The organism is Pseudomonas sp. IT-P2, assembly GCF_949767575.1.
Lineage (GTDB): Bacteria > Pseudomonadota > Gammaproteobacteria > Pseudomonadales > Pseudomonadaceae > Aquipseudomonas > Aquipseudomonas pharyngis.
The window spans coordinates 286,369-344,039 of record NZ_CATKQA010000022.1; the positions used below are offsets into that span (position 1 = coordinate 286,369).

Annotated in this window: 53 protein-coding genes, 1 tRNA gene and 1 pseudogene (2 of these 55 only partly in view); 33 read left to right on the forward strand and 22 right to left on the reverse strand. The window is 60.3% G+C overall.

The genetic code is table 11. The features are described 5' to 3' along the window. Positions 1–117 carry the 3' portion of a SlyX family protein gene (locus ACM6JM_RS13885; protein ID WP_039766003.1) on the forward strand. 90 nt of this gene lie to the left of the window's left edge, so the window shows 117 of its 207 coding nt (coding positions 91–207); the start codon falls outside the window, past its left edge; it ends in the stop codon at positions 115–117. Positions 118–200: 83 nt separating this feature from the next. Here the strand turns inward: ACM6JM_RS13885 and ACM6JM_RS13890 are convergent, their stop codons facing one another. Continuing rightward, complete coding sequence (locus tag ACM6JM_RS13890) at positions 201–803, reverse strand: cold-shock protein (protein ID WP_039766005.1); 603 nt, start codon at positions 801–803, stop codon at positions 201–203. Between the two features lie 308 nt (positions 804–1,111). Between ACM6JM_RS13890 and ACM6JM_RS13895 the strand changes: the two genes are divergently transcribed. From ACM6JM_RS13895 to nadA, 19 genes are all read left to right on the forward strand, one after another. Further along, the gene (locus tag ACM6JM_RS13895; RefSeq protein ID WP_039766007.1) at positions 1,112–1,582 is read left to right on the forward strand and encodes a Dps family protein; all 471 of its coding nucleotides are present in this window, start codon (positions 1,112–1,114) and stop codon (positions 1,580–1,582) included. Positions 1,583–1,823: 241 nt separating this feature from the next. Further along, a complete protein-coding gene (locus ACM6JM_RS13900; RefSeq protein ID WP_414882080.1) occupies positions 1,824–2,165 on the forward strand; it encodes a ribbon-helix-helix domain-containing protein in 342 nt (113 codons plus the stop codon). A gap of 119 nt (positions 2,166–2,284) precedes the next feature. Then, positions 2,285–2,506: an FmdB family zinc ribbon protein gene (locus tag ACM6JM_RS13905; RefSeq protein WP_414882081.1), complete on the forward strand. Its 222-nt coding sequence runs from the start codon at positions 2,285–2,287 to the stop codon at positions 2,504–2,506. A 108-nt stretch (positions 2,507–2,614) separates the two neighbouring features. Then, positions 2,615–4,390, forward strand: coding sequence for an aspartate--tRNA ligase (aspS, locus tag ACM6JM_RS13910; protein WP_039766011.1), 1,776 nt, complete (start codon positions 2,615–2,617; stop codon positions 4,388–4,390). A 124-nt stretch (positions 4,391–4,514) separates the two neighbouring features. Next, on the forward strand, positions 4,515–5,261 hold the full coding sequence (locus ACM6JM_RS13915; RefSeq protein ID WP_414882082.1) for a YebC/PmpR family DNA-binding transcriptional regulator: 747 nt from the start codon (positions 4,515–4,517) through the stop codon (positions 5,259–5,261). 140 nt (positions 5,262–5,401) lie between these two features. After that, positions 5,402–5,929 carry a crossover junction endodeoxyribonuclease RuvC gene (gene ruvC, locus ACM6JM_RS13920; protein WP_007962095.1) on the forward strand — a complete coding sequence of 176 codons (528 nt, stop codon included), beginning with the start codon at positions 5,402–5,404 and terminating at the stop codon, positions 5,927–5,929. 114 nt (positions 5,930–6,043) lie between these two features. Beyond that, positions 6,044–6,652, forward strand: a complete 609-nt coding sequence (gene ruvA, locus ACM6JM_RS13925; RefSeq protein ID WP_007951205.1) for a Holliday junction branch migration protein RuvA — start codon at positions 6,044–6,046, stop codon at positions 6,650–6,652. Beyond that, complete coding sequence (gene ruvB, locus ACM6JM_RS13930; protein ID WP_011335643.1) at positions 6,653–7,714, forward strand: Holliday junction branch migration DNA helicase RuvB; 1,062 nt, start codon at positions 6,653–6,655, stop codon at positions 7,712–7,714. 127 nt (positions 7,715–7,841) lie between these two features. Beyond that, complete coding sequence (ybgC, locus tag ACM6JM_RS13935) at positions 7,842–8,309, forward strand: tol-pal system-associated acyl-CoA thioesterase (protein ID WP_007951203.1); 468 nt, start codon at positions 7,842–7,844, stop codon at positions 8,307–8,309. Next, positions 8,299–8,994 carry a protein TolQ gene (gene tolQ, locus ACM6JM_RS13940; protein ID WP_039766018.1) on the forward strand — a complete coding sequence of 232 codons (696 nt, stop codon included), beginning with the start codon at positions 8,299–8,301 and terminating at the stop codon, positions 8,992–8,994. The genes ybgC and tolQ overlap by 11 nt, the downstream gene beginning before the upstream one ends. A 23-nt stretch (positions 8,995–9,017) precedes the next feature. Then, positions 9,018–9,470, forward strand: coding sequence for a protein TolR (tolR, locus tag ACM6JM_RS13945; protein WP_162130475.1), 453 nt, complete (start codon positions 9,018–9,020; stop codon positions 9,468–9,470). Beyond that, positions 9,470–10,549 carry a cell envelope integrity protein TolA gene (gene tolA, locus ACM6JM_RS13950; RefSeq protein ID WP_414882083.1) on the forward strand — a complete coding sequence of 360 codons (1,080 nt, stop codon included), beginning with the start codon at positions 9,470–9,472 and terminating at the stop codon, positions 10,547–10,549. Before tolR ends, tolA begins: the two co-directional genes overlap by 1 nt. 17 nt (positions 10,550–10,566) lie before the next feature. Further along, positions 10,567–11,847 carry a Tol-Pal system beta propeller repeat protein TolB gene (gene tolB, locus ACM6JM_RS13955; RefSeq protein ID WP_166742344.1) on the forward strand — a complete coding sequence of 427 codons (1,281 nt, stop codon included), beginning with the start codon at positions 10,567–10,569 and terminating at the stop codon, positions 11,845–11,847. Positions 11,848–11,899: 52 nt separating this feature from the next. Further along, positions 11,900–12,397, forward strand: a complete 498-nt coding sequence (gene pal, locus ACM6JM_RS13960) for a peptidoglycan-associated lipoprotein Pal (RefSeq protein ID WP_003178634.1) — start codon at positions 11,900–11,902, stop codon at positions 12,395–12,397. A 6-nt stretch (positions 12,398–12,403) separates the two neighbouring features. Next, positions 12,404–13,243, forward strand: coding sequence for a tol-pal system protein YbgF (ybgF, locus tag ACM6JM_RS13965; RefSeq protein ID WP_414882084.1), 840 nt, complete (start codon positions 12,404–12,406; stop codon positions 13,241–13,243). A 165-nt stretch (positions 13,244–13,408) separates the two neighbouring features. Further along, positions 13,409–14,056: a 7-carboxy-7-deazaguanine synthase QueE gene (gene queE, locus ACM6JM_RS13970; protein WP_007951198.1), complete on the forward strand. Its 648-nt coding sequence runs from the start codon at positions 13,409–13,411 to the stop codon at positions 14,054–14,056. 1 nt (position 14,057) lies between these two features. Further along, positions 14,058–14,750 (forward strand): 7-cyano-7-deazaguanine synthase QueC, encoded by a 693-nt coding sequence (gene queC / locus ACM6JM_RS13975; protein ID WP_007951197.1) that lies wholly within the window; start codon positions 14,058–14,060, stop codon positions 14,748–14,750. 63 nt (positions 14,751–14,813) lie between these two features. Then, a tRNA-Lys gene (locus tag ACM6JM_RS13980) sits at positions 14,814–14,889 on the forward strand. 270 nt (positions 14,890–15,159) lie between these two features. Then, the gene (gene nadA / locus ACM6JM_RS13985; protein WP_039766022.1) at positions 15,160–16,218 is read left to right on the forward strand and encodes a quinolinate synthase NadA; all 1,059 of its coding nucleotides are present in this window, start codon (positions 15,160–15,162) and stop codon (positions 16,216–16,218) included. Positions 16,219–16,276: 58 nt separating this feature from the next. Here the strand turns inward: nadA and ACM6JM_RS13990 are convergent, their stop codons facing one another. The 12 genes from ACM6JM_RS13990 to arcD (ACM6JM_RS14045) form a co-directional block, all read right to left on the reverse strand. Next, the gene (locus tag ACM6JM_RS13990) at positions 16,277–16,765 is read right to left on the reverse strand and encodes an RDD family protein (protein WP_103387394.1); all 489 of its coding nucleotides are present in this window, start codon (positions 16,763–16,765) and stop codon (positions 16,277–16,279) included. 96 nt (positions 16,766–16,861) lie between these two features. Further along, positions 16,862–17,074 carry a cold-shock protein gene (locus ACM6JM_RS13995; RefSeq protein WP_007951194.1) on the reverse strand — a complete coding sequence of 71 codons (213 nt, stop codon included), beginning with the start codon at positions 17,072–17,074 and terminating at the stop codon, positions 16,862–16,864. A 404-nt stretch (positions 17,075–17,478) separates the two neighbouring features. Then, the gene (gene gcvT / locus ACM6JM_RS14000; protein WP_074688341.1) at positions 17,479–18,603 is read right to left on the reverse strand and encodes a glycine cleavage system aminomethyltransferase GcvT; all 1,125 of its coding nucleotides are present in this window, start codon (positions 18,601–18,603) and stop codon (positions 17,479–17,481) included. Positions 18,604–18,696: 93 nt separating this feature from the next. Continuing rightward, positions 18,697–20,073 carry an L-serine ammonia-lyase gene (locus tag ACM6JM_RS14005; protein ID WP_134334323.1) on the reverse strand — a complete coding sequence of 459 codons (1,377 nt, stop codon included), beginning with the start codon at positions 20,071–20,073 and terminating at the stop codon, positions 18,697–18,699. A 120-nt stretch (positions 20,074–20,193) separates the two neighbouring features. After that, entirely contained in the window at positions 20,194–23,046 is a 2,853-nt protein-coding gene (gene gcvP, locus ACM6JM_RS14010) for an aminomethyl-transferring glycine dehydrogenase (protein WP_414882085.1), read from the reverse strand. A gap of 10 nt (positions 23,047–23,056) precedes the next feature. Further along, positions 23,057–23,440 carry a glycine cleavage system protein GcvH gene (gcvH, locus tag ACM6JM_RS14015; protein WP_074688335.1) on the reverse strand — a complete coding sequence of 128 codons (384 nt, stop codon included), beginning with the start codon at positions 23,438–23,440 and terminating at the stop codon, positions 23,057–23,059. Positions 23,441–23,746: 306 nt separating this feature from the next. Further along, the gene (locus ACM6JM_RS14020) at positions 23,747–25,255 is read right to left on the reverse strand and encodes a sigma-54-dependent transcriptional regulator (protein ID WP_011335629.1); all 1,509 of its coding nucleotides are present in this window, start codon (positions 25,253–25,255) and stop codon (positions 23,747–23,749) included. Between the two features lie 314 nt (positions 25,256–25,569). Continuing rightward, a complete protein-coding gene (locus tag ACM6JM_RS14025) occupies positions 25,570–25,932 on the reverse strand; it encodes a DUF5064 family protein (RefSeq protein ID WP_039766036.1) in 363 nt (120 codons plus the stop codon). Between the two features lie 62 nt (positions 25,933–25,994). Continuing rightward, positions 25,995–26,924: a carbamate kinase gene (gene arcC, locus ACM6JM_RS14030; protein WP_039766038.1), complete on the reverse strand. Its 930-nt coding sequence runs from the start codon at positions 26,922–26,924 to the stop codon at positions 25,995–25,997. A gap of 149 nt (positions 26,925–27,073) precedes the next feature. Then, positions 27,074–28,084 (reverse strand): ornithine carbamoyltransferase, encoded by a 1,011-nt coding sequence (locus ACM6JM_RS14035; protein WP_011335626.1) that lies wholly within the window; start codon positions 28,082–28,084, stop codon positions 27,074–27,076. Positions 28,085–28,153: 69 nt separating this feature from the next. Continuing rightward, positions 28,154–29,410, reverse strand: a complete 1,257-nt coding sequence (arcA, locus tag ACM6JM_RS14040; RefSeq protein WP_414882086.1) for an arginine deiminase — start codon at positions 29,408–29,410, stop codon at positions 28,154–28,156. A gap of 34 nt (positions 29,411–29,444) precedes the next feature. Beyond that, positions 29,445–30,872: an arginine-ornithine antiporter gene (arcD, locus tag ACM6JM_RS14045; protein WP_039766045.1), complete on the reverse strand. Its 1,428-nt coding sequence runs from the start codon at positions 30,870–30,872 to the stop codon at positions 29,445–29,447. A gap of 448 nt (positions 30,873–31,320) precedes the next feature. Here arcD (ACM6JM_RS14045) and arcD (ACM6JM_RS14050) point away from each other — a divergent pair, with 448 nt between their 5' ends. Beyond that, positions 31,321–32,748: an arginine-ornithine antiporter gene (gene arcD / locus ACM6JM_RS14050; protein WP_074688331.1), complete on the forward strand. Its 1,428-nt coding sequence runs from the start codon at positions 31,321–31,323 to the stop codon at positions 32,746–32,748. Between the two features lie 74 nt (positions 32,749–32,822). On the opposite strand, the gene ACM6JM_RS14055 is transcribed toward arcD (ACM6JM_RS14050), so the two are convergent. Beyond that, positions 32,823–34,169: a CoA transferase gene (locus ACM6JM_RS14055; protein ID WP_414882087.1), complete on the reverse strand. Its 1,347-nt coding sequence runs from the start codon at positions 34,167–34,169 to the stop codon at positions 32,823–32,825. Between the two features lie 205 nt (positions 34,170–34,374). Between ACM6JM_RS14055 and ACM6JM_RS14060 the strand changes: the two genes are divergently transcribed. After that, positions 34,375–34,860 carry a hypothetical protein gene (locus ACM6JM_RS14060; RefSeq protein WP_414882088.1) on the forward strand — a complete coding sequence of 162 codons (486 nt, stop codon included), beginning with the start codon at positions 34,375–34,377 and terminating at the stop codon, positions 34,858–34,860. Between the two features lie 268 nt (positions 34,861–35,128). Here the strand turns inward: ACM6JM_RS14060 and ACM6JM_RS14065 are convergent, their stop codons facing one another. From ACM6JM_RS14065 to gap, 8 genes and pseudogenes are all read right to left on the reverse strand, one after another. Beyond that, positions 35,129–35,884, reverse strand: coding sequence for a methyl-accepting chemotaxis protein (locus tag ACM6JM_RS14065; protein WP_371855246.1), 756 nt, complete (start codon positions 35,882–35,884; stop codon positions 35,129–35,131). Between the two features lie 102 nt (positions 35,885–35,986). Next, positions 35,987–37,345, reverse strand: a pseudogene (locus tag ACM6JM_RS14070) (HAMP domain-containing protein); the annotation flags it as partial. Positions 37,346–37,447: 102 nt separating this feature from the next. Next, a complete protein-coding gene (locus tag ACM6JM_RS14075) occupies positions 37,448–37,843 on the reverse strand; it encodes a YbaN family protein (RefSeq protein ID WP_085667955.1) in 396 nt (131 codons plus the stop codon). A 168-nt stretch (positions 37,844–38,011) separates the two neighbouring features. Further along, on the reverse strand, positions 38,012–38,608 hold the full coding sequence (locus tag ACM6JM_RS14080) for a biliverdin-producing heme oxygenase (protein WP_285413541.1): 597 nt from the start codon (positions 38,606–38,608) through the stop codon (positions 38,012–38,014). Between the two features lie 111 nt (positions 38,609–38,719). Continuing rightward, entirely contained in the window at positions 38,720–41,305 is a 2,586-nt protein-coding gene (locus ACM6JM_RS14085) for a TonB-dependent receptor (RefSeq protein WP_103386016.1), read from the reverse strand. 122 nt (positions 41,306–41,427) lie between these two features. Beyond that, a complete protein-coding gene (locus ACM6JM_RS14090; RefSeq protein WP_414882089.1) occupies positions 41,428–42,393 on the reverse strand; it encodes a FecR family protein in 966 nt (321 codons plus the stop codon). A 123-nt stretch (positions 42,394–42,516) separates the two neighbouring features. After that, on the reverse strand, positions 42,517–43,035 hold the full coding sequence (locus ACM6JM_RS14095) for an RNA polymerase sigma factor (RefSeq protein WP_039766069.1): 519 nt from the start codon (positions 43,033–43,035) through the stop codon (positions 42,517–42,519). A 101-nt stretch (positions 43,036–43,136) separates the two neighbouring features. Beyond that, positions 43,137–44,138: a type I glyceraldehyde-3-phosphate dehydrogenase gene (gene gap, locus ACM6JM_RS14100; RefSeq protein ID WP_210710766.1), complete on the reverse strand. Its 1,002-nt coding sequence runs from the start codon at positions 44,136–44,138 to the stop codon at positions 43,137–43,139. 220 nt (positions 44,139–44,358) lie between these two features. On the opposite strand from gap, the gene edd reads away from it, so the two are divergent. The 11 genes from edd to ACM6JM_RS14155 form a co-directional block, all read left to right on the forward strand. Further along, complete coding sequence (gene edd / locus ACM6JM_RS14105; protein WP_085745187.1) at positions 44,359–46,185, forward strand: phosphogluconate dehydratase; 1,827 nt, start codon at positions 44,359–44,361, stop codon at positions 46,183–46,185. After that, positions 46,182–47,135: a glucokinase gene (locus ACM6JM_RS14110; RefSeq protein WP_103386018.1), complete on the forward strand. Its 954-nt coding sequence runs from the start codon at positions 46,182–46,184 to the stop codon at positions 47,133–47,135. The genes edd and ACM6JM_RS14110 overlap by 4 nt, the downstream gene beginning before the upstream one ends. A 172-nt stretch (positions 47,136–47,307) precedes the next feature. After that, on the forward strand, positions 47,308–48,039 hold the full coding sequence (locus ACM6JM_RS14115; protein WP_074688312.1) for a response regulator: 732 nt from the start codon (positions 47,308–47,310) through the stop codon (positions 48,037–48,039). Positions 48,040–48,070: 31 nt separating this feature from the next. Beyond that, positions 48,071–49,498, forward strand: a complete 1,428-nt coding sequence (locus ACM6JM_RS14120; RefSeq protein ID WP_163976892.1) for an ATP-binding protein — start codon at positions 48,071–48,073, stop codon at positions 49,496–49,498. A gap of 177 nt (positions 49,499–49,675) precedes the next feature. After that, the gene (locus tag ACM6JM_RS14125) at positions 49,676–50,935 is read left to right on the forward strand and encodes an AGE family epimerase/isomerase (protein WP_414882090.1); all 1,260 of its coding nucleotides are present in this window, start codon (positions 49,676–49,678) and stop codon (positions 50,933–50,935) included. A gap of 118 nt (positions 50,936–51,053) precedes the next feature. Then, positions 51,054–52,355 (forward strand): ABC transporter substrate-binding protein, encoded by a 1,302-nt coding sequence (locus ACM6JM_RS14130; protein ID WP_074688308.1) that lies wholly within the window; start codon positions 51,054–51,056, stop codon positions 52,353–52,355. Positions 52,356–52,464: 109 nt separating this feature from the next. Continuing rightward, positions 52,465–53,373, forward strand: a complete 909-nt coding sequence (locus ACM6JM_RS14135; RefSeq protein WP_007951166.1) for a carbohydrate ABC transporter permease — start codon at positions 52,465–52,467, stop codon at positions 53,371–53,373. After that, the gene (locus ACM6JM_RS14140; RefSeq protein WP_007951164.1) at positions 53,366–54,211 is read left to right on the forward strand and encodes a carbohydrate ABC transporter permease; all 846 of its coding nucleotides are present in this window, start codon (positions 53,366–53,368) and stop codon (positions 54,209–54,211) included. The genes ACM6JM_RS14135 and ACM6JM_RS14140 overlap by 8 nt, the downstream gene beginning before the upstream one ends. Positions 54,212–54,213: 2 nt before the next feature. Next, on the forward strand, positions 54,214–55,374 hold the full coding sequence (locus tag ACM6JM_RS14145) for an ABC transporter ATP-binding protein (protein WP_085610787.1): 1,161 nt from the start codon (positions 54,214–54,216) through the stop codon (positions 55,372–55,374). A gap of 132 nt (positions 55,375–55,506) precedes the next feature. Beyond that, positions 55,507–56,853: a carbohydrate porin gene (locus ACM6JM_RS14150; protein ID WP_074688306.1), complete on the forward strand. Its 1,347-nt coding sequence runs from the start codon at positions 55,507–55,509 to the stop codon at positions 56,851–56,853. 116 nt (positions 56,854–56,969) lie between these two features. After that, positions 56,970–57,671, forward strand: partial view of a D-hexose-6-phosphate mutarotase gene (locus ACM6JM_RS14155; RefSeq protein WP_414882091.1) — the 5' portion only. 153 nt of this gene lie beyond the right edge of the window; 702 of the gene's 855 nt are visible here — the first part of the coding sequence; the start codon lies at positions 56,970–56,972; the stop codon falls past the right edge of the window.

A 57,671-nucleotide genomic window follows, 5' to 3' on the forward strand; every position in this document is an offset into this window, starting at 1 on the left:
CAGCAGCGGGTGGTTGAGCGTTTGCAGTTGCAGATGGCTGCCGTGCTCAAGCGTCAGGAAGAGATGGTCGGCCAGATCGGGTCTTTTGAAGAAGACGCGCCACCGCCGCACTATTGAGAGGTCTGTGGGCATGCTCCCGTGAATAAAAAAACCGCGAACAGCCAGGCTGTACGCGGTTTTTTTATTGCGGGAGACGTGAATCAGCGACGCGGCAGGGCGGCGATCACGTCTTCGGCCTGCAGGCCCTTGTCACGGTTCATCACCGAGAACTCCACGCGCTGGCCTTCGACCAGAACACGGTGGCCTTCGCCACGGATGGCGCGAAAGTGCACGAAAATATCATCGCCGGAATCCCGGGAGATAAAACCGAAGCCCTTGGAGGTGTTGAACCACTTGACGGTGCCGGTATCGCGGTTGCTCATGTCGTAGCTTTGCGTGGCGGCGGTCGGTGAGGATTTGTAGAAGCTGACGGCCAGGTGCAAAACCACAGCGACCAGTGCGATCACCAGGCTGAACAGCACGGCTGGCTGGCCGGCGATGACAGGCATCGGCGCGATCAGGGTCAGTGTTTGCAGGACAACGGTCAGGACCAGCAGGGCGCTGACCAGATTTTGCAGATGCTGGCGCGGACCTTTGTTCCAGTAAGGGATAACTGGCGCAAGGATCAGGTTCAGCAGGCCGAAAAAGGCCAGGTAAAGTGCATCGGGTTGTTGCAGGTAAGGTACCGCTTCGGACTTCAGGCTAGGTATGAAGGACAGCAGCAAGGCTGCTGCGCCCATTAGCAGGTGGACGATTTTCAACATTTTTATTGACTCACGTTATGACGGCTCACAAGGAAGAGCTGAAGGCGCACGGTTCGCTTCGGAACAATAAAGAGGCGTTGGACACGTACCCGGCATCAGCCTATGCGCAGGCCCGGAAAACGGGGCGTAGCGACACACTGCCTATTTAACAGCAAAGCCTGCGGGTACTCAAATTACGCCGGCCAGCGGCAGGCGTCGGACGATTTGTCGCGTCTATCGGGGTCATGCGGGGGCTGCGGGGCGGGGGTGGCCTTGCTACAGTGGAGCGGCACCTGTTGGATGAATTCAATCGCCTTTAGGGGGTAAACATGGCAATCGATATCGGTATCAGTGAAGAAGACCGCAAATCCATCGTCGAAGGGCTCTCGCGCCTGCTGTCGGATACCTACGTGCTGTATCTGAAGACCCACAACTTCCACTGGAACGTCACCGGGCCGATGTTCCGGACCCTGCATCTGATGTTCGAGGAGCAATACAACGAATTGGCCCTGGCGGTCGATTCGATTGCCGAGCGCATCCGCGCGCTGGGTTTTCCCGCGCCGGGTGCCTATGCAACTTACGCCCGTCTGTCTTCCATTAAAGAGGAAGTCGGCGTGCCAAGTGCCGAAGACATGATCAAGCAGTTGGTGGAGGGCCAGGAAGCCGTCACCCGAACCGCACGGGGCATTTTCCCTCTGCTGGACAAGGTCAGTGACGAACCTACCGCCGATCTGCTGACCCAGCGCATGCAGGTGCACGAGAAAACCGCCTGGATGCTGCGCGCATTGCTCGAAGCCTGATAACAGGAAGCGCATGAACCCTAGTTCGTGCGCTTTCCTCTTTTCTCCTGGAAATGTCGTTCCCTTCTGTAGGAAACAGGGAGGACGATCCGCCGCTCCATGATCCTCCCTGTCGCGTTGGCTTATCCTACATGGATGGTCAAAAAGTCATCTGGAACTGCCTTTGCGCCTGCGCTTTTAATGAGTTCGCAGGATGTTGCCTTGATAACAGAGGCAGAAATGACAAAGGAGTGTCAACGATATGGAAGATGGAGGCAGGCGAAGAGAGGTCGCAGTCGGTACGCAGCGAGAGAGCGCCACGGAGCCTTTGCTCGGCGGGTTCGACATGGCGTTGATCCGGCCGTTATCCCGCTCGGTGCGTTTGAACGGGTTCGCGACCTGTATGCGGCTGGAACAGGTTTACTGGAATATCCTGGGCCGGATGGCCGAAGACAATTGCTGTTCGGTCGGCACGCTATTGTCCCGTGTCGATCGTGAAGTGCACCTGCGTCATGGCGGGGTGAAAAACTTCAGCGGTCTGGTGCGGGTTGTGTGTGTGATGCATGGCCTGCGGGATTCTCCGGGGGTGCATGGCGCGGGATGACACTGACGAGACGGCCTGTGCAGTCTTCCGGCTGCACAGGCCGCATTTAATGGCTATAATCCCGCCCTTTCGCCGCACAGCCCTGCGCGTGCTGGCAATCTGATTGCCGAGACAACCCCATGCCGATGTACGATTACCAATGTGCTTCCTGTGGTCATCAGTTGGAAGCCATTCAAAAGATCAGCGACGCACCACTGGTCGATTGCCCTGCCTGTCAGGCACCGGAACTCAAGAAGCAGCTGTCGATGCCGGGCTTTCGCCTCAGCGGCAGCGGCTGGTACGAAACCGATTTCAAGACCGGCGCGAAGAAGAATCTGGCCGGTAGCGACAAATCTGACTAGGGTTCAAGCCCAGGTCGAACGACACGCGCGAGTTTCCACAGGTTGCACAGTGCTTGAGTGCAGCGGGATCTCCACCGAATTTCGAATTACGAGAAGCGAACCACTACCATGATGCGCAGCCATTATTGCGGCCAACTGAACGAAAGCCTGGAAGGCCAGGAAATTACCCTTTGCGGATGGGTTCACCGTCGTCGCGACCACGGCGGGGTGATTTTCCTCGATATCCGTGATCGTGACGGTCTGGCTCAGGTAGTGTTCGATCCGGATCGCGCCGAGAGCTTCGCCGCCGCCGATCGCGTGCGCAGCGAATACGTGGTGAAGATCACCGGCAAGGTGCGTCTGCGTCCGGCCGGTGCCACCAACGCCAACATGGCGTCGGGCATGATCGAAGTGCTGGGCTACGAGCTGGAAGTGTTGAACGAAGCGGAAACCCCGCCGTTCCCGCTGAACGAATACTCCGACGTCGGCGAAGAAACCCGCCTGCGCTATCGCTTCCTGGACCTGCGTCGTCCGGAAATGGCCGAGAAGCTGCGTCTGCGTTCGCGCATGACCACCAGCATCCGTCGCTACCTCGACGAAAACGGCTTCCTCGACGTCGAAACGCCGATCCTGACCCGTGCCACTCCGGAAGGCGCGCGCGACTACCTCGTACCGAGCCGTACCCACGCCGGTTCGTTCTTCGCGCTGCCGCAATCGCCACAGCTGTTCAAGCAACTGCTGATGGTTGCCGGCTTCGACCGCTACTACCAGATCGCCAAGTGCTTCCGCGACGAAGACCTGCGTGCCGACCGTCAGCCTGAGTTCACTCAGATCGACATCGAGACCAGCTTCCTCGACGAAAAAGACATCATGGGCCTGACCGAAGGCATGATCCGCAACCTGTTCAAGGAAGTGCTGGATCTGGAATTCGGCGAATTCCCGCACATGACGTTCGAAGAAGCCATGCGCCGTTACGGTTCCGACAAGCCGGACCTGCGTAACCCGCTGGAGCTGGTCGACGTGGCCGATCAGCTGAAAGAAGTGGACTTCAAGGTCTTCAGCGGCCCTGCCAACGATCCGAAATGCCGTATCGCCGCACTGCGCGTTCCAGGCGGGGCGAGCATGCCGCGCAAGCAGATCGACGACTACACCAAGTTCGTCGGCATCTACGGTGCCAAGGGTCTGGCGTACATCAAGGTCAACGAGCGTGCGGCCGGTGTTGACGGTCTGCAATCGCCGATCGTGAAAAACATTCCGGAAGCCAACTTGAACGTGATCCTCGATCGCGTTGGCGCAGTCGACGGCGACATCGTGTTCTTCGGCGCCGACAAGGCCAAGATCGTCAGTGAAGCCCTGGGCGCGCTGCGTATCAAGCTCGGTCACGACCTGAAGCTGCTGACCTGCGAGTGGGCACCGATGTGGGTCGTCGACTTCCCGATGTTCGAAGAGAACGACGACGGCAGCTTCTCCGCTCTGCACCACCCGTTCACCGCACCGAAGTGCTCGCCGGAAGAGCTGGAAGCCAACCCGGCCGGCGCTCTGTCCCGCGCCTACGACATGGTGCTGAACGGCACCGAGCTGGGTGGCGGTTCGATCCGTATCCACCGCAAAGAGATGCAGCAAGCTGTGTTCCGTCTGCTGGGCATCAACGAAGCGGAACAGGAAGAGAAGTTCGGCTTCCTGCTCGACGCCCTGAAATACGGCGCGCCGCCGCACGGTGGTCTGGCCTTCGGTCTGGACCGTCTGGTGATGCTGATGACCGGCGCCCAGTCGATCCGTGAAGTGATCGCCTTCCCGAAAACCCAGAGTGCTGCCGACGTGATGACGCAGGCGCCGGGTGTCGTGGATGCGAAGGCGTTGCGCGAATTGCACATCCGTTTGCGCGAAACGCCAAAGGCCGAGTAAGACGGGCCTGAAGGCGCATCTTCGGATGCGCCTTTTTTCTTTCTGCAGTGATTGAAAACAAGATTTTTTTGCTGGCCGATGCATCTGCATGGCGGGCATTGTTCAAGAGAATTCGGAGCGAGTTATGGCAGGTCATTCCAAGTGGGCGAACATCAAGCACCGCAAAGAACGCCAGGATGCCAAGAGAGGCAAGATCTTCACCAAGTGGATCCGCGAGCTGACCGTGGCGGCCCGTCAGGGCGGCGGTGATCCGGGTTCCAACCCGCGTCTGCGTCTGGCGCTGGACAAGGCGCTGGGCGCCAACATGAGCCGGGACATCATCGACCGTGCCGTGGCCCGTGGCGCCGGCGCGACCGAGGCCGACAACGTTGAAGAACTGACCTACGAAGGTTACGGCCCGGGCGGCGTGGCGGTGATGGTCGAGTGCATGACCGACAACCGCAACCGCACCGCAGCAGCTGTTCGCCATGCGTTCAGCAAGTGTGGCGGCAACCTCGGTACCGACGGTTCGGTAGCCTATCTGTTCGAACGCAAGGGCCAGATCAGCTTTGCCCCGGGCGTTGACGAAGACGCGCTGACAGAGGCCGCGCTGGAAGCCGATGCCGACGACGTGGTCAGCCACGAAGACGGCTCGATCGACGTGTTCACCTCGTTCACCAGTTTCTACGCGGTACGCAATGCCCTGGAGGTCGCCGGTTTCAAGGGTGATGACGCGGAAATCGTCATGCAGCCGACCACCAGCGCCGAGCTGGATCTGGAGGGCGCCGAGAAGGTGCTCAAGCTGATCGACATGCTGGAAGACCTGGACGACGTGCAGAACGTCTATTCCAACGCGGACATTCCGGAAGACGTGGCCGCTCAGCTCGGTTAAGAGCGACTAGGCTTCAATGTGGGAGCTGGCTTGCCAGCGATGGCGTCGGCACATCAGGTAATGATGGCGCCTGACACACCGTCATCGCTGACAAGCCAGCTCCCTCATTTGTTTTTGTGTTTCTTCGAACCAGCAGGCTTATGACTTTAATTCTTGGTATCGACCCCGGTTCGCGCATTACCGGTTACGGCATTGTTCGCGATACCGGACGTGGCGGCTGCATCTATGTCGCCTCGGGTTGTATCCGCACTGGAGCCGGCGAGCTGCATGAGCGTCTGCAGATCGTTTATCGCGGCGTGCGCGAAATCATCCAGACCTACGGTCCGGTCACCATGGGCATCGAAAAGGTGTTCATGGCAAAAAACGCCGATTCGGCGCTGAAGCTCGGGCAGGCCCGGGGGGCCGCTATTGTTGCCGGCGCCGAAGAATGCCTGGAAATCGCCGAGTACACGGCCACCCAGGTCAAGCAGGCCGTGGTCGGCACGGGTGCCGCTAATAAAGAGCAGGTGCAGATGATGGTCATGCACATGCTCAAGCTGACCAGCAAACCGCAAATCGATGCATCGGATGCCCTGGCCATTGCCATTTGTCATGCCCACACACGCTCGAGTCTGTTACCGCACGGCTTGGGAACGGCACGCAGTCGTGGCGGGCGCCTGCGTCTCTGATAGCATCAGCAGTCATTTTTACGGAATGTGGATTTCGTGCCTGGGTTGTCGGCCGTGAATCCATGCTCTGTCGGTCGCCAGCCCACGGCTGGCCAACGCTCAAGGATCTGAAACGTGATTGGACGCTTGCGCGGTACTCTGGCTGAGAAACAGCCGCCGCACCTGATTCTGGATGTAAACGGCCTCGGGTATGAGTTGGAAGTGCCCATGACCACCCTTTATCGCCTGCCGTCGGTCGGTGAACCGCTGACCCTGCACACCCATTTGGTCGTACGCGAAGACGCGCAGTTACTCTATGGTTTTGCCGGCAAGCGTGAGCGAGACTTTTTTCGCGAGTTGATCCGTCTGAATGGTGTAGGGCCGAAACTGGCCCTGGCCTTGATGTCGAGTCTGGAAGTCGACGAACTGATCCGCTGCGTGCAATCCCAGGACACCTCGGCGCTGACCAAGGTGCCGGGCGTGGGCAAGAAAACCGCCGAGCGTCTGCTGGTCGAACTGAAGGATCGCTTCAAGGCCTGGGAAACCTCGCCGGCCATGTTCGCCCTGGTGCCGAACCAGCCGGACGGCCCGGCGCCGGTCAACACCGCCGAGAACGATGCGGTCAGTGCACTGATTTCCCTGGGCTACAAGCCACAGGAAGCGAGCAAGGCGATTTCCGCGATCAAAGAGAAAGGCCTGAGCAGCGAAGACATGATTCGACGTGCCCTGAAGGGAATGATTTAAGTGATTGAAGCTGATCGTCTGATCGCCGCCACGCACAGTCCGCGTGAGCGCGAAGAAGTCCAGGATCGGGCGATACGTCCCGTCAGCCTGGCCGAGTACATCGGCCAGCCGACCGTTCGCGAGCAGATGGAACTGTTTATCCAGGCCGCCCGTGGCCGTAGCGAATCCCTCGACCACACCCTGATCTTCGGTCCGCCGGGGCTGGGTAAAACCACGCTGGCCAACATCATCGCCCAGGAAATGGGCGTGTCGATCAAGAGCACTTCCGGTCCGGTGCTGGAGCGTCCGGGGGATCTGGCGGCGCTGTTGACCAATCTTGAGCCGCACGACGTGCTGTTCATCGATGAAATCCATCGTCTGTCGCCGATCGTCGAAGAAGTACTGTACCCGGCCATGGAAGATTTCCAGCTCGACATCATGATCGGTGAAGGGCCGGCGGCGCGTTCGATCAAACTCGATCTGCCACCGTTCACCCTGGTCGGTGCAACCACGCGGGCGGGCATGCTGACCAACCCTTTGCGTGACCGTTTCGGTATCGTCCAGCGCCTCGAGTTCTACAGCACCGCTGACCTGGCGACGATTGTCAGCCGTTCGGCGAATATCCTCGGTTTGCCGCTGGATCCGGAAGGCTCTTTCGAGATTGCCCGCCGCGCCCGTGGCACGCCGCGGATCGCCAACCGTCTGCTGCGCCGGGTGCGGGATTTCGCCGAAGTCCGGGCCAAGGGCCACATCACCAAGTCCGTCGCAGATCTGGCGCTGAACCTGCTGGACGTGGACGAGCATGGTTTCGATCATCAGGACCGGCGTCTGCTGTTGACCATGATCGAGAAGTTTGACGGCGGCCCGGTGGGCATCGACAGTCTGGCGGCGGCGATCAGCGAAGAGCGCCACACCATTGAAGATGTGCTTGAGCCGTACCTGATTCAGCAGGGCTACATCATGCGTACGCCGCGGGGCAGGGTGGTGACCCGCCACGCGTACCTGCATTTTGGTTTAAACATCCCGACACGAATGGGCGAAATGCCCGTGGTAGACGAGTTTCTCGATGCCGTGGACGATTGATACACATTTATTGTCGATTTATTCAGCGTTTGTACTGTCACAGGACGGTACTTTTGCGGTAAAGCCTTCCAACAATGAAAAACAGTTGCCTGGCTGGATTGGCAACCCGAGGAGTAAGCACTAGAGTATGCGCGCGCAAAACGGGCTTGAGCCGTTCGCACATCGTTGTCGCGTTTATTACGAGGACACCGATGCGGGCGGCATCGTGTATTACGTTAATTACCTCAAGTTTATGGAACGGGCTCGAACCGAACGGCTCCGGGAGCTGGGCTTTGCTCAGTCGGCGCTGGCCGGGGAGGACCTGTTGTTCGTCGTGCATTCCAGCGAAGCGCGTTATCACGCGCCGGCGCGACTGGACGACGAGCTTCTGGTAAGCGCTGATGTAATCGAATTGAACCGTGCCAGCCTGCGCTTCCGACAGCAGGTCAGGCGGGCAACGGATAATGTGCTGCTCTGCGAAGGGCAGTTTCTGGTGGCCTGTGTGCGCACTAACAGTTTGAAACCCCGGGCCCTTCCCGAAGACCTGCGTGCGGCCTTTGCCGACGCGGTCGGCACGGGTACACACTCAAAGCAGGAGATAAAGCGTGGAAGCTAACGTCGTCGACCATTCCTCCATGTGGAGCCTGGTCAGCAATGCCAGCATCGTGGTGCAGTTGGTAATGTTGACTCTGGTGGCCGCATCGGTGACCTCATGGATCATGATCTTTCAGCGCAGCAATCTGATACGCGCCGGTCGACGTGCCCTCGAGAGCTTCGAGGAGCGTTTCTGGTCGGGTATCGACCTGTCCAAACTCTACCGTCAGGCCGGCAGCAACCCGGATCCGGATTCGGGTGTCGAGCAGATCTTCCGTGCCGGCTTCAAGGAGTTCTCTCGTCTGCGTCAGCAGCCAGGCGTCGATCCTGAAGCGGTGATGGAAGGTGTGGCCCGTGCCATGCGCGTCGCCATCTCCCGCGAAGAAGAAAAGCTCGAGCAGAGCCTGCCGTTCCTCGCCACCGTCGGTTCGGTCAGCCCGTACATCGGTCTTTTCGGTACCGTCTGGGGGATCATGAACTCCTTCCGTGGTCTGGCCAGCGCCCAGCAGGCCACCCTGGCCACCGTGGCACCCGGCATCGCCGAAGCCCTGATCGCCACCGCGATCGGTCTGTTCGCCGCGATCCCGGCCGTTATCGCTTACAACCGTTTCTCTGCCCGCAGCGAAACCTTGCTGAGCCGCTACTACACCTTCGCCGATGAGTTCCAGGCGATCCTGCACCGCAAAGTGCACACCAGCGAAGAATAAGCAGGTATTTCCCGATGGCTTTAATCACTCGAGCCCGACACAAGCGCAAGCCGGTCGCCGAGATGAACGTAGTGCCTTACATCGACGTGATGCTGGTGCTGCTGGTCATCTTCATGGTGACTGCGCCAATGCTCAATCAGGGCGTGAAAGTGGATCTGCCCAAGGTTTCCAGCGAAGCCTTGCCGCAGGACAACAACACCCAGGTGCTGACCATTTCGATCAAGTCGGACAAGACCTACTACTGGAACCTTGGCAGCGAAGTCGACACCGAGAAACAGCAGGACCGGGCCATGACCCTGCCACAGATGACCGACGCGGTGACCAAGATCATTCGCGCCGGCACTGAAGGTGGCAAGCGTACCCAAGTCTTCATCCGTGGCGACAAGTCCGTCGATTATGGCTCCGTCATGGGTGCCATGGGCGGGTTGCAGAAAGCCGGGGTCGGTAACGTTGGCTTGATCACCGAGGCGCCCTGATGCAGCAACAGCGAGAGCCGTCCGCCTCGGAAAGCTACTTCTGGCCTAGTGTCTGGGCGATTGGCTTGCACGTGCTGGTGTTCGGCATGCTGTTTGTCAGTTTCGCTCTGACCCCGGAGCTGCCGCCAGCCAAGCCGATTGTTCAGGCGACCCTGTACCAGCTGAAATCGAAAAGTCAGGCGACCACTCAGACCAATCAGAAGATTGCGGGTGAGGCGAAGAAATCCGCCGCGCGCCAGACCGAAGTCGAGCAGATGGAGCAGAAAAAGGTCGAGCAGGAAGCGGTGAAGGCTGCGGAACAAAAGAAAGAAGAAGCGGCTCAAAAGGCCGAGGAAGCCAAGAAGGCCGATGAGGCGAAGAAAGCGGACGAGGCGAAGAAGGCTGATGAAGCCAAGAAAGCCGACGACGCCAAGAAAACCGCCGAAGCCAAGAAGGCAGAAGAGAAACAATTGGCTGATATAGCCAAGAAGAAAGCCGAAGAAGAAGCCAAAAAGGCTGCTGAAGAAGAGGCCAAGAAAGCGGCCGCTGAAGAAGCCAAGAAGAAGATCGTCGAAGACGCGAAAAAGAAAGCCGCCGAAGACGCCAAGAAGAAAGCTGAAGCTGAAGAGGCGAAGAAGAAAGTCGCCGAAGACGCGAAGAAGAAAGCTGCTGCCGATGCTGCGAAGAAGAAAGCGCAGGAAGCGGCACGTAAATCCGCCGAAGACAAGAAGGCTCAGGCCCTGGCAGATTTGCTTTCCGACACGCCGCAGCGCCAGCAGGCCTTGGCCGATGAGCAGGGCGACGAAGTCGCGGGCAGTTTCGATGACCTGATTCGTGCGCGGGCAGCAGAAGGCTGGGCGCGTCCACCTTCAGCACGCAAAGGCATGACGGTTGTGCTGCAGATCGGCATGTTGCCGGACGGTACGGTGACCTCGGTCAGCGTGGCCAAGTCCAGTGGCGACGGTCCGTTCGATGCGTCAGCAGTGGCAGCGGTCAAGAATATTGGACGTTTGACGGAAATGCAGGGAATGAAGCCGAGCGATTTCGCTCCGTATCGTTCATTCAAGATGACATTCACACCTGAGGATCTAGCCTTGTGAGAAACCTTCTTCGAGGAATGCTGGTCGTGATCTGCTGCATGGCAGGGATCGCGATGGCGGATGAAAAGAACATTCTGGTCACCAGCGGCAGCGATCGGGCGACTCCGATTGCCGTCGTACCGTTCGGTTTCCAGGGCGGTGCCGTCCTGCCGGATGACATGGCTGAAATCATTGGTAACGATTTGCGTAACTCGGGCTATTACTCGCCGATTCCAAAGCAAAACATGATCAGCCAGCCAAGCCAGCCGAGCGAAATCATCTTCCGTGACTGGAAGGCGGTGGGTGCACAATACATGATGGTCGGCAGCATCGTGCCGGCCGGTGGCCGTCTGCAGGTGCAGTGGGCTCTGTTCAACGTCGCCACCGAGCAGAAAGTGGCTGACGGCAGCGTGTCCGGTACCACCGAACAGCTGCGCGACATGGCGCACTACATCTCCGATCAGTCGTTCGAAAAACTGACCGGTATCAAAGGTGCATTCTCGACTCGCCTGCTGTACGTCACGGCCGAGCGTTTCTCCGAGAAGAACACCCGTTACACCCTGCAGCGTTCGGACTATGACGGCGCCCGTGCCGTGACCCTGCTGCAATCCCGTGAGCCGATCCTTTCGCCGCGTTTTGCACCGGACGGCAAGCGTATCGCCTACGTGTCGTTCGAACAGAAGCGTCCGCGCATCTTCATGCAGAACATCGACACCGGTCGTCGCGAGCAGATCACCAACTTCGAAGGCCTGAACGGCGCGCCAGCCTGGTCGCCGGACGGCAATCGCCTGGCGTTCGTGCTGTCGAAAGACGGTAACCCGGACATCTACGTGATGAACCTCGGTTCGCGTCAGATCACCCGCGTGACCGCAGGTCCTGGGATCAACACCGAACCGTACTGGGGCAAGGATGGTTCGACCATCTACTTCACCTCCGACCGTGGCGGCAAGCCTCAGATCTACAAGACCAGCGCTGGTGGTGGCGGTGCCGAGCGTGTGACGTTCGTGGGCAACTACAACGCCAACCCCAAGCTTTCGGCGGATGAAAAGACCCTGGTGATGATCCATCGTCAGGACGGTTTCACCAATTTCAAAGTGGCGGCTCAGGATTTGCAGCGCGGAAGTGTAAAAATCCTCACTGATAGCACTCTGGACGAGTCGCCTACTGTTGCGCCCAACGGCACCATGGTAATCTACGCCACCCGCCAGCAGGGCCGGGGAGTCTTGATGCTCGTGTCCATTAATGGACGCGTGAGGCTCCCGCTTCCTACCGCTCAAGGCGAAGTCAGAGAACCGTCCTGGTCCCCTTACCTGAACTGACGCGGCGCTTTACGTTTTACTTAACACACTGGGGTTCATTAGGAGTTTCACGATGGAAATGCTGAAGTTTGGTAAATTTGCTGCGCTGGCTCTGGCCATGGCTGTAGCTGTAGGTTGCTCGTCCAAAGGCGGCGACAACGCCGGTGAAGGCGCTGTTGATCCAAACGCTGGTTACGGCGCAAACACTGGTGCAGTTGACGGTTCCCTGAGCGAAGAAGCTGCTCTGCGCGCAATCACCACCTTCTACTTCGAATACGACAGCTCGGACCTGAAGCCAGAAGCCATGCGCGCTCTGGACGTTCACGCCAAAGACCTGAAAGCAAACGGCGCTCGCGTTGTTCTGGAAGGCAACACCGACGAACGTGGTACTCGTGAGTACAACATGGCACTGGGCGAGCGTCGTGCGAAAGCCGTTCAGCGCTACCTGGTACTGCAAGGTGTTTCCCCAGCTCAGCTGGAACTGGTTTCCTACGGCGAAGAGCGTCCAGTTGCTACCGGCAACGACGAGCAGTCCTGGGCTCAAAACCGTCGCGTCGAACTGCGTAAGTAATTCGATATGCGAACGTGCCGTCGTGCTGTAACTGTTCTGGCTCTCAGCCTCGTGCCGCTTGCGGCGTGGGCTGCGGTTCCTGTGGTCGATGACAACTCCGGTTATAACAATAGCGGGAGCAGTTATCCGCCTGCAGGTTACGGTACGAACGGCGCCTATGCCGGGGGAGCGGCTTCGGCCCCTGCCTCGGCACAAGGCATGCTGTTCAACCAACTGCAACAAATGCAGGATGAGATATCTCGCCAGCAAGGCGTGATCGAAGAACTGCAGAATCAGGTTGCGCGCATGAAGCAGGAATCCCTGGAGCGATACCAGGATCTTGATCGGCGCATAGGATCCGGCGTTGCACCAGCCGCGACTCCCGAGAATTCTTCTGCCGGTGGCGATGCAAGTGCTGCTGCCGGTGCTGCTGCTGGAGCCGGCGCCGCTGCTGCCGCCCAGGCACCTGCCGCAGGTAGCGAACCGGCTGATCCGGCCAAGGAAAAGCTGTATTACGATGCCGCTTTCGACCTGATCAAGGCCAAGGATTTCGACAAGGCCAGCCAGGCGTTTGCCGCATTCCTGCGTAAATACCCGAACAGCCAATACGCAGGCAATGCCCAGTACTGGCTGGGTGAAGTGAACCTGGCCAAAGGCGATCTGCAAGGTGCAGGTCAGGCTTTCGCCAAGGTTTCGCAGCTGTATCCCAAGCACGCCAAAGTGCCGGATTCGCTGTACAAGCTGGCTGATGTAGAGCGTCGCCTCGGTCATACCGACAAGGTCAAAGGCATTCTGCAGCAGGTGGTGGCCCAATATCCGGGCACGTCCGCCGCTCAGTTGGCCCAGCGCGATCTGCAACGCATGTAACATGCTTTGACCCGTTTGGAAGAAACCCGCGCTTGTCGCGGGTTTTTTCGTTAGAATTCACGCCCTTTTATGAAACACGCTTCTGGTGATCTACGCGTTGGCGGGGTTGCCTGAAGTGCCTGACGGAGGCGGACAGCCTGTTTAGCTGTTACGCCCGTGGCGACTATGCAAGACACATTGAGAATCACCGAAGTTTTCTACTCGTTGCAGGGGGAAACGCGGACTGCCGGGCTGCCCACTGTTTTTGTGCGCCTGACCGGTTGCCCATTGCGTTGCCAATACTGCGACAGCGCCTACGCTTTCAGCGGTGGCACGATCCGCACCCTCGACGACATCCTCGAGCAAGTGGCCGGCTTTCGCCCGCGCTACGTCTGTGTCACTGGCGGTGAGCCGTTGGCACAACCCAATGCCATCCCTTTGCTCAAGCAGTTGTGCGATGCCGGCTACGAAGTCTCGCTGGAAACCAGCGGCGCCCTCGACATCTCGGCGGTCGATCCGCGGGTCAGTCGGGTGGTCGACCTGAAGACGCCAGACTCCAAAGAAGCCCATCGCAACCGTTACGAGAACATCGAACTGCTGACGCCCAACGATCAGGTGAAGTTTGTCATCTGCTCGCGGGAGGACTATGACTGGGCGGTATCGAAGCTGATCCAGTACGGTCTGGAACGACGTGCGGGTGAAGTGCTGTTTTCTCCAAGTCACCACGACCTAAATGCTCGGGATCTGGCGGACTGGGTGGTGGCGGATAACCTGCCAGTGCGCCTGCAACTGCAGCTGCATAAATATCTATGGAATGATGAGCCGGGGCGCTGAGATGACTGAACAACTGAACACTAGCCAAAAACGTGCGGTAATCCTGCTGTCGGGTGGCCTGGACTCGGCCACTGTCGTGGCCATGGCCCGCGCTGAAGGCTACGCCTGCTACACCATGAGTTTCGATTACGGTCAGCGTTCCCACGCCGAGCTGCATGCTGCTGCTCGCGTTGCCCGCGATCTGGGCGTGGTCGAGCACAAGGTGATCGGCCTGAACCTGAACGGCATGGGCGGTTCGGCCCTGACCGACACCAGCATCGATATCCCGGAAGAGCTGGGCGAAGGCATCCCGGTGACTTACGTGCCGGCGCGCAATACAGTTTTCCTGTCGCTGGCCCTGGGTTGGGCTGAAGTGCTCGGCGCCCGTGACATCTTTATCGGCGTCAACGCGGTGGATTACTCCGGTTACCCGGATTGCCGTCCCGAGTTCATCGAGTCGTTCGAGCGCATGGCCAATCTGGCGACCAAGGCCGGGGTGGAAGGCAATGGTTTCCGCATCCAGGCACCGCTGCAGAATCTGAGCAAGGCGCAGATCGTCCAGGCGGGGGTGAAGCTTGGCGTTGATTACGGGCTGACTGTTTCCTGCTATCAGGCTGACGATGACGGGCGTGCTTGTGGTAAATGCGACAGCTGCCGACTGCGTGCAGAAGGCTTCGCGGCGGCCGGAATCAGCGACCCGACACCTTATTTTTGATTTTTTTCAAATTAGGTGTTGAATAGTCCTTAAAAATCAGTATTATACGCGCCACCACACAGCGGGTCGTTAGCTCAGTTGGTAGAGCAGTTGGCTTTTAACCAATTGGTCGTAGGTTCGAATCCCACACGACCCACCATTTTTGCTGTTTTAAAAGTCTGGAAGGCCCACGAAAGTGAGGATTTCCGGATTTTTTTTTGCCTGCGATTCAGGCATGCCTCCCTTCGTTTCTTTCCGCCGTGACGCAGGTCAGAATCATCTTTTGTATCAACGGGATATTCTGTAGCCTTGCGCAGCTTCATTGCTGTCCGTGCCTGATAATACTCACTCTCCCGGCGGTACCCTCAAGCGGTCCGGAGCCGGGTGTATACTCGACTTTCGCGCGAACGCGCCTGCAGGTCTTGCGAACATGACGCAGATTTCCGAACGCCTTCTGGTACAAGCCCACCTCGACGCCAAGCAGCCCAAGCCGCTGACAGCCGAGGAAGAGGCTTATTACCGTTCTGCCATCGCCGCCGAGCTCAAGGCTCAGGACGCGGTGCTGGTTGCCCACTTTTATTGCGATCCGATCATCCAGGCCCTCGCCGAAGAAACCGGCGGATGTGTTTCCGATTCCCTGGAAATGGCCCGCTTCGGCAATGCCCATCCGGCCAAGACCGTGGTGGTTGCCGGCGTGAAATTCATGGGCGAGACCGCGAAGATTCTCAACCCTGAAAAACGTGTGTTGATGCCGACCCTGGAAGCCACCTGCTCGCTGGATCTGGGTTGCCCGGTGGATGAGTTCTCGGCGTTCTGCGATCAGCATCCGGAACGCACCGTGGTGGTATACGCCAACACCTCGGCCGCCGTCAAAGCCCGGGCCGACTGGGTGGTGACCTCCAGTTGTGCACTGGAAATCGTCGAAAGCCTGATGGACAACGGCGAAACCATTATCTGGGGTCCGGACAAGCACCTGGGCACCTACATCCAGCGTCAGACCGGCGCCGACATGCTGCTCTGGGATGGTGCATGCATCGTCCACGAAGAGTTCAAGTCCAAGCAGCTGGAAGACATGAAAGCGCTGTACCCGGACGCCGCCATTCTGGTGCATCCGGAGTCGCCGACCTCGGTAATCGAGTTGGCGGACGCCGTCGGTTCCACCAGTCAGCTGATTGCCGCCGCTCAATCGCTGCCGAACAAGACTCTGATCGTCGCTACCGACCGCGGCATCTTCTACAAGATGCAGCAGCTGTGCCCGGACAAGGTCTTCATCGAGGCGCCAACCGCCGGTAACGGCGCGGCATGCCGCAGTTGCGCACATTGCCCGTGGATGGCCATGAACACCCTTGAACGCACGCTGAAGTGCCTGAAGGAGGGCTCGAACGAGATCTTCGTCGACCCGGCCCTGATTCCTCAGGCGATTCGTCCGCTCAAGCGCATGCTCGATTTCACTCAGGCCGCACGGATGAAACTGGCCGGCAACGCCTGACCTTGCGACGCAAACAAAAACGCCCCGATTGGATCGGGGCGTTTTTGCATCTGGAGGATTATTTGGTTTTCTTCGGAATTCGCACGAGCTGTGTGTCGGAGTAGATGTCATGCCAGGCGCGCTTCTGCTTATCGAGCAGCGACCAGAAGAAACCCAGGCCCAGGCACAGCCACGACGCAATCGACACCATGAACCGCAGCAGCGCCTGCCACAGGCTGATCGCAGTGCCATCGGCGTTTTGCACGCGAATGCCCCACACTTGCATGCCCAGGGTCTGCCCGGCGTGGGTCCAGAACTTGGCAAAGAAGCCAAACAGCACCAACAGCAGCACCGTGGAGTACAGCGGATCGCCATCCAGCTGCCCGGCGTCGGTCATGACGCGCAGGCGCTCTTCGCCGATGATTGCCGCCTGGATCAGCTTGTAAACAAAACCGGTCACGATCAGCAGAGCGGTGCACAGCAAAAAGTCATAGAACATCGCTGCCAGACGACGACCCAGGCCGACGGCGGGGAAATCGCCCTGGGGGGTGAGCAGGTGTTTCGACATGGCAGCCTCTGGACGGAAAGTGAAGCGCCATTTTACGGATTTGCGCCCACAAAAAAGCCCCTGATATCAATATCAGGGGCTTTTTCGTAACAGAAATCAGGCTTCTGCGATGACTTCGTCAGCTTGCATGCCTTTCTGGCCCTGCACTGCAACGAAGGTCACTTTCTGGCCTTCTTTCAGGCTCTTGAAGCCGTTGCCCTGAATGGCGCGGAAATGCACGAACAGATCCGGACCGCTTTCTGGAGTGATAAAACCAAAACCTTTCTCGTCGTTAAACCACTTGACGGTACCGCTCTGACGTGTGGACATTTCTTATTTCCTTTGACGCAAAAATTGATGACAGTCTCCTTCTCATGAAAGAGTACTGGGGCTGGTTGCAGGAGAGTAAGAAGACGTCGAACGGGATGTAGCTAACTTGTAGGCTACTGCCCAGGTCACGATTCCAAGCTGACCCATGCAAACACAGTGGACAAACTCTACGCCAACTACGGGAGAAAAAACAAGCCCCGCGAAGGCCCCGGTTTTCCTGCGCTTGCTGGCACTTAGTCGATTCACTAGTCCGGCTTATACGATTAGCTTGTTCAATTGTTTTCGAACGTTATAAGCCAAGTTCAAATTCGAATCGTATGTAAGTGGAGTGCACTGTTTTATGGCGATTGCGTTACACATTAGTGCACGCATAACGCAATCGCGTTACTTATAGAAACAGTCGATCAACCGCGATAGTAGCGTTGTGGAACAAATGGCATTTTGCTTACAAGCAATGGCACCTTTTTCCCACGAACAATTGCCCAAACGGGCGTATCGAGTGCGACGTAAGCGCTGTCCAGGTAACCCATGGCCAACGGACCGCCCAGGGTCGGGCCGAACCCGCCGCTGCACACGCTACCGACGATTTCGCCAGCGTCGTTGACGATCTCTGCACCTTCACGGACCGGCGTACGCTCTTGCGGCAGCAGGCCGACGCGTTTGCGCGACACGCCGTTTTGCTGTTGAGCGAAGACTTGCTCCGCACCCGGGAAACCCCCGGCGCGGGCACCATCGGCACGCCGAGGTTTGGAGATTGCCCACAGCAGGCTGGCTTCGATCGGCGTGGTCTCGGTGTTCATGTCGTGGCCGTACAGGCACAGGCCGGCTTCCAGGCGCAGCGAGTCACGGGCGCCGAGACCGATGGCGGCGACTTCCGGTTCGGCCAGCAGGGCGCGGGCGAGTTTTTCCGCGTCGGCTGCCGGAACCGAGATTTCGAAACCGTCTTCACCGGTGTAGCCGGAACGGCTGACAAAGCAGTCAACGCCCAGCAGCTTCACGCGAGTGAATTGCATGAAAGTCATTTTCGCCACTTCCGGCGCCAGGCGTGCCAGCACGGTCACAGCGGCCGGGCCTTGCAGGGCGAGCAGGGCGCGTTCTTCGAACAGTGGCTCGATCTTGCATTGATCGCCGATGTGTTTTTGCAGATGGGCCAGGTCCTGGTCCTTGCACGCGGCGTTGACCACCAGGAACAGCTCGTCATTGCCGAGGTTGGCGACCATCAGGTCATCGAGGATGCCGCCGGTTTCGTTGGTGAACATTGCGTAGCGCTGCATGCCCACCGGCAGGTCGATGATGTCCACCGGCACCAGGGTTTCCAGTGCTTTGGCGGCATTGGCGCCGGTCAGGCGGATCTGGCCCATGTGCGAGACATCGAACAGCCCGGCCTGCTCACGGGTGTGCTGGTGTTCCTTCATCACGCCCAGCGGGTATTGCACCGGCATGTCGTAGCCGGCGAACGGCACCATGCGGGCGCCGAGTTCGAGGTGCAGAGCGTGCAGCGGGGTTTTCGACAGTTGTTCGGTGGACATGCGTGACTCCTTGATTCACACCAACCCTCTCCCGGAGGGAGAGGGGGCCAGTTTTGTGTTCTCTCCCAAAGGGAGAGCGAGTTTATGGCGCGATCAGCACTCGATGATGTTGACCGCCAGACCGCCACGGGCGGTCTCCTTGTATTTGCTTTTCATGTCGGCGCCGGTCTGACGCATGGTGCGGATGACCTTGTCGAGGGAGACGAAGTGCTGCCCGTCTCCGCGCATGGCCATGCGCACGGCGTTGATCGCCTTGACCGAGCCCATGGCGTTGCGCTCGATGCACGGCACTTGAACCAGGCCGCCAATCGGGTCGCAGGTCAGGCCGAGGTTGTGTTCCATGCCGATTTCAGCGGCGTTTTCCACTTGTTGCACGCTGCCGCCGAGGACTTCGCACAACGCCCCGGCCGCCATCGAACAGGCCACGCCGACCTCGCCCTGACAGCCGACTTCGGCGCCGGAGATCGAGGCGTTTTCCTTGTACAGAATGCCGATGGCCGCCGCGGTCAGCAGAAAACGCACCACGCCGTCATCGTTCGCGCCGGGAATAAAGCGCATGTAGTAATGCAGCACCGCAGGAATGATCCCCGCTGCGCCATTGGTCGGTGCCGTGACCACGCGCCCGCCATTGGCGTTTTCTTCGTTGACGGCCAAGGCGTAGAGGTTGACCCAGTCCAGCACCGACAGCGGATCGCGCAGCGACGATTCCGGGTTCTTGCACAGTTGCCGATGCAACGCCGCCGCCCGCCGCTTGACCTTCAGGCCACCCGGCAGAATGCCTTCGTTGCGGCAGCCGGCGGCCACGCAGTCCTGCATCACTTGCCAGATTTTCAGCAGGCCGGCGCGGGTTTCCGCTTCCGGGCGCCAGGCGCTTTCATTGGTCAGCATCACCTGACTGATCGACAGACCATAGGTGGTGCAGTGGCCAAGCAAGTCCTTGGCACTCTTGAACGGAAAGGTCAGCGGGGTTGCGTCTTCGACGATCCGGTCGGCTCCGGCCGCATCTTCGTCCACCACAAACCCACCGCCGACCGAGTAGTACTCGCGGCTGCGGATCTGCAATCCCGCCGCATCGAAGGCACGGAAGATCATGCCGTTGGGGTGATAGGCCAACGGCTTGCGGATCATGGCCAGGTGTTCTTTCTCGTTGAACGCAATGCTGTGTTCGCCGAGCAGGTTCAAACGGCCGCTGCCACGAATCTCCGAGAGACGGGCGGCGACGGTTTCGGTATCCACGGTGTCCGGGTGTTCACCTTCCAGGCCCAGCAGCACGGCCTTGTCGCTGCCGTGACCCTTGCCCGTGGCGCCGAGGGATCCATACAACTCGACCCTGACGCTGGTGGTGGCCGACAACAGGTTTTCCCGACGCAGGCCTTCGGCGAAGCGCGCAGCTGCGCGCATCGGGCCGACGGTGTGGGAGCTGGAGGGGCCGATGCCAATCTTGAACAGGTCGAACACGCTTAACGACATGAGAGGCTCCTGCGGAGCAGTTGTAAGCGGCAAGCTTCAAGCTGCAAGCAAGAGCGGTCGGCTTTTGACTTGTTGCTTGAAGCTTGCAACTTGAGGCTTGAAGCTTATAGCTGCTTCTTTTTAAGCGTAGCTTTCGATCGACGGGCAGGCGCAGACCAGGTTGCGGTCGCCGAACACGTTGTCGACGCGACCGACCGGCGGCCAGTACTTGCCTTCGATCAACGACGCCACCGGGTACACCGCCTGCTCGCGGCTGTACGGGTGAGTCCACTCGCCAACCAGTTCCGCTGCGGTGTGCGGAGCGTTCTTCAGCGGGTTGTCGTCCTTGTCCAGGGTGCCGTTTTCCACTGCGCGGATTTCTTCGCGGATGCGGATCATGGCGTCGCAGAAGCGGTCCAGCTCTTCCTTGGATTCGCTTTCGGTCGGCTCGATCATCAGCGTGCCGGCCACCGGGAACGACATGGTCGGGGCGTGGAAGCCGAAGTCGATCAGACGCTTGGCGACGTCATCGACGCTGATGCCGCTGCTGTCTTTCAGCGGGCGCAGATCCAGGATGCACTCGTGCGCCACCAGACCGTTGCTGCCGGTGTACAGCACTGGGTAGTGCTCTTCCAGGCGACGGGAAATGTAGTTGGCATTGAGGATCGCCAGCTGCGAAGCGCGCTTGAGACCGGCGCCACCCATCATGCGAATGTACATCCAGGTGATCGGCAGAATGCTCGCGCTGCCGAACGGTGCTGCGCAGACCGCGCCTTCCTTGCGTTCCATGTGGCCGTGGCCTGGCAGGAACGGAGTCAGGTGCGATTTCACGCCGATCGGGCCGACGCCCGGGCCGCCACCGCCATGCGGGATGCAGAAGGTCTTGTGCAGGTTCAGGTGCGACACGTCGCCGCCGAACTTGCCTGGTGCGCAGAGGCCGACCATCGCGTTCATGTTGGCGCCGTCGATGTACACCTGGCCGCCGTTGTCATGAATGATGCCGCAGATTTCGCGGATGCCTTCTTCGAACACGCCGTGGGTCGACGGGTACGTGATCATCAGCGCCGCGAGGTGTTCGCGGTGTTCGATGGCCTTGGCGCGCAGGTCTTCGATGTCCACGTTGCCACGGGCGTCGCACGCGGTCACGACCACGCGCATGCCGGCCATTTGTGCGGTCGCCGGGTTGGTGCCGTGGGCGGACGACGGGATCAGGCAGATGTCGCGACGGTCTTCGCCACGGCTCTGGTGATAGGCGCGAATCGCCAGCAGACCTGCGTACTCACCCTGGGAACCAGCGTTCGGTTGCAGCGAGATCGAGTCGTAACCGGTGGCGGCGCAGAGCATCGCTTCCAGCTCGTCGGTCAGTTGCTGGTAACCGGCGCTTTGCTCGGCCGGGGCGAACGGGTGCAGGGCGCCGAATTCAGCCCAGGTCACCGGGATCATTTCGCTGGCGGCGTTGAGTTTCATGGTGCACGAACCCAGCGGAATCATGGTGCGATCCAGTGCCAGGTCCTTGTCCGCCAGCTTGCGCAGGTAGCGCATCAGCTCGGTTTCCGAGTGATAGCGGTTGAACACCGGGTGGCTGAGGATCGGCGACTGACGAATCAGTGCGGCTGGAATGGTGCTTTGCGCGGCAGCGGCGAGAGCAGCGAACTCCGGCAGGGTCTTGCCGTCGGCGAACAGGGCCCACAGGGTTTCGATGTCGGCCTGGGTAGTGGTTTCGTCGACCGACAGGCCCAGACGCTGAGCGTCGATCACACGCAGGTTGATCTGTTGAGCGCGAGCCTTGTCATGCAGCGCGGTGGTTTGTGCGCCGGTGGCCAGGGTCAGGGTGTCGAAGAAGCTGGCTTGCTCGACGGTCACGCCCAGTGCGCTCATGCCCTTGGCCAGAATCGCGGTGAGGTGATGCACGCGGTTGGCGATCCGGGTCAGGCCTTTCGGGCCGTGGTACACGGCGTACATGCTGGCGATGTTGGCCAGCAGCACTTGTGCGGTGCAGATGTTCGACGTGGCTTTCTCGCGGCGGATGTGTTGCTCGCGAGTCTGCATCGCCAGACGCAGGGCCGGTTTGCCGAAGCGGTCAACCGAGACACCGACCAGACGGCCCGGCATGTCGCGCTTGAACGCATCTTTAGTCGAGAAGTAAGCCGCGTGCGGACCACCGAAGCCCAGCGGCACGCCGAAACGCTGGGCGCTGCCGATCGCCACGTCCGCGCCGAACTCGCCCGGCGGGGTCAGCAGGGTCAGGGCCAGCAGGTCAGCGGCTACCGCGACCAGTGCGTTGGCAGCGTGGAAGCGTTCGGTCAGTTCGCGGTAGTCGAACACATCACCGTTGCTGGCCGGGTATTGCAGCAGCGCGCCGAAGAACGGCGTCACGTCGGTCAGCTCGAGCTCATCGCCCACGACCACGTCGATGCCCAGCGGCTCGGCACGGGTACGCAGTACGTCGAGGGTTTGTGGGTGGCTGTGGATCGAGGCGAAGAACTGGTGGCTGCCCTTGTTCTTGCTCAGGCGTTTGCAGAAGGTCATGGCTTCGGCAGCGGCGGTGGCTTCGTCGAGCAGGGAGGCATTGGCGATCGGCAGGCCGGTAAGGTCGCTGATCAGGGTCTGGAAGTTCAGCAGCGCTTCGAGACGGCCCTGGGAAATTTCTGGCTGGTACGGGGTGTAAGCGGTGTACCAGGCCGGGTTTTCCAGCAGGTTGCGCAGGATCGGCGACGGCGTGTGGCAGTTGTAGTAGCCCTGGCCGATGTAGGTCTTGAACAGCTGGTTCTTGCCGGCGATGCCTTTGATCATCGCCAGGGCATCGGCTTCGCTCAGGCCGTCGTCGAGGCCGAGCACGCTGGTGCCCTTGATGCTTTCCGGGATGACGCTGGCGCTCAGGGCTTCGAGCGAGTCGAAGCCAAGGCTGTTGAGCATGGCTTGCTCGTCACCGGCGCGCGGGCCGATGTGACGGGCGATGAATTCGTTGGCGGTGCCGAGATTTACTTGGGTCATGTCAGGTTCCTCAGGCTTCGGCTTGGGCTTTGATCAGGCGGTCGTAGGCGTCCTGATCCAGCAGCTTGGCGACGGCAGAAGCGTCGGCTGGCTTGAAGCGGAAGAACCAGCCTTCGCCCAGCGGATCTTCGTTGACCAGCTCAGGGCTGTCTTCCAGGGCCGGGTTGGTGGCCAGGACTTCACCGTCCAGCGGCATGTAAACGCCGCTGGCGGCTTTTACCGATTCCACGGTGGCGGCTTCGGCGCCTTTGTCGTACGCCTGCAATTCAGGCAGTTGCACGAACACCACGTCGCCCAGGGCGTTCTGCGCGAAAGCGGTGATGCCAACGGTGACAGAACCATCGGCTTCGGCGCGCAGCCATTCGTGATCTTCAGTAAAACGCAACTCGCTCATGGAATCTCCTAGGGGCCAGACTCGTCTGGTGGACGCGGTGGAATACTCGGGCGGCAATGCCCTGATTTTATGAGCGGTTACTTAGCAAGAACGCGGCCAACGTAAAAATATCGTTATAAATCAATTGCTTGATGGTTTTTCGGGCGAGCGCAAATACGTTAGCTGTAGCGAAATCGCTACAGCGTGGGGCGAAGAAAAAAGCTGAACCGGATCAAAGCCTTACACAGCGGTGATCGGAGGAGGGTGTAGCGATATCGTTCCGCTGTAGCGCTTTCAGTACAGATGGAGGTCGTTTTTGGCGCGGTCTCAGGCTTTGCCCGGAATCCCATACTTGCGCAGCCGATGGGCAATTGCGGTGTGCGAGGTTTGCAGGCGGCTGGCCAGTTGGCGGGTCGAGGGGTAGCTGACGTAGAGTTTTTCCAGCAACGATTTCTCGAAGGCTTCGACCGCTTCTTCCAGGCTGTCGACGTCGGTGTCGGTCTGGCGCGCCACCGAGGTGCCGGCGATGTCGAGGTCGCCGATGTCCACCAGGCTGCTTTCGCAGATCGCGGCGGCGCGGAAGATCACGTTCTGCAATTGCCGCACGTTGCCCGGCCAACGGTTGCCGAGCAGCGCCGGGTAAGTGCCCGGGGCGAGGCGGCAGACCGGGCGCTGGATCTGCGCGCAGGCCTGCTGCATGAAGTAGCGGGCGAGCAGCAGAATGTCCTGACCGCGTTCGCGCAGTGGCGGCACTTCGACGTTGAGCACGTTGAGGCGGTAGAACAGGTCTTCGCGGAACAGGCCTTCGCTGACCATTTTCTCCAGGTCGCGGTGTGTCGCGCTGAGAATCCGCACGTTGACCTTTACCTCACGATCGCCGCCAACCCGACGGAAGCTGCCGTCATTGAGGAATCGCAGCAGTTTGGCCTGCAAGTACGGCGACATCTCGCCGATTTCGTCGAGGAACACCGTGCCCTGGTTGGCCAGCTCCATCAGCCCCGGTTTGCCGCCGCGTTGTGCGCCGGTGAAGGCGCCGGGGGCGTAGCCGAACAGTTCGCTCTCGGCGAGGTTCTCCGGCAGGGCCGCGCAGTTCAGTGCGAGGAAGGGTGCGCTGTGCCGGGCGCTGATGGCGTGACAGGCGCGGGCCACCAGTTCCTTGCCGGTGCCGGTTTCGCCCTGGATCAGCAGCGGCGCATCGAGGGCCGCTACCCGTTGGGCGCGGGCCTTGAGGGTGCGGATTGGCGGCGATTCACCGAGCAGCGCATCGAAACCTTCGGCATGGTCGTGATGCAGCGCCGACAGTTGTTCGCCGATGCGGTTGGGTTGATACAGCGTGAGCAGGGCGCCGGCGTCGGTGATCGGCGTGGCGTCGAGCAACAGGGTCTGGCCATTGACGGTGATTTCCCGCAGCGGCAGGCGGAAGCCTTGTTCGAGCAGGGTTTCGAGCAGACCCGGATCGTTGAACAGTTCCGAAACGCTTTCGCCCGCCGGCTCGCGACCGTACAGGGCGATCAGCGCCGGGTTGGCCAGCAGCACCTTGCCGGCGCTGTCCAGCGCCAGCACCGGGTCGGTCATCGCCGCGAGCAACGCGTCGAGCTGCAAGTGCCGACGCTGGCCGGGGAGAATGTCGACCACGGTCACTGCTTCTACACCACGCACGCGAAACAGCGCATCTTTGAGTTCTTCGAGCACTTGCGGGCTCAGGGTCGGGGCGTCGATGTAGACGTTGGGCGGGATCATCTCCACTGCATCCAGATTGAGATTGCGCCCGCCGAGGATAGCCAGGACTTCCTGGGTGATGCCGACGCGGTCGATGAAGCTGACGTGGATACGCATGGGGCGGTTCTGGGTTCTGGAGTGCGGAGGGGGGCAAGTATGCCTTGATGGGGGACTGGGGTGAAATCTTGAGATCGGCGTCGTGCTCGAAAATCACCCCTCACCCCAGCCCTCCCGAAGCGTCGGACCGCCCGGAGGGAGAGGGAGCTGACCGAGGTGTATTGCGTGATACATCGACCTGAAGAATCGAGTCGATTATGGATTCAGCGAAGAGCTTTCAGGTCGGTGTAACCCTGAAGCATCCCCGGATCAGTCCCCTCTCCCTCCGGGCGGTCCGACGCTTCGGGAGGGTTAGGGTGAGGGGGCTTTTGGGGTTACTCGAAATGCTCGGGATTGACCGGATCCCCGGACTGCATATTCAGCTGCTTGCGGATGTCCTCAAACATCAGGTCGTAATGCTTATGCACCGAGCCGATCTGGCTGTGGCTCTTGGGAATGCCGTACTTTTCGGCAATCTGCGTCACGTTGCGAGCGAAGTTGTAGGCTTCCTCCTTGGGCAGAAAGAACGGTTCGTTGACCTCTTTGCCCTGCATGCTGCCATGCAGGGTGAACTGTATCCCCTTGCCTTTCTGAGGATCGGTGAACACTTCATAGTCGAGGTGCACGTTGTAATTGACGTCGTCGTCAGTCAACGCGTGCCGCTCGATATGCAAATGACCGGGTTCGAACTGGGCCATGGTTTTCTCCTTTCAAGGCATGGGAGAAGGGCAGACCTGAGGTCTGCCCCCGGAGTTTCTTTTTATCGGTAGGTGATGCCCGGCGCTGCCGTGCTGACCCGCGTACCGGCGGTACCCTGGACGATGGCTTCGATGTCCGAGAGCGAACCGATCACCGCGACCTTGCCAGTATGGCGCGCAAACTCGCAGGCTGCCTGCACCTTCGGCCCCATGGAACCGGCGGCGAAGCCCAGGCGTTCGAGTTCGTCCGGGTGGGCCTGGGCAATCGCTTTCTCGGTGGGTTTCTTGAAGTCGATGTACGCCGCGTTGACGTCGGTGGCGATCACCAGTAAGTCCGCCTCCAGCTGTTCGGCCAGCAGCGCCGAGCACAGGTCCTTGTCGATCACCGCTTCGATGCCTTTGAGATTGCGGTGCTCGTCGTACATGGTCGGAATCCCGCCACCGCCGGCGCAGATCACGATGCTGCCCTTGTCCAGCAGCCACTTGATCGGGCGGATTTCAAAGATGCGTTTCGGTCGCGGGCTGGCGACCACACGGCGGAACTTGTCGCCGTCCGGGGCGATGGCCCAGCCTTTTTCGGCGGCGAGTTTTTCTGCTTCGGCTTTCTCGTAGACCGGGCCGATCGGTTTGGTCGGGTTCTTGAAGGCCGGGTCGTTGGCATCGACTTCGACCTGGGTGAGCAGGGTGGCGAACGGGACTTCGAAGTCCAGCAGGTTGCCCAGTTCCTGTTCGATGATGTAGCCGATCATGCCTTCGGTTTCGGCACCGAGCACGTCCAGCGGGTAAGGGGTGACGGAGGTGTAGGCCGCCGCTTGCAACGACAGCAGGCCGACTTGCGGGCCATTGCCGTGGGCGATGACCAGTTGGTTGCCGGGATGGATCTTGGCGATTTGCTCGGTGGCGATGCGGATGTTGGCGCGCTGGTTGTCAGCGGTCATCGGCTCGCCACGGCGGAGCAGGGCGTTACCGCCCAGGGCTACGACGATACGCATGGTGCATGTCCTTTTCGTGTTGTTCGCTGATCGTTCCCTCGCTCCCGCGTGGGAATGCATCCCGTGACGCTCTGCGTCACAGCGGACGCGGAGCGTCCGGGGTCGGCGTTACCACGCGGAGCGTGGGAACGATCAGTGCCAAAGCCGGGTTACAGATCAGCCAAAGTCGACACCAGAATCGCCTTGATGGTGTGCATGCGGTTTTCCGCTTGCTCGAAGGCGATGCAGGCTGGCGACTCGAACACGTCGTCGGTCACTTCGATGCCGTTTTTCAGGTGCGGATACTGTTCGGCGATCTGTTTGCCGACCTTGGTATCGCTGTTGTGGAACGCCGGCAGGCAGTGCATGAACTTGGTGCGCGGGTTGCCGGTGGCTTTCATCAGCTCGGCGTTGACCTGATACGGCAGCAGTTGCTGGATACGTTCGGCCCAGGCTTCCACCGGCTCGCCCATTGATACCCAGACGTCGGTGTGGATGAAGTCCACGCCCTTGACCGCGGCTTTCGGGTCTTCGGTCAGGGTGATGCGCGCGCCGCTTTCCTCTGCGTATTTTTTGCAGCGATCCACCAGGTCGTCGTGCGGCCACAGGGCCTTCGGCGCACAGATGCGCACGTCCATACCGAGTTTGGCGCCGATCAGCAGCAGCGAGTTGCCCATGTTGTTGCGCGCATCGCCCAGGTAGGCGTAGCTGATTTCGTGGATCGGCTTGTCGGCGTGCTCACGCATGGTCAGCACGTCGGCGATCATCTGGGTCGGGTGATATTCATCGGTCAGGCCGTTGAACACCGGCACGCCGGCGAACTTGGCCAGCTCTTCGACGATTTCCTGTTTGAAGCCACGGTACTCGATGGCGTCGTACATGCGACCCAGCACGCGGGCGGTGTCTTTCATGCTTTCCTTGTGGCCGATCTGCGAAGAGTTCGGGTCGATGTAGGTGACGTTGGCGCCCTGATCATAGGCGGCGACTTCGAACGCGCAGCGGGTGCGGGTCGAAGTTTTTTCGAAGATCAGGGCGATGTTGTTGCCCTTCAGGTGTTGCTGCTCGGTGCCGGTGTATTTGGCGCGTTTGAGGTCGCGGGACAGGTCGAGCAGGTAGCGCAGCTCACGTGGGGTGTGGTGTTCCAGGCTGAGCAGGTTACGGTTGTGAATGTTGAACGCCATGATGATTCTCCTTGGATTCGGTAATCGGCCCGGCCGCTACGGGATAGGTGCGGCCGGGGAGATGGTCGTTTAGTAATCGATAGGGTCGCGGATGATCGGGCAAGTCATGCAGTGGCCGCCGCCGCGGCCACGACCGAGTTCGCCGGCGCTGATGGTGATGACCTCCACGCCCGCCTTGCGAAGCAGGGTGTTGGTGTAGGTGTTGCGGTCGTAGCCGATGACCACGCCCGGCTCCACGGCCACCACGTTGTTGCCGTCATCCCATTGCTCGCGTTCGGCGGCGAAGCTGTTGCCGCCGGTTTCGACGACGCGCAGTTTCTGCAGGTTGAGGGCTTTGGCCACGACGTCGAGGAAGGTGCCTTCTTCGCGACGGATGTCGATGCCGCCCTGTTTGCTTTCGTCAGGGCGCAGGGTGAAGGCGACGATCTGGTTGACCACTTCCGGGAAGATCGTGACCAGGTCGCGGTCGCAGAAGCTGAACACGGTATCCAGGTGCATCGCGGCACGGGACTTCGGCAGGCCGGCGACGATGACTTTTTCCACGGCCTTGTTCTTGAACAGGTTCAGCGCCAGTTGGCCGATGGCCTGACGGGATGAACGCTCGCCCATACCGATCAGCACCACGCCGTTGCCGATCGGCATGACGTCACCGCCTTCAAGGGTCGAGCTGCCGTGATCCTTGTCCGGATCGCCGTACCAAATCTCGAACTCGGCGTTGGTGAACTGCGGATGGAATTTGTAGATGGCGGTGGTCAGCAGGGTTTCCTGACGGCGCGCCGGCCAGTACATCGGGTTCAGCGTCACGCCACCGTAGATCCAGCAGGTGGTGTCGCGGGTGAACTGGGTGTTCGGCAGCGGCGGCAGAATGAAACTGGAGTGGCCGAGGAAGTCGCGGAACATCTGGATGGTCTTGCCACCGAAGCTGTCCGGCAGGTCATCGGCGGACACGCCGCCAATCAGGAATTCGGCGATGTGTCGCGGCTCCAGGCTTTTCAGCCAGGATTTGACTTCGTTGATCAGGCCCAGGCCCACCGAATCGGCGGTGACCTTGCGCTCAAGGATCCAGTCCAGCGCTTCAGGGATGGCGACGATGTCGGTCAGCAGATTGTGCATTTCGAGCACGTCGATCCCGCGCTCACGCATCTTGGTCACGAAGTCGAAGTGGTCGCGCTTGGCCTGGGCGACCCACAGCACGTCGTCGAACAGCAGTTCATCGCAGTTGTTCGGGGTCAGCCGCTGATGGGCCAGACCTGGGGAGCAAACCATGACTTTGCGCAGTTTGCCGGCTTCGGAATGGACGCCGTACTTAGCTTTTTCCGTGGTCATTTCAGTGATCCTCCAGAGTGAAAACGTTGGGCAACTACAGAGTCAGGAAGCCGTCATACAGTCCGTAGGCTGCCACCAGGGCGCCCACGACCACTGCGGCGAAAATCAGCTTCTCGACGTTGGTGAAAACCGGTTGTTTGAGTTCGAGCTTGGCCTTGGCGAACAGGATCGCGCCGGGGGCATAGAGCAGGGCCGAGAGCAGCAGGTACTTCACGCCACCGGCGTAGAGCAGCCACACCGCATAGATCAGGGCGATACCGCCGATGATCAGGTCCTTGCGCCGTTCGGCCGCGAAGCCTTCGTAACTTTCGCCGCGCACCGCCAGCAGCAGGGCGTAGGCCGCCGACCACAGGTATGGCACCAGAATCATCGAAGTGGCGAGGTAGATCAGCGACAGGTAAGTGCTGGCCGAGAACAGGGTGATGATCAGGAACAGCTGCACCATCGCGTTGGTCAGCCACAGGGCGTTGACCGGCACGTGGTTGGCGTTCTCCTTGCGCAGGAACTCCGGCATGGTGTGGTCCTTGGCGGCGGCGAACATGATCTCCGCACACAGCAGCACCCACGACAGCAACGCCCCCAGCAGCGAGATGATCAGGCCGACGCTGATCAGCACCGCACCCCAGTGACCGACCACGTGTTCCAGCACGGCGGCCATCGACGGGTTCTGCAGTTTGGCCAGTTCCGGCTGGGTCATGATGCCCAGCGACAGCACGTTCACCAGCACCAGGAACAGCAGCACGGTGATGAAACCGATCACGGTCGCCTTGCCGACGTCCGAACGTTTTTCCGCCCGGGCCGAGAAGATGCTCGCGCCCTCGATGCCGATGAACACCCATACGGTGACCAGCATCATGTTGCGCACCTGGTTCATCACGCTGCCCAGATCCGGGTTTTTCACGCCCCAGATGTCGGCGGTGAAGATGTCCAGTTTGAAGGCGAAGATCGCGATCAATACGAACAGCAGCAGCGGCACGACCTTGGCGACGGTGGTCACCAGGTTGATGAACGCCGCCTCCTTGATCCCGCGCAGCACCAGAAAGTGCACGCCCCACAACAGGACAGAGGCGCCGATCACTGCAGCAACGGTGTTGCCTTCCCCAAAAACCGGAAAGAAATACCCGAGGGTGCTGAACAGCAGAACGAAGTAACCGACGTTGCCCAGCCAGGCACTGATCCAGTAGCCCCAGGCCGAAGAAAAGCCCATGTAATCGCCGAAACCGGCCTTGGCGTAGGCGTAGACACCGCCGTCCAAGTCAGGCTTGCGATTGGCGAGGGTTTGAAAGACGAAAGCGAGGGTGAGCATGCCGACAGCGGTGATGGCCCAGCCAATCAGAACCGCGCCGACGTCGGCACTGGCGGCCATGTTTTGTGGCAAAGAGAATATCCCGCCACCGATCATTGAGCCGACTACCAATGCAACCAGTGCACCTAGTCGTAGTTTTCCGGGAGCTTCAGACATTGCATGACTCCATTGCAGGAGAGAAGAGTTCACAGCGTAGTTCTGTTAGCTATTCAAACAGCTGACTTAGATCAGTGCATGGTCACATTCCATTGTTAATGAATGACTTATGAAACCTCTGATGGCATAAGGCTTCTGCCTGTGAGGCCTGTCCTAGAGGCTTTCGGCATATGTAGTTGGGAACTTTTCCTATTACTTTCGAGTTATCACGCTAGTCCGTTTTCAAGGTTTGGCAAATTTTTCGCCTCTGTTTTCAGTACAGAATCGAATTATCAGGATTCCCACACAAAACTGCCTATCCGTGCTAGGCATTAGTGCCATCCGCTATATATAAGAGACGTTAATTGGCGTTATTCAATAAACGTACTTACGCTCTAACCGTTTGGTTAATACCGGTTACATCACCATGGGCGGCCAATGCCGACCTCGGGAACCTGGAGACGCTGGAATGTCGCAACCGACGCAAAAGCTGCGCCTTGGCGCACTGATCGCCCTGGTGGTGGGTTCGATGATTGGCGGGGGGATTTTTTCCTTGCCGCAAAACATGGCAGCCCGGGCCGATGCCGGCGCCATCCTGATCGGCTGGGGCATCACGGCGATCGGCATGCTCACCCTGGCTTTTGTGTTCCAGACCCTGGCCAATCGCAAACCGGAACTGGACTCCGGCGTGTATGCCTACGCCAAGGCCGGGTTCGGCGACTACATGGGCTTTTCTTCGGCGTGGGGTTACTGGATCAGTGCCTGGCTGGGCAACGTCGGGTATTTCGTGTTGCTGTTCAGCACCCTCGGTTACTTCTTTCCGGTGTTCGGCCAGGGCAACACGCCGATCGCCATCGGTTGCGCCTCGGTGTTGCTGTGGGCCGTGCATTTTCTGGTGATGCGCGGGATCAAGGAGGCGGCGCTGATCAATCAGTTGACCACCGTGGCCAAGATCATTCCGTTGATCATGTTCGTGGTCATTGCCGCCGTGGCGTTCAAGGCCGAGATTTTTACCCGCGACATCTGGGGCCGCAGCAACCCGAATTTCGGCGGCGTGATGGATCAGGTGCGCAACATGATGCTGGTCACGGTGTTCGTGTTCATCGGTATCGAAGGCGCCAGCGTTTACTCGGCCCGGGCGGAGAAGCGCACCGATGTGGGCCGTGCCACGGTGATCGGTTTCCTCGGTGTGCTGGCGCTGTTGGTGCTGGTCAATGTGTTGTCGCTGGGGATCATGAGCCAGCCGGAACTGGCGACCTTGCAGAACCCGTCGCTGGCCGCCGTACTGGAACACATTGTCGGGCCATGGGGTGCGCTGCTGATCAGCGTGGGCCTGGCCATTTCATTGCTCGGTGCGTTGCTGTCGTGGGCGCTGTTGTGCGCGGAGATCCTGTTCGCCACCGCCAAGGACAATACGATGCCGGCGTTCCTGAAAAAGGAAAACGCCAACCATGTGCCGGTCAATGCGTTGTGGCTGACCAATGTGATGATCCAGATTTTCCTGCTGATCACGCTGTTTTCCGCCGGCACTTACACCAGCCTGATTTACCTCGCCTCGTCGATGATTCTGGTGCCGTATCTGTGGTCGGCAGCCTATGCGGTATTGCTCAGCGGACGGGGTGAAACCTATGAGCATGCCTCCGCCGAACGCACCAAGGATCTGCTGATCGGCGGCATCGCGCTGTGTTACGCGGTGTGGCTGTTGTATGCCGGCGGGGTGAAATACCTGCTGTTGTCGGCGCTGTTGTATGCGCCGGGGGTGATCCTGTTCGCCAAGGCCAAGCATGAGCAGGGCGAGCCGTTGTTCACCACGCTCGAGAAGGGAATTTTCACCTGCGTCATCGCCGGGGCCGGGCTCGCGGCCTACGGGTTGTACAGCGGCGTGTTGTCCCTGTGAGATTGCGGCTCGACTATCAGGGGGCTTACGACTGGCCGGCGATGCTCGGGTTCCTCGCGAAAACGGTGGAGAGGTCACCACTGCGCCCGATGTGAACCCAATTCAGTTGCCGGCAAAGTCCACTGCAACGGCGCTCCAGCAATACGCAGCGGCGCTTGAAGCCGACGTGCCGGCCCCCATGGCGTGTGTTCCATCTGCAAGCTCTGGTCCTTTGCCTCCTCCGGACGCAACGCTTCGTCAGTCCCAGCCCCATGCTCAACCAACAGCTTCGCCGTCCGCGCCAGCGACAACCGTGCCGATCCACCTCGACCACTGCGTAACCGTTCAGTCAGCAACCGAATCACACTCGCCGCCATCAGATACCCCGTCGCATGATCCAGCGCCTGCACTGGCAACGGCGTCGGTTTGTCAGCCTGCTTCCAGCGCTGTCCGGCCTCGGCAATCCCGCTGCTCATCTGCACCAGACTGTCGAAGCCCCGACGGTTCTGCCACGGGCCGCTCCAGCCGTAAGCGTTGAGGCAGACGTCGATCAGCCCCAGCGCCAGTTGCCGGCGACGTTCAACGCCGAAGCCGAGATGTTCAAGGGCGTCGGCACGATAACCGTGCAGAAGAATGTCGGCATCCTTGAGCAGGCTTTCAAACACTGCGCGATCTGCCGGAGCATGCAGATCCAGCCGCGCACAACGTTTGCCGAGGGTCACTTCCGGCACTACACCGGGTTCGTTCCAGGTCGGCGGATCGATGCGCAGCACATTGGCGCCCAGCCCCGCGAGGAAGCGGCTGGCGGTCGGGCCGGCCAGTACGCGGGTCAGATCGAGCACCTTGAGCCCGGCCAATGGCCGCGCCACCGAGCCTTGCCAGGGTTGATGGTTTTCTTCTTTCCCATTCCCGAAATGCACCAAGGGTTCGGCATTCACCGCCAACCCTTGCGGATGTTTTTGCCACTGTTCCCAACTGCGCATTTCAGCCGCACAACCCTTGGCCTCGACCACCGCTCGCTCCAGATCGGCACTGGCCCATTGCGCGACTTTCGCCGCCATCGCCGCGCGGTCGACACAGGCGCCGAGTACGCTTTCAGCGGCGGCGCGGTGATGCGGAGCGTTGGTGTGCAGGCGGATCCAGCCGTCTTTGGTCGCGTAGTCACCGGCTACCGGATCCCACAGCGGCGGCACTTCCCAGCCGATCGGTCTTAGTGAAGTGGCAAACCAGAACGAGGCCAGCCGACGGTCGACTTCAATGGCGGGCAAACGCCCGGTTTGCTGCTGAAGAAGTTCGGCGACGGCTTGCCCGGCAGCGGCAATGCTCGCGCAGGCCAGGTCGGTGACGGCAAACGCCGAGGGCAGGGCGCCCTCGCCGGTGAACGGAATCGGCGTGGGGGACAAGCCGAGCGCGGCTTGAATGGACGTGAGCAGATCGGTCATCGAAGGCCCTCCGGAAAGAGAGGGATGATAGTGCAAGGGGCGGCGTTATCAGATGAATTTCCGGGGGGAGTGATCCGGTTCAGCTTGGTCGAAGATTTATATGCGACCGTTCGTCAGGACTGTCAGATTTGACAGTGGGTTTCTTGGCTGAATCGGAATTTACTACTTCGAGTAGTAAAAAAAATCACTGCATGGAGCTGTTGTTATGAATACTAAAACTGAATTTAATGATCATACGGACTTTAGGTTTGCGTTTCGGAATGGGTGGGTTTTTAACGGCTCGGCGGACATTGTATATCTAGAGCCTACCGATCCTGCTTTGATTTTTAATCACTCTGCAATACCAGAAGAAGGCGATCACTACCACGTAGTCTTAAAGATGGATAAGTATGTCGGAGCTATAGTCTTTGAGAAGGAGTATGAGGAATTTCCAGCGGGTAAGAAAATCTATCTGGAACTTAGTTTGAAGCTTAATATGCCTAATTCCTCCGCGCCGATATCTGTGGCTGTGAATCTTTCTGAAGATGAGGTTTTCAAGCAGGAAATACGATTGAAAGATGATTGGAAGAGATTTATTTTTGCTTTTAGTTCTTCTCGTGAGTTTGATAAAGGAAAGGTGAAACTTATTTTTGAAAATGCGCTAAGTAATGCGCTGACTGTTAATTTGGATGATATTACTCTCTATACATGACCATGAAGGGGGAGGTTTCTTCCTCCCCCTTTTTATTTTTGAGTGGAATGGTTGGCATTAGAAGTTGGGGGTTCTTATAGGTTTCGATTGTCAGGACGTTGAAATTATTGTCAGAGACGAATGGCTCGATGTCTGGGATTGCATGGAGAATCTGCTCGCGAAATGCAATCGGCAGCCAATCAAATGGTAACCGGCAGAGCTTTTTCGCGAGCAACACGAACCGTCGTATCGCACCTCCCAGAGGGAGGGAGGCTTATAGCGGCGGGCGTTATACGCGGAACTGATCCATCAATTTCATCTGCTGACTGGCCAATGCATTGAGCTGGCTGCTGATCGCCGCCGATTCGTTGGCCTGTTCGGTCAGGGTTTCGGTGACGGTACGGATCGCCGAGACGTTGCGGTTGACCTCTTCGGCCACCGCGCTTTGCTGTTCGGCGGCGCTGGCGATTTGCAGGTTCATGTCGCTGATCACGGTGACCGCGTCGCTGATCTTGCCGAGGGCGTCCACGGCCTGACGGATCTGCCCGGCGTTGTTGTGGGCCTGGGTCTGGCTCGAGTGCATGGTCGCGACCACGCCACGGGTGCCGGTCTGGATGCGTTCAATGACCACGCGAATTTCTTCCACCGAATCCTGAGTACGCTTGGCCAGGTTACGGACTTCGTCGGCCACCACCGCAAAACCACGACCGCTTTCACCGGCACGGGCCGCTTCGATCGCGGCGTTCAGCGCCAGCAGGTTGGTCTGCTCGGCAATGCTGCGGATCACCTCCAGCACCGAACCGATCTGCTCGCTGTTGACTGCCAGCTCTTCGACCTCGGTCACCGCTTTGCTGACTTCATCGGCCAGTTGATTGATGTCACGGGTGCTGCGCTCGATGATCGACATCCCGTCCTTGGCCGACTGGTCGGCGCCCTTCGCCGCGTTGGCCGCGTTCGAAGCACTGTTGGCCACGTCGTGAGCGGTGGCGCTCATTTCGTTGGAGGCGGTGGCCACCTGATCGATCTCGCGGAACTGCACCTGCATGCCTTCACTGGTCTGGCGGGCGATTTCCGACGATTGATCGGCGGTGCCACGGGCCTCGGTGATGCTCTGTTTGATCTGGGCGATGGTCGGTTGCAGCTTGTCGAGGAAGCGGTTGAACCAGTTCACCAGTTCGCCCAGTTCATCCTGCTTGGTGTAGTTCAGGCGCTGGGTCAGGTCGCCTTCGCCGCTGGCGATGTTCTTCAGCATCTCGGCAACGCTGTTGATCGGACGGGTCACACCGGAGGCGGTGAGCCAGATCAGCAGCAGGCCGATCAGACCGGCGATCACTGCAACTGCGAGGGCGGTAATGGTGCCGGTTTCCTGCGCGTCGTCGAGCACTGCCTGGAGCTTGACCGAGTCGGCCAGCAGCACTTGTTTCGGCAGGTCGATGACCACACCCCAGGCCTTGGAGTCGGCAATCGGGTTGACCGGATACACGGCGCGGATCAGGTCGCCCCGTTCGAGAATCTTCGGTGTGCCGGCACTCAGCAGCTGCAGCACGTCCTTGCCCTCGAGGCCGAGGGTGTCGCCGATGCTTTTGCCGACCTTGCCGGCATCCGCGCTGTAGGCACCGAGCACGCCGCTGCCGGAGACGATCAGCATGTGCCCGGCGCTGTTGAACAGGTCACGCTGAGAGTCCACGGCCGCTGCTTGCAGGGCGTCGAGGGCGATGTCGACACCGACCACGCCGATGGCCTTGCCGTCCACCAGCAGGGGCACGGAAATGGTGGTCATGAGCATTTCCTTGCCGCCCACGGTGTCAGCGTAAGGATCAAGCAGGCAGGTACGCTTGTTGTCGCGAGGGCAGGTGTACCAGCTGTTGTAAGGCGTGCCGCTGACGCTGAGGGTGGTCTTGTTCATGTCGTCTTCGACCATGATCGTGTTCAGCGACGGACCCGCAGCACGGCTCCAGTAACTGGCGAAACGTCCCGCCTCGTTGGACTGACGCGCGGCATCGTTGGCGAATTCGCTGTCCTTGCCGTCCAGTCCGTTGGGCTCGAACGCCAGCCAGATGCCAAGCACCTTGCTGTTGCGCTCGAAGGCGGTTTTCAGGCTCTGGTTCAACTCTTCACGCAGGGCCCCGGCGTCCAGCGAACGCTTGGCGGCCATCGCTCGCATGTCCTTGATCTGGTCGGCCAGCGCGGTGATCGCCAACAGGCTCTCGCCGAAGGTTTTCTGGACCCGCACCGCTTGCTCGGCAGCCTTGGCCTGCAACAGGTTCTGCACACTGGCGGTGAGCATCTTGCTGCTGGAAGCACTGACCAGTTCGTCGTTCTGGTTGGTCTGGTAAATGTTGATGCCAACGATCAGCGCCACCACACCGAGCAGGCACAGGCCGGAGAGCAGGACGATTTTCAGGCGAATGGACAGAGAGTCGAACATGGGACGTTCTCGCGAATGGATGAGCTGTTGGCTAAGGGGCAGGAAGGTGCCGGGTTCGCCAAATCCATTCAGCGCCATTCAATGCTCATCGGCGCGAGGCGCAGAGGCATGAACTACCAGCCGACGAGCGGTCACGGCTAAACGTTTGCGCGGGTAAATACCCTGAAAACAAGAGAAAAATCAGGAAATCTTCGGCAACGCTTCCGGTCGCGACCAGATCCACAGGTTGCCCAGGGTCATCCCGGCAATCGCCAGATAAATCGGCCAACCGTGATCGAGCATCACCAGCATCAGCGTGGCGCACAGCAGCATGCTGACCGTAGCGCTGACCTTGGCCTTGCGGGCGATGATCTTGCCGTTGCGCCAGTTGCTCAGGATCGGCCCGAACAGTCGATGGTTTTCCAGCCAGGCACTCAGACGCGGCGAACTGCGAGTCGCGGCCCAGGCGGCGAGCAGGATGAACTCGGTAGTCGGCAGGCCGGGCACGACGATGGCGATCAGGCCGATGCCGAGGCTGACATAGGCGAGCAGGCCGAACAGCAGGCGGGCGAGTCGGGAGGCGGCGGGTTGGGGCATGGGCTCAGCGAGAGGCTTATGTGACAAGGTGGGAATCTTACAGACTTACGCAATTCCTTGTGGGAGCTGGCTTGCCAGCGATAGCGTCCGGTCAGTCGACAGGGATGTTGTCTGACGCGCCGTCATCGCTGGCAAGCCAGCTCCCACAGGGTTTTACAGTGGTCAGGATCAGGCCGGCTCGGCTTCTGTGGCGTAAGCCTGTTCCAGCAGCACGGTGAAGCGGTTGAACGCATCAATCGCGCCTTGCTCCACTTCGGCTTCTTCTTCAGCGCTGAATTGCAGTGAATCGAGGGTGCGCACAAAGCTCTTCCAGCCTTCTGCACGACCGCCTTCAGGTTCGCCCAGGTGGCGGGCGCCGAAGGTTTCGCTCAGGTCCAGCGCGACAGCGCGTTTGATCAGGAACGCGGCGCCGAGCTTGGAGCCCTCGGAGACGAAGATCCAGCCCAGGGCGCGGGCCTTGCTCGGGTTTTTCACCGCGCCGGCCACAGGGCCAGGCACTTCGGTGTCGAGGTCGGCGAGGTCGGCCATGGCGGCTTCGGCGCGGCAGCGGGCCGGCAGGTCAGGGACGATGGCGGTCAGTTCGGCATCGTTGTACAGCGCCACCAGCTCCGACTGGAACAGGTACTGCGCGACCACGAAGCGGGCGAAATTGGCGCGGGTCTCGAACGGTGCGTGCGCCTTGACCAGCGCATCGAGCTTGCTGTGCGGCTCGTGGGTAATTTGGTTCAGGCGTTGCGAACGCAGGGCTTTTTCCGGGGTGCTCATGAGATGTCCTTGAAAAGAAGAGGCGCTTGATAACGAGACGTACGGGCAAGCGCCGGACAGTAAAAAAACCTCACGGCGCGGCAATGCATGCGCGCCGTGAGGTCATCCGGATCAGATATCCCAGACCAGGTTGATCGCGAAGTTGCGACCCGGCTGGGTCAGGCGATCGAGGTTGGCCGGTTGTGTCACCGAGGCTTCGCCGACGCTGTCGTAACCGCGCACGTCATCCCACAGCCAGTATTTCTTGTCGGTCAGATTGTAGATGCCGCCGCTGACGGTGACGTCGTCGGTGACTTTGTAATAACCGGCCAGATCGAGAATGCCGAAGCCCGGCGACTTGAATTGACTGCTGACACCGTCCGGCGATTTGAAGTTGCTGTCGTCGACGCGATCCTTCTTCTTGACCACGGTCCAGCTCAGCAGGCCGCCGTAGTTGTCCTGGTCATAACCGAGGCCGAACACGCCAGTCAGCGGGTTGACGCTGTTCAACGGTTCGCCGTTGTCGTTGTTGCGTCCGTAGGCGTAAGCAATCGAGCCTTGGGTGTACAGGCCTTGCGGCGCGCCGAAGGAATCGAGGTTCAGACGACCTTTGACTTCGGCACCCTTGATGGTGGCGTGCTTGATGTTGCTGGACTGGAACGTCAGCTCGCTGTAGCCCGGGGTGACAGCGTCTTCGTTAATGAAGTCGCGGTACTTGTTATAGAACACCGCCACGTCGAACGAGCCTTGCTCGAAGTTGCCGCGCAGGCCGGTTTCATAGCTTTTGCTTTTTTCCGGTTCCAGGTCCGGGTTCGGCGCCACGTTGTAGCCGGTGGTGCTGTTCTCGAAGCGGCCGTAAAGCGCTTTCGCGGTCGGTGTGCGGAAGCCTTCGGCGTACTGACCGTACCAGGTGTAGTTTTCGGTCAGGGCGTAGGTCAGGCCGAATTTCGGCGAGACTTTGTGCCAGGTTTTGTTCGAATCGCTGACCGTGCCCTGGCCGTCGGCGGCCACGGTGTTAAGGAATTCCTGGGTGATGTGCGGCTTGAGCTGGGTGTAGTCGTAGCGCAGGCCCGGCAGGAAGGTCCAGTTGTTCCAGCTGATCTGATCCTGGGCGAACAGGCTGTAGGTGTTGATGGTCGGGTCCGGGAAGTCGCTGGACTTTTTCAGCACGTCAGCCGCGCTGGTGGCGCCGATGGCGGTGCAGCCGCGACCGACCGCCAGGCACTTGCCGTCGCCGCTGCGCGATCCGGTGACTTTCTGCTGCTTGATGGTGGTGCCGTAAGTCAGCACATGATCGGTGTCACCGATGGCGAATGCCTTGTCCAGTTGCGCGTCGAAGACCCACTGTTTCTCTTCGTAAATCGTGTCGCGGGTGCGCAGCACTTTGCGGGTGATCGGGTAGTAGAACTCGTCGGTGCTCTGATCGGTCTTGGCGGTCTGGTGGTTGAGGCTCCACTTCACGTTGTCCGCCAGCAGGCTGTTCAACTCGAAGCTGTGCTCCAGGCCGAAACGCTCGCGGGTGATGGTGTCGTTGCCGGTGCGCCACTGGTACATGCCGCCGGGCAGCACGCTGTCCGGGATTGTCGGGGCACCGTTGAAGTAAGGGCCGCCGTAAGCGCTTTTCTGATCGGTGTCGCGATCATCCTTGTACTTTTCGTAGGTCAGGCCCAGGCGCGAACCTTCGTTGTAGTTCCAGCCGATCTTGGCCAGCACGTTGGTGGCTTTCACGTCTTCCGGGTTGGCGGCGGTGCGTTCAAGGCCGGTGCCGTTGTTGCTGCCGTAGGAATCGGTTTCGTGACCGTCGCGCTGGCTGTAGTGCAGCAAGCCGTCGAACTGGTCGGTGCGACCGGCGACGGTGGCGGATTTCAGCCAGCTCTCGTCGGCGGAGCTGTAGCCGGTCTTCAGGCGGGCGCCGACGTCTTTGCCGGGCTTGATGATGTCGTCCGGGTCGAGGGTGTAGTAACTGACGGCGCCGCCGATGGCGTTGCTGCCGTACAGCACCGAGGCCGGGCCACGAAGGATTTCGACGCGTTTGACGATTTCCGGGTCGACGTAATTGCGCTGGGTCTTGGCGTACGGGCCGTTGAAGAAACCGTCCGGCACTTCGACGCCGTCGACCTGGGTCAGGATGCGGTCGCCGTCGATGCCGCGAATGTTGTAGCCGCTGATCCCGCCGCGCTGGCCGGCGCCGCCGACGGAGACGCCCGGCTCGTAGCGCACCAGATCCTTGATGGTATTGACGTTGTTGCGATCCAGATCCTCGCGGGTCTGCACGGTGACGGTGGCAGGCACGCTGCTCACCGACTGTTCCTGACGGGTGGCGCTGATGGTCACCTGATCAAGATTGAGTGCGCCGCCGCTGGCGCGTTTTTCCAGCACGACGTTGTTGTTGCTCAGTTTGCGGAAGCTCAGGTTGGTCCCCACCAACAGGCGCTCCAGGGCTTTTTCCGGTGGCAGCGAACCGCGCACGCCCGGCGACGACACGTCTTGACCCAGTTCCGCCGGCAAACCGACCTGCCAGCCGGTGACAGCGGTGAACGCGTTGAGCGCCGACACCAGCGGCTGCTGGGCAATGGCGAACGAGTAGTCGCCCATGTTGCGCGTCGGCTGTTCGGTGGCGGCCATCAGCGGCGCGGTGCCGGCCATCAGGATGGCGGCGGTCAGCAGCGACAGCACGCGGGAAGGGGAAGAAGTCTGGCGGGTAAGGCGTGAGGACATCGATAGCGCTCCGTGTCGCACGAATCTTTATAGGTGCTGATTGATCTCGCGAGATGCGAATCAATTGCATTGGCTATAACGAGACGAACGAGCTTCGGCTATCGAGTAAAAATAATTCTCATTTAGTTCAAGATCACCAGCGCCGGGAATTCCCGAAGCTTGGCCGAGGTGATGTGAGCAAGCGAACGCACCGCGTCCAGCGGCTGGTCGAGACGGTAATTGCCGGTGACGGCGACGTCGGCCAACTGCTCGTTGGTGTTGATGATGAAGCCCGGGTAGTAGCGGCGCAGTTCGGCCAGCACCTGGTTCAGCGGGCAGTTTTCGAAGATCAGCCGACCTTGCACCCAGGCCAGATCGGTGGCGGCGTCGACCTTGGCCGGGCGGTCGAAACCGTTCGGGCCGATGCGGATGCTTTCCCCGGCGGACAGCCGCACCCGCGCATCATCACGGGTCGCCCGCAGATCGACATCGCCGCGCTGCACCCGCACCTGCGCCACGCCGTCCAGATAACGCACGGCGAATGCGGTGTCGCGCACGCTGGCCTTCACCGGCCCGGCGTCGATTTCCAGCGGCTGGCTGCGGCTGGCCGGGATCTCGAAAAACGCTTCGCCCTGATACAGCCGCGCGACTCGCTGCTGATCGTTGATCGTGCTGGAGAACGCGGAATTGGTGTTGAGCAGGACTTTCGAGCCGTCCTCGAGCTGCAGGCGCTGACGCTCGCCGACCACGGTCAGGTGATCGGCCTGCAAACGCATCGGCAGGTTGCTGAAACTGAACAGCCCGAGCAGCAGCACGGCGGCGGTGGCCAGCGGTTTCCAATGCGGGCGCAAACGCGTGAGGACGGTGACTTTCTTCGGTTTGGCCGCGAGATTCTGCGCGCACTGGGCGATCTGCGGGCCGTCCCAGATTGCCTGGGCCTTGGCGAACGCCTCGGCATTCAACGGGTCGGCCGCCAGCCAGGCGTGAAATTGCCGGGTCTGCTCCTCGTCCGGACTGCCGAGCACGATGAGCCAGTCCAGAGCCTGGTCCATTGCGCTGGCGGCGTCCTGCGCCGATGAAGGCGAAGGGGAGCGGTGGGTGTCCGTCACGGTGTTTCCTCGGCAGTGTCTGTGCACGGCTGTTTTTTAGTGAAGCGTAAAAGTCGGGCAAGGGTAACAAAGCCCGATGATCAGTGCAGTCGATCCTGAGGTTTACAGAAAAGTCCTACGGCATCAGTCGCCGTTCAAGCGTTCGGCGACACCGATGCAGATGGTCATGATCAGTTTGAGTTCTTTCTGCACCGTGCTGAGGGACACGTTCAGTTCTGCGGCGATTTCCTGATAGCTGCGCCCGTGCAGGCGGCTGAGGATGAAAATCTGCTGTTGGCGGGGGCTGAGTTCAGCGAGACTCACGTTCAGGCGCTCCAGCAATTGTTCGGCGTGAGCGGCGTCTTCGGCACTGCTGGCGGGGGCGGCGACGCTGTGCACCACCTCCTGCGGCACATCGTCGACCATGGTGCGCGAATGAATCTTGCGCGCGCGCAAATGGTCCAGCGCCAGATTGCGCGCGGTCTGGAAGACAAAGGGTTCAAGGTGATCGATGGCCCGTTCGCTCAGCGCCCGGGTGACGCGCAGGTAGGTTTCCTGCAACAGGTCTTCGGCGGTGCTGTGGTTGTTGACCATCCGTTCCAGAGTCCGCAGCAGCGAAGTGCGCTGGGCGAGGAAGACGTGATTGAAGTGTGATTGACTCACGGGATGACCTGATCCATTTCGGGCGAATGATAATGCTTATCATCCGCCCGAGTGGTCAAGTGTTGATTTCAGATTGAAATCAAACCTGTGGGAGCAGGCGTTTATTCCGCGTTGCACAGCGCCAGGCAGTTATCGAGCATGCGGTTGGAGAAGCCCCACTCGTTGTCATACCAGGCCAGCACTTTCAGCAGTTTGCCGCTGGATTTGGTGTGGTTGGCGTCGAAGATCGACGACAGCGGGTTGTGGTTGAAGTCGCTCGATACCAGCGGCAGGGTGTTGTAGCCGAGAATCTTCGAGTGCAGGCTCGCGGCTTTCATCAATGCGTTGACTTCATCGGCCGAGGCTTCGCGCTTCAACTGCACGGTCAGGTCAACCAGCGACACGTTGATTACCGGTACGCGCACGGCCATGCCGGTCAGTTTGCCAGCCAGTTCCGGCAGCACCAGACCCACGGCTTCGGCAGCGCCGGTCTTGCTCGGGATCATGTTCTGGGTGGCGGAGCGGGCGCGGTACGGGTCGGTGTGATAAACGTCGGTCAGGTTCTGGTCGTTGGTGTAGGCGTGAATCGTGGTCATCAGACCGCTTTCGATGCCCAGTTCGCGGTGCAGCACTTGGGCCACCGGGGCCAGGCAATTGGTGGTGCACGACGCGTTGGAAATGATCTGGTGCGACTGGCGCAGGATGTCGTGGTTCACACCGTAAACGACGGTAGCATCGGCGCCTTTGGCCGGGGCCGAGATAATCACTTTGCGTGCGCCGGCGGTAATATGCGCGGCGGCTTTGGCCCGGTCGGTGAACAGACCAGTGCATTCGAACACCACATCAATCTTTTCCGCGGCCCATGGCAGGTCGGCCGGGTTGCGGATGGCGCTGACCGAAATGCGGTCTCCGTTGACGGTCAGGCTCTCGTTGTCGTGAGCAACTTCGGCGTCGAATGTGCCATGAACGGTGTCATATTTGAGCAGATGCGCATTGATCGCGCTGTCGCCCAGATCGTTGATGGCGACGATCTGCAAATCCTGACGATAGCCTTGGGTATACAGTGCGCGCAGGACATTACGGCCGATGCGGCCAAAACCATTGATTGCGATTCGAAGAGTCATTGAACAGCGCCGCCGTCGTTTTGTTGTTGGAATTACAAGATTATTCGCATAAAAATAGAAAACAAGCCTTTTTAGTGGCAATATTTTGTTTTATCTACAACGAGTGACCTGAATCAACTGGTCCGAATGATCAACAAAACCGTTCGTCATCCCACGCGAACGGGCTTTTGATCAGCATAGACAATCAGGTCGCCACATCCGTTAGCCTGGAGTTCTACACATGCATCCCCGCGTTCTTGAGGTCACCGAACGGCTTATCGCCCGCAGCCGCGCCACGCGTCAGGCTTACCTTGCACTGATTCGCGGCGCCGCCACCGACGGGCCGATGCGCGGCAAACTGCAATGCGCCAACTTTGCCCACGGCGTGGCCGGGTGTGGCAGCGAAGACAAGCACAGCCTGCGGATGATGAACTCGGCGAACATCGCAATTGTTTCGTCATATAACGACATGCTTTCGGCGCACCAGCCGTACGAAGTCTTCCCGGAACAGATCAAGAACGCCTTGCGCGAAATCGGCTCGGTCGGCCAGTTCGCCGGCGGTACGCCGGCCATGTGCGACGGCGTGACCCAGGGCGAGCCGGGCATGGAGCTGAGCCTGCCGAGCCGCGAAGTGATCGCGATGTCGACGGCGGTGGCGCTGTCTCACAACATGTTCGACGGCGCGCTGATGCTCGGCATCTGCGACAAGATCGTGCCGGGCCTGATGATGGGCTCGCTGCGTTTTGGTCACCTGCCGACGATTTTCGTACCGGGCGGGCCGATGGTCTCGGGGATTTCCAACAAGGAAAAAGCCGACGTGCGGCAGAAGTACGCCGAAGGCAAGGCGACCCGCGAAGAGCTGCTGGAATCGGAGATGAAGTCGTACCACAGCCCGGGCACCTGTACTTTCTACGGCACCGCCAACACCAACCAGTTACTGATGGAAGTGATGGGCCTGCACTTGCCGGGCGCGTCCTTCGTCAACCCGAACACTCCGCTGCGTGAGGCCCTGACTCGCGAAGCCGCGCACCAGGTCACCCGCCTGACCAAACAGAACGGCAACTTCATGCCGATCGGCGAAATCGTCGACGAGAAGGCGCTGGTCAACTCGATCGTCGCGCTGCACGCCACCGGCGGCTCGACCAACCACACCCTGCACATGCCGGCCATCGCCATGGCGGCGGGCATTCAGCTGACCTGGCAGGACATGGCCGACCTCTCCGAAGTCGTGCCGACCCTGAGCCACGTTTATCCAAACGGCAAGGCTGACATCAACCACTTCCAGGCAGCGGGCGGCATGTCGTTCCTGATCCGCGAACTGCTCGAAGCCGGCCTGCTGCACGAAGACGTCAACACCGTGCTCGGCCACGGCCTGAGCCAGTACACCAAAGAGCCGTTCCTCGATAACGGCAAGCTGGTGTGGCGCGAAGGCCCGACCGACAGCCTCGACGAAAACATCCTGCGTCCGGTGGCCCGTGCATTCTCGGCAGAGGGCGGCTTGCGGGTGATGGAAGGCAACCTCGGTCGCGGCGTGATGAAGGTGTCCGCCGTGGCGCTGGAAAACCAGATCGTCGAAGCACCGGCCATGGTGTTCCAGGATCAGCAAGATCTGGCGGACGCCTTCAAGGCCGGTTTGCTGGAGAAGGATTTTGTCGCGGTGATGCGCTTCCAGGGCCCGCGTTCCAATGGCATGCCGGAGCTGCACAAGATGACGCCGTTCCTCGGCGTGCTGCAGGATCGCGGCTTCAAAGTGGCGTTGGTGACGGACGGGCGCATGTCCGGCGCATCCGGGAAAATTCCGGCGGCCATTCATGTCAGTCCCGAGGCTTATGTCGGCGGCGCTTTGGCGCGCGTGCAAGAGGGCGATATCATCCGCGTCGATGGCGTCAAAGGCACTTTGGAACTCAAGGTGGACGCCGCCGAATTCGCAGCGCGCGAACCCGCCAAAGGCCTGTTGGGCAACAACATCGGCAGCGGTCGCGAACTATTCGGCTTCATGCGTTTGGCCTTCAGCTCGGCGGAGCAGGGCGCCAGCGCCTTCACTTCTGCCCTGGAGACGCTTAATTGAAACTGGCTTTGGTCGGTGACATCGGAGGCACCAACGCGCGGTTCGCGTTGTGGAAAGATCAGCAGCTCGAATCGGTTCAGGTGCTGGCCACGGCCGACCACGCCAGCCCGGAAGAGGCGATCAGCCTCTACCTCGGCGGGCTCGGTCTGGCGCCGGGCGCTATCGGCTCGGTGTGCCTGTCGGTGGCGGGGCCGGTGAGCGGCGATGAGTTCAAGTTCACCAACAACCACTGGCGCCTGAGTCGCAAGGCGTTCTGCCAGACCTTGCAGGTCGAGCAGTTGTTGCTGATCAACGATTTCTCGGCGATGGCGCTGGGCATGACCCGTTTGCAGCCCGGCGAATTCCGCGTGGTTTGCGAAGGCACGCCGGAGCCGTTGCGTCCGGCAGTGGTGATCGGCCCGGGCACTGGCTTGGGCGTCGGTACGTTGCTTGATCTCGGTGAAGGGCGGTTTGCCGCGTTGCCGGGAGAGGGCGGTCACGTCGATCTGCCGCTGAGCAGTCTGCGTGAAACCCAGCTCTGGCAGCACATCCATAACGAGATCGGCCATGTCAGCGCGGAAACCGCGTTGAGCGGCGGTGGCTTGCCGCGGGTCTACCGGGCGATCTGCGCGGTGGATGGTCATGAACCGAAGCTCGACACACCAGAGGCAATCACTGCGGCAGGTCTTGCAGGCGACCCGATCGCCCTGGAAGTGCTGGAGCAGTTCTGCTGTTGGCTCGGTCGCGTGGCCGGCAACAACGTGTTGACCACCGGCGGCCGTGGCGGGGTGTACATCGTGGGTGGCGTGATTCCGCGCTTTGCCGATTTCTTCCTCGAAAGCGGTTTCGCCCGCAGCTTCGCCGACAAGGGCTGCATGAGCGATTACTTCAAGGGGATTCCGGTGTGGCTGGTGACAGCGCCGTACTCGGGGCTCGTCGGTGCAGGAGTGGCGCTCGAACAGGAAGGCTGAAGATCGTTCCCACGTCGAGGCGTCGAACCCTCTGCGTGGGAATACAGGCCGTGACGCTCCGCGTCACTGGACGCGGAGCGTCCCTTGATACATTCCCACGCAGAGCGTGGGAACGATCGGTCTACACATCAGGCATAATCCGCCCAATTCCAACAACAAGGATGCCTTCGAAGTGAGCTCAGTCAACAAGTCGATTTTGTTGGTCGATGACGACCAGGAGATACGCGAGTTGCTGGAAACCTACCTGACCCGCGCGGGTTTTCAGGTACGGGCCACGGCGGATGGCGCCGGTTTCCGTCAGGCGCTGAACGAAGCGCCGAGCGATCTGGTGATCCTCGATGTGATGCTGCCGGATGAAGACGGCTTCAGCCTGTGCCGCTGGGTGCGCCAGCATCCGCGTCAGGCCCAGGTGCCGATCATCATGCTCACCGCCAGTTCCGACGAAGCCGACCGGGTCATCGGCCTGGAGCTCGGCGCCGACGATTACCTCGGCAAACCTTTCAGCCCCCGCGAACTGCAAGCCCGGATCAAGGCCCTGCTGCGTCGCGCCCAATTCGGCCAGGATCGCGGCGGCAGTGAAGTGCTGGCGTTCGATGAATGGCGGCTGGACATGGTCAGCCATCGGCTGTTTCACGCCGACGGCGAGGAGGTGATTCTGTCCGGCGCCGACTTCGCCCTGTTGAAACTGTTTCTTGATCATCCCCAGGAAATCCTCGACCGCGACACCATCGGCAACGCCACCCGTGGCCGCGACCTGATGCCGCTTGATCGCATCGTCGACATGGCCGTCAGCCGTTTGCGCCAGCGTCTGCGCGACACTGAAAAACCGCCACGCCTGATCCGCACCGTGCGCGGCAGCGGCTACCAACTGGCAGCCAATGTGGTTGCCGGCAATGGTCACTGAGTTCCTGCGCACCACCGCGCGCAAAGTGCCGATGCCGCGTTCGCTGCTTGGGCGAATGCTGCTGCTGACGCTGCTCGCGGTGTTGTTCGCCCAGACGCTGTCCAGCGTGATCTGGGTTTCCCAATTGCGCGCGACCCAGCTCGAAGGACTGGTCACCAGCGCCCGCAGCCTCGCCCATTCGATGACCGCCAGCGTCAGTTATTTCCGCTCGTTGCCGGTGGCCTATCGGCCGCTGGTGCTCGATCAATTGCGCAGCATGGGCGGCACGCGTTTTGTGGTGACGCTGAATGACAAACCGCTGGGCATGGAAGTGCTGCCGGTGACGCCGCGCAAGGCCGCGGTACTGAAAGCGGTGGATGAAGTGCTGCGTCAGTCGCTGGGCCAGGACACCGACATTCTGGTGACCTTCGTCAGCCCCGATGACTTACGGATCTTCAATGCCGGGTTGAAACTCGATGAGTTGCCACGTTCGTGGGCGCATTACGCACTGACCCTGGAACCGGTGAATCCGCCGGTGCTCGTGACCCAGATTCAGTTGGCGCCGGGTGAATGGCTGTACATCGCCTCGCTGCTGCCCGAGCCCTACACCAGTCTCGAAGAGCAGGGCCTGCCGACCCAACAGGTGTGGTTCATCGTCTTCACCAGCGGTTTTCTGTTGTTGTTCATCGGCCTGCTGGTGCACTGGCAGAGCCGGCCACTCAAGCGTCTGGCACGGGCCGCGCGGGACTTGTCGCTGGGCGCCGATGTCGAGCCGGTGGCCGAGGGCGGCGGTAGCGAAGTGGTCGAAGTGGGCCGCGCCTTCAACACCATGCGCGAGCGGATCAGCCGTTACCTGACCGAGCGCAGCCAGTTGTTCAGCGCGATTTCCCATGACCTGCGCACACCGATCACGCGACTGCGCCTGCGGGTCGAACTGCTGGAAGACGAAACGCTGCAGACCAAGTTCGGCCGTGATCTGGATGAGCTGGAGCTGCTGGTCAAAGGCGCGCTGCAATGCGTTAAGGACACCGACATTCACGAAAACATCGAGCCGGTGGACCTGAACCATGTGCTCGACTGTCTGGTGGAGCCGTATCTGGCGCCGGCCGGCAATGGTCGCGTGACGCAGCAGGGGCGGGCGTTGGCGGCGTATCCGGGCAAGCCGCTGGCGCTCAAGCGTTGCATCGGCAACCTGATCGACAACGCGTTGAAGTACGGGCAGAACGCCCACCTGCACATCGATGACGATGATCGCGCATTCGTGCTGCATGTCGACGATGAAGGGCCGGGCGTGCCGGAGCAGCGGCTGGAGCAGGTGTTCGAGCCGCACTTCCGCTTGGCGGGACAGCAGCAGGGTTACGGTCTCGGTTTGGGGATCGCCCGCAACATTGCCCATAGCCATGGCGGTGAAGTGACGCTGCAGAACCTGCGCGAAGGCGGATTGCGCGTGACCCTGCAATTGCCGCGTTCGGCGGATTAGTCAAAAGCTTGCCCTCACCCTAGCCCTCTCCCTCCGGGAGAGGGCTGGGCGGGCGGCGTTCCGATGAGGGTTGGCTCTTTGTCACGACTTGGTGACAAAACCCGCCCCCTTCGTTACAAGCCCCTCCCGGCCCGTTGTTTAGACTGCCCGCAGTCATAACAACAAAAAAGGCCACCCATGGATCATTTCAATCCGGGCTTCAGCAGTTGGCTGAACGCCCCTGCCCACCAGCAATGGCTCGCCGATGAAGGCCTGCGCCTGCTGGCATTTGCCAAGGCTTCACGGCTGCCCGAAGGGTTTGGCAATCTCGATGAGCGCGGCCAGCTCCAGGTCGGCGCGCAAGCCGAAACCATGAACACCGCACGCATGACCCACAGCTTCGCCATGGCCCACATTCAGGGCCTGCCGGGGTTCGCCGAGCTGGTCGATCACGGCATCGCGGCCCTGCGCGGCCCGTTGCGTGATGCGATGCACGGCGGCTGGTTCGCTGTCGCCGAACACCGTGACGGCAACACCGGCAAGAACGCTTATCTGCATGCTTTCGTCGCTCTGGCGGCGAGTTCCGCAGTGGTCGCGCAACGTCCGGGCGCGCAGGCGTTGCTGGATGACGCCATCGACATCATCGACACGTATTTCTGGAGCGAGGAAGAGGGCGCCATGCGCGAGTTCTTCAATCGCGACTGGCGCGAAGAAGAAGCCTATCGCGGCGCCAACAGCAACATGCACGCCACCGAAGCCTTCCTCGCCTTGGCCGATGTGACCGAAGACCCGCGCTGGCTGGTGCGTGCGCAACGCATCGTCGAGCGGGTGATTCACGGGCACGCCGCTGCCAACGATTACCTGGTGATCGAGCATTTCGATCGCAACTGGCAGCCGCTGCGCGACTACAACCATGACAATCCCGCCGATGGTTTCCGTCCCTACGGCACCACGCCGGGCCATGGTTTCGAATGGGCGCGGCTGTTGCTGCACCTCGAAGCCGCGCGGGTTCAGGCCGGCATGCTGACGCCCGGCTGGCTGGCCACCGATGCGCAAAAGCTGTTCGAACAAAACTGCCGTTATGGCTGGGACGTCGATGGTGCGCCGGGCATCGTCTATACCCTCGACTGGAACAACAAAGCGGTGGTGCGTCATCGCCTGCACTGGACCCACGCCGAGGCCAGCGCTGCCGCCAGTGCCTTGCTCAAACGCACCGGCGATGCGCAGTACGAAACCTGGTATCGCCTGTTCTGGGAATTTTGCGAAATGTATTTTATCGACCGCTGCGACGGCAGTTGGCACCACGAACTCGATCCGCAAAACCGTCCAAGTGCCGATATCTGGGCGGGCAAACCGGATCTGTACCACGCCTGGCAGGCCGTTCTGATTCCGCGTCTGCCGCTGGCACCGAGCATGGCCAGTGCTCTGGCACACCTGTCTCGAAGCGTTCCTGTGTAACCATGTGGTGACATTCGCGCGTCCCTTCGTTACCTGCGGGGGGAAACGCTCTGTTTAAACTCGTGTGCAGCGCAAGCACCAGACTTGCATGCATAACAACAAGAAAGGTACATCTCAGATGAATGCGATTTCTCGCCTCGCTACTGTCATTTCTGTCGCCTCCCTGTTCCCGCTCGCTGTGCTGCCCCTGAGTGTTTCCGCTGCCGAATCCAAAGGTTCGGTGGAAGTCGTGCATTGGTGGACGTCCGGTGGCGAAAAAGCTGCCGTCGATGTGCTCAAGGCACAAGTCGAGAAAGACGGTTTCACCTGGAAAGACGGCGCTGTCGCCGGCGGTGGCGGTGCGACTGCCATGACCGTGCTGAAAAGCCGCGCAGTAGCCGGCAACCCGCCAGGCGTTGCCCAGATCAAGGGCCCGGACATCCAGGAATGGGCGTCGACCGGTCTGCTCGACACTGACGTGCTGAAGGACGTTTCCAAGTCCGAGAAGTGGGACAGCCTGCTCGACAAGAAAGTCTCCGACACCGTGAAGTTCGAAGGTGATTACGTGGCCGTGCCGGTGAACATTCACCGCGTGAACTGGCTGTGGATCAACCCGGAAGTCTTCAAGAAAGCCGGTATCGAAAAAGCCCCGACCACCCTCGAAGAATTCTACGCCGCCGGCGACAAGCTGAAAGCGGCGGGCTTCATCCCGCTGGCCCACGGCGGTCAGCCATGGCAGGACAGCACCGTGTTCGAAGCGGTCGTGCTGTCGGTGATGGGCGTTGACGGTTACAAGAAAGCCCTGGTCGACCTGGACAACGCTGCCCTGACCGGCCCGGAAATGGTCAAGGCCCTGACCGAGCTGAAGAAAGTTGCGACCTACATGGACCCGGACGGCAAAGGCCAGGACTGGAACCTGGAAGCGGCCAAGGTCATCAACGGCAAGGCCGGCATGCAGATCATGGGTGACTGGGCCAAGTCCGAATGGACCGCCGCCAAGAAAGTCGCCGGCAAGGACTACGAGTGCGTAGCGTTCCCGGGCACCGACAAGGCGTTCACCTACAACATCGACTCGCTGGCCGTGTTCAAGCAGAAGGACGCGGGCACCGCGGCCGGTCAGCAGGACATCGCCAAAGTCGTGCTGGGTGAAAACTTCCAGAAAGTCTTCAGCATCAACAAGGGCTCGATCCCGGTGCGTAACGACATGCTCGCCGACATGGGCAAGTACGGTTTCGACTCCTGCGCCCAGACCGCTGCCAAGGACTTCCTGGCAGACGCCAAGAGCGGCGGCCTGCAACCGAGCATGGCGCACAACATGGCGACCACGCTGGCCGTGCAGGGTGCGTTCTTTGATGTCGTGACCAACTACATCAACGACCCGAAAGCCGACCCGGCCGACGCTGCCAAGAAACTCGGCACTGCCATCAAGGCTGCCAAGTAAGCGGTAGCGACGAGCTGCGAGCTACAAGCTGCGAGACAAGAGCGCTGCTCTGCTGGTCTTGCAGCTCTCAACTCGTAGCTGCTCTTCTCTTTTTTTATTGGATCTTCCCATGAGTTCTGTTGCTGTGTTCAGCAAGGCCTCGCCGTTCGACGCATTGCAGCGCTGGCTACCGAAACTGGTGCTGGCGCCGAGCATGTTCATCGTTCTGGTGGGCTTCTATGGCTATATCCTCTGGACGTTTGTCCTGTCGTTCACCACGTCGACGTTCCTGCCGAACTACAAGTGGGCAGGCCTGGCGCAATACGAGCGTCTGTTCGACAACGACCGCTGGTGGGTGGCGAGCAAGAACCTGGCCGTGTTTGGCGGCATGTTCATCGGCATCACCCTGGTAATCGGCGTGACACTGGCGATTTTCCTCGACCAGAAAATCCGTCGCGAAGGCTTTATCCGCACCATTTACCTGTACCCGATGGCGCTCTCGATGATCGTGACCGGTACTGCGTGGAAATGGCTGCTCAACCCGGGCATGGGCCTGGACAAATTGCTGCGGGACTGGGGCTGGGAAGGCTTCCGTCTCGACTGGCTGATCGACCCGGATCGCGTGGTGTACTGCCTGGTGATCGCGGCGGTCTGGCAAGCCTCGGGCTTCATCATGGCGATGTTCCTCGCCGGTCTGCGTGGCGTTGATCAGTCGATCATCCGTGCTGCCCAGATCGACGGCGCGAGCATGCCGCGCATCTACTGGAAAGTGGTGCTGCCAAGTCTGCGTCCGGTGTTCTTCAGTGCAGTGATGATTCTGGCGCACATCGCGATCAAGAGCTTCGACCTGGTGGCGGCCATGACGGCCGGCGGCCCGGGTTATTCCTCCGATTTGCCGGCGATGTTCATGTACTCGTTCACCTTCAGCCGTGGACAGATGGGCATGGGCTCGGCCAGTGCAATCCTGATGCTCGGTGCGATCCTCGCGATCATCGTGCCTTACCTGTACTCCGAGCTGAGGACCAAGCGTCATGACTAGTCTCGCCTCCAAACCGGCCATCAGCCTGAGTCGCATCGCGATCTACGCGGTGCTGATCCTCGCGGTCCTGCTGTATCTGGTACCGCTGGTGGTCATGCTGCTGACCAGCTTCAAGACCCCGGAAGACATTTCCACCGGCAACCTGCTGAGCTGGCCGACCGTGGTCAGCGGCATCGGCTGGGTGAAAGCCTGGGCGACCGTTGACGGCTACTTCTGGAACTCGATCAAGATCACCGTTCCGGCCGTGATCATCTCCACCGCCATCGGTGCGTTGAACGGTTATGTACTGTCGTTCTGGCGCTTCCGTGGTTCGCAGCTGTTTTTCGGCCTGTTGCTGTTCGGCTGCTTCCTGCCGTTCCAGACCGTGCTGCTGCCGGCCTCGTTCACCCTCGGCAAGATGGGCCTGGCGAGCACCACCACGGGCCTTGTGTTCATCCATGTGGTCTACGGTCTGGCGTTCACCACGCTGTTCTTCCGTAACTACTACGTGAGCATTCCGGATGCGCTGATCAAGGCGGCGCGCCTCGATGGCGCGGGCTTCTTCACAATCTTCCGCCAGATCATCCTGCCGATGTCGACGCCGATCATCATGGTCTGCCTGATCTGGCAGTTCACCCAGATCTGGAACGACTTCCTGTTCGGCGTGGTGTTCTCCAGCGGTGATTCGCAACCGATCACGGTGGCGCTGAACAACCTGGTCAACACCAGCACCGGGGCCAAGGAATACAACGTGGACATGGCGGCGGCGATGATCGCCGGGCTGCCGACCCTGCTGGTCTATGTGGTCGCAGGCAAGTATTTCGTGCGCGGGCTGACGGCCGGCGCAGTCAAGGGGTAATCATGGCTACGCTCGAACTTCGCAATGTAAACAAGACCTACGGTGCCGGCCTGCCGGACACCCTGAAGAACATCGAACTGTCGATCAAGGACGGTGAGTTCCTGATCCTCGTCGGGCCTTCGGGCTGCGGCAAGTCGACCCTGATGAACTGCATCGCCGGCCTGGAAACCATCACCGGCGGCGCAATCATGATCGGCGACCAGGACGTCAGCGGCATGAGCCCCAAGGATCGTGACATCGCCATGGTGTTTCAGTCCTACGCGCTGTACCCGACCATGAGCGTGCGCGAGAACATCGAGTTCGGTCTGAAGATCCGCAAGATGAGCCAGTCGGCGATCGACGAAGAAGTCGCCCGCGTGGCCAAGCTGTTGCAGATCGAGCACCTGCTCAATCGCAAGCCGGGCCAGCTCTCCGGCGGTCAGCAGCAGCGCGTGGCGATGGGCCGTGCGCTGGCGCGTCGGCCGAAGATCTACCTGTTCGACGAACCGCTGTCCAACCTCGACGCCAAGCTGCGCGTCGAGATGCGCACCGAAATGAAACTGATGCACCAGCGCCTGAAAACCACCACGGTCTACGTGACCCACGACCAGATCGAAGCGATGACCCTGGGCGACAAAGTGGCGGTGATGAAGGACGGGATCATTCAGCAGTTCGGTACGCCGAAAGAGATCTACAACGACCCGGCCAACCTGTTCGTGGCGAGCTTCATCGGCTCGCCGCCGATGAACTTCATTCCGCTGCGCCTGCAACGCAAGGACGGCCGTCTGGTGGCGCTGCTCGACAGCGGCCAGGCCCGTTGCGAATTGCCGATGGCGATGCAGGACGCCGGTCTCGAAGACCGTGAAGTGATCCTCGGCCTGCGCCCGGAGCAGATCGCGCTGGCGAACGGCGAGGGCAATGGCCTGCCGAGCATCAAGGCTGAAGTGCAGGTCACCGAGCCGACCGGTCCGGACACCCTGGTGTTCGTCAACCTCAACGACACCAAGGTCTGCTGCCGTCTGGCGCCGGATGTGGCACCGCAGGTGGGTGAGACCCTGACCCTGCAGTTCGATCCGTCGAAAGTGCTGCTGTTCGACGCCCAGTCCGGCGAACGTCTGGGGATTGCGGGCCTGCCGAAAGCCGAACCGCACAGCGCCAACGTGGCCCAGTTCAAGGGTCGCTGATGAACACAGGCGGGAGCGGGCAGGCCCGTTCCCGCAGGGAGCACGCGGTGCGTGGCCTGTCGCGCGCCGCATCCGATGTAAACCGCGTTAAATAAGAAGAACAGTTAATAACAATAAAACGAGGATGTAGGGATGAAGAAGAACAACAACGCTCAGCGAATCGGCCAGTTGTCAGCAGTTGCGGCAATGATGCTGGCCGGCAGCGTCCACGCGGCTGACGCGTTCAGCTCCGATTCGGAGTGGATGACCGGGGACTGGGGTGGCGAGCGGACCAAGCTGATCGAGCAAGGCATCGACATCAAGATGGACTACGTCGGTGAGGTGGGCGGCAACCTTCACGGCGGCTACAACAACGACAAGACGGCGCGTTACTCCGACCAGTTCGGTCTGGGCGTGGCGCTGGACCTGCAAAAACTGTGGGGCTGGGACAACACCCAGGCCAAGATCCAGCTGACCAACCGTAATGGCGAAAACATTTCCAACGACCGTGTTGGCGATCCGCGTGCCGGCACACTCAGCTCCTCGCAGGAAGTCTACGGTCGTGGCCACATGGTGCGTCTGACCCAGTTGTGGATCAAACACCAGTTCTTCGACAACAAACTCGACATCAAGGCCGGTTACTTCGGCGAAGGCGAAGACTTCAACACCTTCCCGTGCGAGTTCCAGAACCTGGCGTTCTGCGGTTCGCAAGTGGGTAACTGGGCGACCAACATCTGGTACAACTGGCCGGTCAGCCAGGCGGCCATTCGCGTCAAATACAACATCAACGACGAACTCTACGCACAGATCGGTGCGTACAACCAGAACCCGTCGCAGCTGGAACACGGCAACGGCTTCAAGTTGAGCGGCAGTGGCACCAAAGGCACCGTATTGCCAGTGGAACTGGTCTGGTTGCCTAACCCGAACAGCCTGCCGGGCGAATACCGTGTCGGTTACTACAAGAGCACGGCCGATGCCGACGACGTTCGCGAAGACGTCAACGGTTTCGACGCGGCGACCACCGGTGATGCCTACCGCACCCACAGCAGCAAGCACGGTTACTGGTTCGTTGCGCAACAGCAACTCACCAGCCATAACGGTGACAAGAGCCGTGGTCTGAGCATCGCTGCCAACGCCACGTTCCACGACAAGGACACCAACTTCATCGACAACTATCAGTCCGTGATGTTTGTGTACAAAGGTCTGTTCGATGCGCGTCCGAAGGATGACTTCGGTATCGGTGCTGCGCGTATTCACGTCAACGATGACGTGAAGAAAAACGCCGAACTGCTTAACGTCTCCAATGGCGTTTCGGATTACGACAATCCGGTGTTCTCGCCGATTCGCGAAACCGAATACAACTACGAGATCAACTACGGCTTCCACGTGACCAACTGGCTGACCGTACGCCCGAACCTGCAATACATCACTCATCCGGGCGGTGTGGATGAAGTGGATAACGCTTTGGTCGCTGGCCTGAAAATTCAGTCTACGTTCTGACGCGTCTGCGATAAGCTCCTCTCTATGTGCGCATATTTGCGGACAGCCAAGGCTGTCCGCTTTTTTTTGGACAGGGGTGTCGCAGCCCATGAAAGTTGAATCTGGAACCGTGGCCCATGCATGAGCATCCGCTGCAACGCTTCTTCAAATCCTTGCGTGAACGACCGGTGTTCGCCTGGGAGCGCTATCAGATGCGCGATGTGCTGGTGATCGATCATCCGCTGTGTCAGGCGGTGTTCAGTCGCCAAGGCGCGCAATTGCTGCATTTTCAGCCGCGCGGGCAAAAACCGTGGCTGTGGTGCGCGGCGAAATGGCCGCATGTCGGCGCGATTCGTGGCGGCGTGCCGGTGTGCTGGCCATGGTATGGCCGTCACCCGAGCGAAAACGCGTGGCCGTCCCATGGCTGGGCGCGATTGCTGGACTGGAAACTGCTCGACAGCAGCAGCGCCGAGGACGGCGTGCGCCTGCATTGGCAATTGCAGCTGTGCGACTGGCAGGTGGACCTGCACGCGCACCTGGGCGAACGCATGGAATTGCGCCTGAGCACCGAGCATCAGGACGACATGCCGTGCCAGTTGAGCCAGGCTTTGCATGCTTACTGGCGTATTGGCGATGTGAGTGAGATAGCGCTGTCTGGGCTCGAAGGGGCGCAGGGTTACGACCAGTTGAACCGTGAGATTTGTCAGCAGGAAGGCGAGTTGCGGGTCGATGGCGGCTGTCAGCGGGTGTTCCAGCATGACGGCGAATTGCAGCTCAAGGATCACGCCTGGCAGCGCGAGTTGTGCATCGATACCGGCGACAGCGCGGACACCGTGGTG

Coding starts and splice junctions, on each gene's coding strand:
- ACM6JM_RS14035 (WP_011335626.1), bottom strand. CDS start 28,084: ATGGCGTTCAACATTCACAACCGTAACCTGCTCAGCCTGGAACACCAC.
- ybgF (WP_414882084.1), top strand. CDS start 12,404: ATGCGAACGTGCCGTCGTGCTGTAACTGTTCTGGCTCTCAGCCTCGTG.
- queE (WP_007951198.1), top strand. CDS start 13,409: ATGCAAGACACATTGAGAATCACCGAAGTTTTCTACTCGTTGCAGGGG.
- ACM6JM_RS13890 (WP_039766005.1), bottom strand. CDS start 803: ATGTTGAAAATCGTCCACCTGCTAATGGGCGCAGCAGCCTTGCTGCTG.
- gcvH (WP_074688335.1), bottom strand. CDS start 23,440: ATGAGCGAGTTGCGTTTTACTGAAGATCACGAATGGCTGCGCGCCGAA.
- ACM6JM_RS14135 (WP_007951166.1), top strand. CDS start 52,465: ATGAGTTCTGTTGCTGTGTTCAGCAAGGCCTCGCCGTTCGACGCATTG.
- arcC (WP_039766038.1), bottom strand. CDS start 26,924: ATGCGTATCGTCGTAGCCCTGGGCGGTAACGCCCTGCTCCGCCGTGGC.
- ACM6JM_RS13905 (WP_414882081.1), top strand. CDS start 2,285: ATGCCGATGTACGATTACCAATGTGCTTCCTGTGGTCATCAGTTGGAA.
- arcD (WP_039766045.1), bottom strand. CDS start 30,872: ATGTCTGAAGCTCCCGGAAAACTACGACTAGGTGCACTGGTTGCATTG.
- ruvC (WP_007962095.1), top strand. CDS start 5,402: ATGACTTTAATTCTTGGTATCGACCCCGGTTCGCGCATTACCGGTTAC.
- ACM6JM_RS14130 (WP_074688308.1), top strand. CDS start 51,054: ATGAATGCGATTTCTCGCCTCGCTACTGTCATTTCTGTCGCCTCCCTG.
- ACM6JM_RS14065 (WP_371855246.1), bottom strand. CDS start 35,884: ATGCAGGTGCAGTTCCGCGAGATCGATCAGGTGGCCACCGCCTCCAAC.
- ACM6JM_RS14145 (WP_085610787.1), top strand. CDS start 54,214: ATGGCTACGCTCGAACTTCGCAATGTAAACAAGACCTACGGTGCCGGC.
- arcD (WP_074688331.1), top strand. CDS start 31,321: ATGTCGCAACCGACGCAAAAGCTGCGCCTTGGCGCACTGATCGCCCTG.
- ACM6JM_RS14020 (WP_011335629.1), bottom strand. CDS start 25,255: ATGCGTATCCACGTCAGCTTCATCGACCGCGTCGGCATCACCCAGGAA.
- gcvP (WP_414882085.1), bottom strand. CDS start 23,046: ATGACCCAAGTAAATCTCGGCACCGCCAACGAATTCATCGCCCGTCAC.
- ACM6JM_RS13895 (WP_039766007.1), top strand. CDS start 1,112: ATGGCAATCGATATCGGTATCAGTGAAGAAGACCGCAAATCCATCGTC.
- ACM6JM_RS13915 (WP_414882082.1), top strand. CDS start 4,515: ATGGCAGGTCATTCCAAGTGGGCGAACATCAAGCACCGCAAAGAACGC.
- ybgC (WP_007951203.1), top strand. CDS start 7,842: ATGCGCGCGCAAAACGGGCTTGAGCCGTTCGCACATCGTTGTCGCGTT.
- ACM6JM_RS14025 (WP_039766036.1), bottom strand. CDS start 25,932: ATGGCCCAGTTCGAACCCGGTCATTTGCATATCGAGCGGCACGCGTTG.
- tolB (WP_166742344.1), top strand. CDS start 10,567: ATGCTGGTCGTGATCTGCTGCATGGCAGGGATCGCGATGGCGGATGAA.
- aspS (WP_039766011.1), top strand. CDS start 2,615: ATGATGCGCAGCCATTATTGCGGCCAACTGAACGAAAGCCTGGAAGGC.
- ACM6JM_RS14055 (WP_414882087.1), bottom strand. CDS start 34,169: ATGACCGATCTGCTCACGTCCATTCAAGCCGCGCTCGGCTTGTCCCCC.
- gcvT (WP_074688341.1), bottom strand. CDS start 18,603: ATGTCCACCGAACAACTGTCGAAAACCCCGCTGCACGCTCTGCACCTC.
- tolA (WP_414882083.1), top strand. CDS start 9,470: ATGCAGCAACAGCGAGAGCCGTCCGCCTCGGAAAGCTACTTCTGGCCT.
- ACM6JM_RS14120 (WP_163976892.1), top strand. CDS start 48,071: ATGCCGCGTTCGCTGCTTGGGCGAATGCTGCTGCTGACGCTGCTCGCG.
- nadA (WP_039766022.1), top strand. CDS start 15,160: ATGACGCAGATTTCCGAACGCCTTCTGGTACAAGCCCACCTCGACGCC.
- ACM6JM_RS14080 (WP_285413541.1), bottom strand. CDS start 38,608: ATGAGCACCCCGGAAAAAGCCCTGCGTTCGCAACGCCTGAACCAAATT.
- ACM6JM_RS14085 (WP_103386016.1), bottom strand. CDS start 41,305: ATGTCCTCACGCCTTACCCGCCAGACTTCTTCCCCTTCCCGCGTGCTG.
- pal (WP_003178634.1), top strand. CDS start 11,900: ATGGAAATGCTGAAGTTTGGTAAATTTGCTGCGCTGGCTCTGGCCATG.
- ACM6JM_RS14005 (WP_134334323.1), bottom strand. CDS start 20,073: ATGTCGTTAAGCGTGTTCGACCTGTTCAAGATTGGCATCGGCCCCTCC.
- edd (WP_085745187.1), top strand. CDS start 44,359: ATGCATCCCCGCGTTCTTGAGGTCACCGAACGGCTTATCGCCCGCAGC.
- ACM6JM_RS14060 (WP_414882088.1), top strand. CDS start 34,375: ATGAATACTAAAACTGAATTTAATGATCATACGGACTTTAGGTTTGCG.
- ACM6JM_RS14140 (WP_007951164.1), top strand. CDS start 53,366: ATGACTAGTCTCGCCTCCAAACCGGCCATCAGCCTGAGTCGCATCGCG.
- ACM6JM_RS13900 (WP_414882080.1), top strand. CDS start 1,824: ATGGAAGATGGAGGCAGGCGAAGAGAGGTCGCAGTCGGTACGCAGCGA.
- ACM6JM_RS13990 (WP_103387394.1), bottom strand. CDS start 16,765: ATGTCGAAACACCTGCTCACCCCCCAGGGCGATTTCCCCGCCGTCGGC.
- arcA (WP_414882086.1), bottom strand. CDS start 29,410: ATGACCACGGAAAAAGCTAAGTACGGCGTCCATTCCGAAGCCGGCAAA.
- gap (WP_210710766.1), bottom strand. CDS start 44,138: ATGACTCTTCGAATCGCAATCAATGGTTTTGGCCGCATCGGCCGTAAT.
- ACM6JM_RS13995 (WP_007951194.1), bottom strand. CDS start 17,074: ATGTCCACACGTCAGAGCGGTACCGTCAAGTGGTTTAACGACGAGAAA.
- ACM6JM_RS14075 (WP_085667955.1), bottom strand. CDS start 37,843: ATGCCCCAACCCGCCGCCTCCCGACTCGCCCGCCTGCTGTTCGGCCTG.
- queC (WP_007951197.1), top strand. CDS start 14,058: ATGACTGAACAACTGAACACTAGCCAAAAACGTGCGGTAATCCTGCTG.
- ACM6JM_RS14125 (WP_414882090.1), top strand. CDS start 49,676: ATGGATCATTTCAATCCGGGCTTCAGCAGTTGGCTGAACGCCCCTGCC.
- ACM6JM_RS14150 (WP_074688306.1), top strand. CDS start 55,507: ATGAAGAAGAACAACAACGCTCAGCGAATCGGCCAGTTGTCAGCAGTT.